The sequence below is a fragment of the Streptomyces sp. NPDC029216 genome (genome assembly GCF_040648015.1).
Taxonomy (GTDB): Bacteria; Actinomycetota; Actinomycetes; order Streptomycetales; family Streptomycetaceae; genus Streptomyces.
In genome coordinates this window covers 1-43,622 of the sequence record NZ_JBEZWL010000059.1, presented here as the reverse complement: position 1 = coordinate 43,622, position 43,622 = coordinate 1, and the positions used below count along the sequence as shown (strand labels likewise).

The 43,622-nt window shown below is 72.9% G+C and carries 33 protein-coding genes and 1 pseudogene; 8 read left to right on the top strand and 26 right to left on the bottom strand.

All coding sequences use genetic code 11. From position 1 onward, the window contains the following. The 8 genes and pseudogenes from AB0F18_RS21555 to rimP form a co-directional block, all read right to left on the bottom strand. Positions 1 to 3,427, bottom strand: a pseudogene (locus AB0F18_RS21555) (hypothetical protein); the annotation flags it as partial. A 324-nt stretch (positions 3,428 to 3,751) separates the two neighbouring features. Then, the gene (truB, locus tag AB0F18_RS21550; protein WP_362063026.1) at positions 3,752 to 4,660 is read right to left on the bottom strand and encodes a tRNA pseudouridine(55) synthase TruB; all 909 of its coding nucleotides are present in this window, start codon (positions 4,658 to 4,660) and stop codon (positions 3,752 to 3,754) included. Next, entirely contained in the window at positions 4,657 to 5,115 is a 459-nt protein-coding gene (gene rbfA, locus AB0F18_RS21545) for a 30S ribosome-binding factor RbfA (RefSeq protein WP_362063024.1), read from the bottom strand. Before rbfA ends, truB begins: the two co-directional genes overlap by 4 nt. A 33-nt stretch (positions 5,116 to 5,148) precedes the next feature. Next, positions 5,149 to 5,442, bottom strand: a complete 294-nt coding sequence (locus AB0F18_RS21540) for a DUF503 domain-containing protein (protein WP_079430054.1) — start codon at positions 5,440 to 5,442, stop codon at positions 5,149 to 5,151. 153 nt (positions 5,443 to 5,595) lie between these two features. Continuing rightward, the gene (gene infB / locus AB0F18_RS21535; RefSeq protein WP_362063022.1) at positions 5,596 to 8,679 is read right to left on the bottom strand and encodes a translation initiation factor IF-2; all 3,084 of its coding nucleotides are present in this window, start codon (positions 8,677 to 8,679) and stop codon (positions 5,596 to 5,598) included. 148 nt (positions 8,680 to 8,827) lie between these two features. Beyond that, positions 8,828 to 9,115, bottom strand: coding sequence for a YlxR family protein (locus AB0F18_RS21530; protein WP_362063020.1), 288 nt, complete (start codon positions 9,113 to 9,115; stop codon positions 8,828 to 8,830). 169 nt (positions 9,116 to 9,284) lie between these two features. Then, positions 9,285 to 10,289 (bottom strand): transcription termination factor NusA, encoded by a 1,005-nt coding sequence (nusA, locus tag AB0F18_RS21525; protein ID WP_362063018.1) that lies wholly within the window; start codon positions 10,287 to 10,289, stop codon positions 9,285 to 9,287. A 2-nt stretch (positions 10,290 to 10,291) separates the two neighbouring features. Continuing rightward, positions 10,292 to 10,789, bottom strand: coding sequence for a ribosome maturation factor RimP (gene rimP / locus AB0F18_RS21520; RefSeq protein ID WP_362063016.1), 498 nt, complete (start codon positions 10,787 to 10,789; stop codon positions 10,292 to 10,294). Positions 10,790 to 10,991: 202 nt separating this feature from the next. Here rimP and AB0F18_RS21515 point away from each other — a divergent pair, with 202 nt between their 5' ends. The 4 genes from AB0F18_RS21515 to AB0F18_RS21500 are packed head-to-tail and all read left to right on the top strand — an operon-like array spanning position 10,992 to position 13,800. Continuing rightward, entirely contained in the window at positions 10,992 to 11,510 is a 519-nt protein-coding gene (locus AB0F18_RS21515) for a hypothetical protein (protein WP_362063014.1), read from the top strand. After that, a complete protein-coding gene (locus AB0F18_RS21510; RefSeq protein WP_362063012.1) occupies positions 11,507 to 11,977 on the top strand; it encodes a ferritin-like domain-containing protein in 471 nt (156 codons plus the stop codon). Before AB0F18_RS21515 ends, AB0F18_RS21510 begins: the two co-directional genes overlap by 4 nt. Positions 11,978 to 11,993: 16 nt before the next feature. After that, positions 11,994 to 12,896 (top strand): aminoglycoside phosphotransferase family protein, encoded by a 903-nt coding sequence (locus AB0F18_RS21505; protein ID WP_362063010.1) that lies wholly within the window; start codon positions 11,994 to 11,996, stop codon positions 12,894 to 12,896. Between the two features lie 43 nt (positions 12,897 to 12,939). Further along, positions 12,940 to 13,800 carry a slipin family protein gene (locus AB0F18_RS21500; protein ID WP_362063008.1) on the top strand — a complete coding sequence of 287 codons (861 nt, stop codon included), beginning with the start codon at positions 12,940 to 12,942 and terminating at the stop codon, positions 13,798 to 13,800. A gap of 86 nt (positions 13,801 to 13,886) precedes the next feature. On the opposite strand, the gene AB0F18_RS21495 is transcribed toward AB0F18_RS21500, so the two are convergent. The 11 genes from AB0F18_RS21495 to AB0F18_RS21445 form a co-directional block, all read right to left on the bottom strand. Further along, complete coding sequence (locus AB0F18_RS21495; protein WP_362063006.1) at positions 13,887 to 15,590, bottom strand: proline--tRNA ligase; 1,704 nt, start codon at positions 15,588 to 15,590, stop codon at positions 13,887 to 13,889. Between the two features lie 63 nt (positions 15,591 to 15,653). After that, on the bottom strand, positions 15,654 to 16,226 hold the full coding sequence (locus AB0F18_RS21490; protein ID WP_362063004.1) for a GNAT family N-acetyltransferase: 573 nt from the start codon (positions 16,224 to 16,226) through the stop codon (positions 15,654 to 15,656). Positions 16,227 to 16,316: 90 nt separating this feature from the next. Next, positions 16,317 to 17,162, bottom strand: a complete 846-nt coding sequence (locus AB0F18_RS21485) for a GNAT family N-acetyltransferase (protein WP_362063002.1) — start codon at positions 17,160 to 17,162, stop codon at positions 16,317 to 16,319. Positions 17,163 to 17,317: 155 nt separating this feature from the next. Next, on the bottom strand, positions 17,318 to 18,475 hold the full coding sequence (gene ispG / locus AB0F18_RS21480) for a flavodoxin-dependent (E)-4-hydroxy-3-methylbut-2-enyl-diphosphate synthase (RefSeq protein WP_362063000.1): 1,158 nt from the start codon (positions 18,473 to 18,475) through the stop codon (positions 17,318 to 17,320). 152 nt (positions 18,476 to 18,627) lie between these two features. Continuing rightward, on the bottom strand, positions 18,628 to 19,929 hold the full coding sequence (locus AB0F18_RS21475; protein ID WP_362062998.1) for a site-2 protease family protein: 1,302 nt from the start codon (positions 19,927 to 19,929) through the stop codon (positions 18,628 to 18,630). Continuing rightward, on the bottom strand, positions 19,926 to 21,188 hold the full coding sequence (dxr, locus tag AB0F18_RS21470; protein WP_362062996.1) for a 1-deoxy-D-xylulose-5-phosphate reductoisomerase: 1,263 nt from the start codon (positions 21,186 to 21,188) through the stop codon (positions 19,926 to 19,928). Before dxr ends, AB0F18_RS21475 begins: the two co-directional genes overlap by 4 nt. A gap of 12 nt (positions 21,189 to 21,200) precedes the next feature. Then, positions 21,201 to 22,508 carry a hypothetical protein gene (locus AB0F18_RS21465; protein WP_362062994.1) on the bottom strand — a complete coding sequence of 436 codons (1,308 nt, stop codon included), beginning with the start codon at positions 22,506 to 22,508 and terminating at the stop codon, positions 21,201 to 21,203. Between the two features lie 68 nt (positions 22,509 to 22,576). Beyond that, complete coding sequence (locus AB0F18_RS21460; protein WP_362062992.1) at positions 22,577 to 24,526, bottom strand: acyl-CoA dehydrogenase family protein; 1,950 nt, start codon at positions 24,524 to 24,526, stop codon at positions 22,577 to 22,579. 157 nt (positions 24,527 to 24,683) lie between these two features. Further along, positions 24,684 to 26,129: an aldehyde dehydrogenase family protein gene (locus tag AB0F18_RS21455; RefSeq protein ID WP_362062990.1), complete on the bottom strand. Its 1,446-nt coding sequence runs from the start codon at positions 26,127 to 26,129 to the stop codon at positions 24,684 to 24,686. Positions 26,130 to 26,343: 214 nt separating this feature from the next. After that, positions 26,344 to 27,924: a PucR family transcriptional regulator ligand-binding domain-containing protein gene (locus AB0F18_RS21450; RefSeq protein WP_362062988.1), complete on the bottom strand. Its 1,581-nt coding sequence runs from the start codon at positions 27,922 to 27,924 to the stop codon at positions 26,344 to 26,346. Positions 27,925 to 28,059: 135 nt separating this feature from the next. Next, complete coding sequence (locus AB0F18_RS21445; RefSeq protein WP_362062986.1) at positions 28,060 to 30,384, bottom strand: ATP/GTP-binding protein; 2,325 nt, start codon at positions 30,382 to 30,384, stop codon at positions 28,060 to 28,062. A 240-nt stretch (positions 30,385 to 30,624) separates the two neighbouring features. On the opposite strand from AB0F18_RS21445, the gene gabT reads away from it, so the two are divergent. After that, positions 30,625 to 31,971: a 4-aminobutyrate--2-oxoglutarate transaminase gene (gene gabT, locus AB0F18_RS21440; protein ID WP_362062984.1), complete on the top strand. Its 1,347-nt coding sequence runs from the start codon at positions 30,625 to 30,627 to the stop codon at positions 31,969 to 31,971. A gap of 408 nt (positions 31,972 to 32,379) precedes the next feature. After that, positions 32,380 to 32,889, top strand: a complete 510-nt coding sequence (locus tag AB0F18_RS21435) for a phosphatase PAP2 family protein (RefSeq protein WP_362062982.1) — start codon at positions 32,380 to 32,382, stop codon at positions 32,887 to 32,889. An 18-nt stretch (positions 32,890 to 32,907) separates the two neighbouring features. On the opposite strand, the gene AB0F18_RS21430 is transcribed toward AB0F18_RS21435, so the two are convergent. The 7 genes from AB0F18_RS21430 to AB0F18_RS21400 form a co-directional block, all read right to left on the bottom strand. Then, entirely contained in the window at positions 32,908 to 33,363 is a 456-nt protein-coding gene (locus tag AB0F18_RS21430) for a hypothetical protein (protein WP_362062980.1), read from the bottom strand. A 152-nt stretch (positions 33,364 to 33,515) separates the two neighbouring features. Next, positions 33,516 to 34,934: an FAD-dependent oxidoreductase gene (locus AB0F18_RS21425; protein WP_362062978.1), complete on the bottom strand. Its 1,419-nt coding sequence runs from the start codon at positions 34,932 to 34,934 to the stop codon at positions 33,516 to 33,518. A 24-nt stretch (positions 34,935 to 34,958) separates the two neighbouring features. Then, positions 34,959 to 35,753, bottom strand: a complete 795-nt coding sequence (locus AB0F18_RS21420; RefSeq protein ID WP_362062976.1) for an ABC transporter permease — start codon at positions 35,751 to 35,753, stop codon at positions 34,959 to 34,961. Further along, positions 35,753 to 36,682 carry an ABC transporter permease gene (locus AB0F18_RS21415; RefSeq protein WP_362062974.1) on the bottom strand — a complete coding sequence of 310 codons (930 nt, stop codon included), beginning with the start codon at positions 36,680 to 36,682 and terminating at the stop codon, positions 35,753 to 35,755. Before AB0F18_RS21415 ends, AB0F18_RS21420 begins: the two co-directional genes overlap by 1 nt. Continuing rightward, a complete protein-coding gene (locus AB0F18_RS21410) occupies positions 36,679 to 37,827 on the bottom strand; it encodes an ABC transporter ATP-binding protein (protein WP_362062972.1) in 1,149 nt (382 codons plus the stop codon). Before AB0F18_RS21410 ends, AB0F18_RS21415 begins: the two co-directional genes overlap by 4 nt. A gap of 69 nt (positions 37,828 to 37,896) precedes the next feature. Then, positions 37,897 to 39,144 carry a spermidine/putrescine ABC transporter substrate-binding protein gene (locus AB0F18_RS21405; protein WP_362062970.1) on the bottom strand — a complete coding sequence of 416 codons (1,248 nt, stop codon included), beginning with the start codon at positions 39,142 to 39,144 and terminating at the stop codon, positions 37,897 to 37,899. 47 nt (positions 39,145 to 39,191) lie between these two features. Continuing rightward, the gene (locus AB0F18_RS21400; protein WP_362063028.1) at positions 39,192 to 40,706 is read right to left on the bottom strand and encodes a gamma-aminobutyraldehyde dehydrogenase; all 1,515 of its coding nucleotides are present in this window, start codon (positions 40,704 to 40,706) and stop codon (positions 39,192 to 39,194) included. Between the two features lie 182 nt (positions 40,707 to 40,888). On the opposite strand from AB0F18_RS21400, the gene AB0F18_RS21395 reads away from it, so the two are divergent. Continuing rightward, positions 40,889 to 41,443, top strand: coding sequence for an NADAR family protein (locus AB0F18_RS21395; protein ID WP_362062968.1), 555 nt, complete (start codon positions 40,889 to 40,891; stop codon positions 41,441 to 41,443). A 508-nt stretch (positions 41,444 to 41,951) separates the two neighbouring features. Beyond that, positions 41,952 to 43,538: a TROVE domain-containing protein gene (locus AB0F18_RS21390; RefSeq protein ID WP_362062967.1), complete on the top strand. Its 1,587-nt coding sequence runs from the start codon at positions 41,952 to 41,954 to the stop codon at positions 43,536 to 43,538. Positions 43,539 to 43,622 lie beyond the last annotated feature (84 nt).

Here is a 43,622-nt window from a genome sequence, read left to right as displayed (position 1 = left end):
CAGCAGGCGGCGGGCCACGTCGGCGTTGTACGAGGGGTCGCCGCCGCGCAGGGCGGAGATGTCGACGGTGGCGATGCCCACGTCCCGCGGGTCGATCGTACCTGCCCGTGCCGGTCCCGTCAGGCGGCACCTGCTCCCGGCGGGCACCCGGCACCCAACGCCCTTCCGCCCCCAGACCACCGGACTCGGCGCTCCCGCCCGCATCAGGCCCGCCGGAACACCCATCCCGCCGCGCCCCCGGCACCCAAGGCCCCTCCACCCACGGACCACCGGGCTCCGCCCGCCTGCCCGCACCGGAGGAACCCCCATCCCCCGGCACACCCGACACCCAACGCCCCTCCACCCACACACCACCGGACTCCGCACGCCCGCCCACACCGAGCCTCCCGGACAGCTCCTCATCCCCCGGCGCACCCGGCACCCACGGCCCCTCCACCCCCAGACGATCGGACTCCGCGCACCTGCCTGCGCCGGGCCCACCGGACGAACCCCCACCCGTCGGCGCCCCATACCCCTCCGCCCACGGACCACCGGGCTCCGCGCGCCCGCCCTCACCAGGCCCGCCGGACAGCCCCTCGCCCGTCCGTGCCCCCGGTACCCAAGGCCCCTGCGCCGACGGGCCACCGGGCTCCGCCCGCCTGCCCGCATCCGGCCCGCCGAGCGGACCCCCGTCCCTCCGTGTACCCGGCACCCGTCGGCCTTCCGCCGACCGGCCATCGGACTCCGGGCACCCGCCCATAACGGGCCCGCCGAACGGCCCTCCGTCCCTCCGCGCACCCGGCACCCAAGGCCCCTCCGCCCACGGACCGCCAGGCTCCGCCCGCCTGCCCGCACCGGGCCCGCCGGACGGACCCCCGTCCCTCCGCGTACCCGGCGTCCAACGGCCGTCCGCCGACCAGTCACCGGGCTCCGGGGCCCAGCCACGGCCGTTGCGGCCCGGGGCGGGGTCGGCAGGGCGACTCCCGGCCTGGGCGGCTGCGCCGGGCGGGCGACCGCCCACGCGGGTCTCCGCCTCCGGGCGCCCCTCGTACGGTGGGCCGCCGGCAGCCGGGACACGGTCCCGGGCGGATTCTCCCGTGGAGGGCTCCGGGGTCCAGGAGCCGCCCGCCCAGCCCTCGGCGGTCCAGGCCCCGCCGGGAGCACTCCCGGAAGCGGGAGTTCCCGTCCGGGGGCCCGCCGGGTCCCCCGTGGCCGAGGGCCCGGCGGTGGCGTCCGGCCGGCAGTCGGGGGCGGTGGAGTGGGGGGCGGTGGAGTGGGGGGCGGCTGCGATGCGGAGGGCCACGCGGAGGGCCAGCAGGTCCAGGTGGGCCGCGAAGACCTCGTCACGGTCCGGGCGGCCCTCCGTGACCCCGGCGGCGCGGATGCCCGCGAGCAGGCTCAGGGTGAGGGGGTGGCGCGCGTCGGCGTCCCGTACCGCGTCCGCCGGGATGCCCAGGCGGGCCCGGGCCGTCTGCGCCTCCGCCGGGGTCAGGTCCCCGACGGGCAGCGCGGGCGGCAGCCGCCGGGCGGGGCGGTCGGGGGTGTGCAGCAGCTCCGGCGGGTACAGGGCGCCGGCCCGCTCCCAGTACTCGGGCCGGGCGGCGACCACGAGCCGTGCCCCGGTACCGCACAGCCACGCGGCGGTGGCAACGGTCCACTGCGCGAGGCGGTGCGCCAGGGCGGGCGGCATCTCCTCGGGGGTGTCCAGCACCACCAGCAGGGCCCGCCCGGCGGCGCCCGCAATCCGGGCCACCCGCTCCGCCGGTCCCTCCCCCGCCCCTCCGGCGGCCGCCCCCGCCGTACCCCCTGTCGTGCCCCTGGCGGCGGCCCGGGTCCCCGGCGCGCCGCCCGCCGCCCCGTCGGCGACAGCGCCGGCCCACGCCGCGTCCCCGGGCACCCCGTCGACGGCCACCCCCGCCGTCTCCCCGGCAGCCCCTGCCTGCGCCACACTCCTTCCCACCCCGTCGGCGGCAGCCCGGGCCCCCGCCACACCCTCTGCCGCCCCGTCGGGGGCACCCCCAGCCCACACCGAGCCCTCTGCCACCCCGCGAACGGCCGGCTCCGCCCCAGCCGGACCCTCAGCCGTCCCCCCGGCAACGGCCCGGGCCCGCCCCATACCCGCTGCCCTCCCGTCAGCAGCGCCCACCGAACCCACGCCCCCGGCGTGCCCGTCAGCGCCCCCCGCCCGGCCTGCACCTTCCGCGTTCCCGCCGCCGACCGACCCCGCCCGGCCCACGCCCTCGGCGTCCCCGCTGGCAGACGGCCCCGACCACCTCATGCCCGCCGTGCTTCCGTCAGCGGCGCCCGCCCACCCCACGCGCCCCGAGTTCCCGCCGGCCGACCCCGACCACCTGATACCCGTCGCGCTCCCCTCAGCGGCGCCCGCCCATCCCACGCCCTCGGCGTCCCCAGCCGCCGCCCCGGCCCGCCCCGCACCCTCCACACCCCCGCCGGCAGACGCCCCCGCCCACCCCACACCCACCTCGCCGTAAACCCCCGTGGCGATGCGGCCCGCTTCCCTCAGTGACCGGGTCACCGCGTCGGCCAAGGACGTGTCGTCGGCCCGCAGGTCGGCGCCGCGGAGCCAGAGCGTGGGCGCCGGGCGGGGGCCGCGGGCGCGGGCGGCGGTCAGGGTGGCGAGGGCGGTGGTGCGGCCGGTGCCGGGGTCTCCGACGAGGCCGAGGACGAGGTCCTGCCCGGCGGTGAAGGCGGCCAGCCCGGCGGCGATCCGGGGGCGTTCCACGGGCTCCGGCCGGGGAGCGGCGCCGGCGGCCGGGGGGACGGGGACGGCGGAGCCGACGGTGGTGGCGGTGAGCTGCAGCACGCCCGCCAGGTTGAGTTCGGCGCCGTATCCCGGGACGGTGGCGGCGTTGCGTTCCAGCAGGGCGGCGAGGGGGCCGCCGGGTGCGGTGGCCGCGGCCGCGCGCAGCGGCACGGCGAAGCTGCCGGAGCGCCGCTCCGCAGCGAGAGCGGTGCCCACGACCGCGAGCACCGCTCCGGTCGCCGCGTCGAGGACCGGCCCGCCGCAGGCCTCGCCGCCGAGCCGGAGGGCGTCCCGGCCGTCCGTGCCGATCGCCAGCTCCACGGTGGCGGGCAGCACCCGCCGGCGGCCGGCCGCGGTGTAGGCGACCTCCGCCCCCGCCCCGAGCACCCGCGCCTGGCGCCAGCCCCGCGCGGGGATGCGCACGTACGTCCCCGCGGAAACGGTCGCGCGCACGGCCACCGGCAGCGGTCGCGTCCCCAGCCCGTCGCTGGGCACCAGGGCCAGTCCGAGTTCCGGCAGGGCGGTCACCTCGCAGGCCTCGGCCCGCCAGGTCCGCCCCCCGGGGGCGTGCAGGGTGATCCGTTCCAGACCGTCGACGGCCTCGTGGCTGGTCACCACCGTCCCCCGGTCGTCGGCCACGAAGCCGCTGCCGCGGGGCCGTCCGGCCGGATCGCGGATCGTCACGAGTTCCGCGGCTCCCCAGGGGTCCGCCGCCGCGCCCCTCGCACCATCTGTGACCTCGTCCGTCAACGCCGCACCACTCCCCCGCCACGGGACCCGTGGTCATGACGGTAGGCAAGTGAAGATCGGGACGAAAAGCGTGCGGCCGAAAGCGCCCCCTTACGCTCCCTCCATTCACTCCGAGCGCCTGCTCGGAAGGGTGAATCAGGGGCTCCGGGTGGATAGAGACCTACCCGAGGGGGGTCGTGGAGCGGTGAGCGGCAGTCCGTGTGCGCTCACCGCTCCACGTCAAAGGAGCGGACCGGGGGTCAGACGAGGACCCGGCGGTCAGACGAAGACCGCGAGGGACTTCGCCTTGCCGCCCTTGCTCTCGACGAGCCCGAGCAGCTGGCCCTGCGGGCCGTAGACGGCCACGGTCCGGCCGTCCTGGAACTCGTCCGGCATCTCGATCCGGACGCCGTTGGCGAGCAGCGAGGCCCGCCGCGCGTCCAGGTCCCAGCGCGCGAACGCGGCCGCGGCCGCCTCGCCGATGGGCATGACGGTCAGCTCCTCCTGGAGCTGGTCGAGGGTGCGCGCCTTGTCGAGCTTGTAGGGGCCCACCCGCGTGCGCCGCAGCGCCGTGAGGTGGCCGCCGACGCCCAGGTCGGCGCCCAGGTCACGGGCGAGGGCGCGGATGTAGGTACCGCTGGAGCAGACGACGGAGACGACCAGGTCGACGACCTTGGTGCCGTCCTCGGCCTCCGCCTCCCGCATGTCGTACACCTGGAACGACGAGACGGTCACCGGCCGGGCCGGGATCTCGAAGTCCTCGCCGTCGCGGGCACGCTTGTAGGAGCGCACGCCCTTGATCTTGATGGCGCTGACCTTGGACGGGACCTGCATGATGTCGCCGGTCAGCTTGGCGATCCCCGCGTCCACGGCTTCCCGGGTGACCCCGGAGGCGTCCGCGGACGCGGTGATCTCGCCCTCGGCGTCGTCCGTGAGGGTGTACTGCCCGAGGCGGATCGTCCCGAGGTACTCCTTCTCCGTCAGCGCGAGGTGGCCGAGGAGCTTGGTGGCCTTCTCGACGCCGAGGACGAGGACGCCCGTCGCCATGGGGTCGAGGGTGCCGGCGTGGCCGACGCGGCGGGTCTTGGCGATCCCGCGCATCTTGGCGACCACGTCGTGCGAAGTGAAGCCGGACGGCTTGTCGACGATGACAAGGCCGTCCGGAGTCTTCCCTGCGTTGGTGCTCATTCCGCGGCTGCGTCCTCGGCGTCGTCGGAGTCCTCATCGGGCTTCTTGTACGGGTCGGCGTCACCGGCGTACTGGGCGCCGGAGGAGACCTCGCGCACCTGGGCGTCGGAGGTCCGCGCCTTCTCGAGGAGGTCCTCGATGGTCTTGGCGTTCTCCGGGAGGGCGTCCGCGACGAAGGTCAGGGTGGGCGTGAACTTGGTTCCCGCCGCCCGGCCGACCGCGGAGCGCAGTACGCCCTTGGCGCTCTCCAGGCCCGCTGCCGCGCTGGCCCGGTCCTCGTCGTCGCCGTAGACCGTGTAGAAGACCGTGGCCTCCCGCAGGTCGCCGGTGACCCGGGTGTCCGTGATGGTCACGTGCGTACCGAGGCGGGGGTCCTTGACTCCACGCTGCAGCTTCTGCGCCACCACCTCCCGGATGAGGTCCGCCAGCTTCTTCGCCCGCGCATTGTCGGCCACTGGTCCGTCTCCTTCTTCCTTGCAGACAAGCAATCAGTCTTCATCACCGTGGAACCGCCGTCTCACGGACAGCAGCTCCACTTCCGGACGCGCCGCGACCAGCCGCTCGCAGCGGTCCAGTACGTCCGACACGAACCCCGCGTCACCGCTCACCAGGGCCACCCCTATACGGGCCCTGCGGTGCAGGTCCTGGTCTCCCACCTCGGCCGCGCTCACGGCGAACTTGCGCTGGAGCTCGGCGACGATGGGCCGGACGACGGAGCGTTTCTCCTTCAACGAATGAACGTCGCCGAGGAGCAGATCGAAGGACAGAGTCCCCACGTACATGCAGTTCCGGATATCCCGCCGGTGCGGGTTCGGTGGCCTGCCGGCCGTCGCTCGGCAGGGTCACCAGAACCGTACACGCAACGGCCGGGGCCGATCGACGGATATTCCGCCGACCGGCCCCGGTGTTACGACACGGTGCGAACCGCCTCGCGCTTACGCGCGGGGCTTCTCGCGCATCTCGTACGTCGCGATGACGTCGTCGATCTTGATGTCGTTGAAGGAGCCGAGGTTGATACCGCCCTCGAAGCCTTCGCGGATCTCGGTGACGTCGTCCTTGAAGCGGCGCAGACCAGAGATGGTGAGGTTCTCGGCGATGACCTTGCCATCGCGCAGGAGCCGCGCCTTGGTGTTGCGCTTGACCTCGCCCGAGCGGACCAGGACACCGGCGATGTTGCCCAGCTTGGACGAGCGGAAGATCTCGCGGATCTCCGCCGTACCGAGCTCGACCTCTTCGTACTCCGGCTTGAGGAGACCCTTGAGGGCCGCCTCGATCTCCTCGATGGCCTGGTAGATCACCGAGTAGTACCGGACGTCGACGCCCTCGCGGTCCGCCATCTGCGCGGCACGGCCGGCCGCACGGACGTTGTAACCGATGACGATGGCGTCGGAGCCCATCGCCAGCGAGATGTCGGACTCGGTGACCGCACCCACACCGCGGTGCAGGACGCGGATGTCGACCTCTTCACCGACGTCGAGCTGGAGCAGCGAGGACTCCAGGGCCTCGACCGCACCGGACGCGTCGCCCTTGATGATGAGGTTGAGTTCCTGGACCAGACCGGCCTTGAGCACGGAGTCGAGGTCCTCGAGGGACACGCGACGGACGCGCTTGGCGAAGTTGGCATTGCGCTCACGCGCAGCACGCTTCTCGGCGATCTGGCGGGCCGTGCGGTCCTCGTCGACGACGAGGAAGTTGTCGCCGGCGCCGGGGACGTTGGTGAGACCCAGGACCAGGACGGGGGTCGACGGACCCGCTTCCTCGACGTTGTTGCCCTTGTCGTCGAGCATGGCGCGCACGCGGCCGTAGGCGTCGCCCACGACCATCGTGTCGCCGACGCGGAGGGTACCGCGCTGGACGAGGACGGTGGCGACGGCACCGCGGCCACGGTCGAGGTGGGACTCGATCGCAATACCCTGAGCGTCCTGCTCCGGGTTGGCGCGCAGGTCGAGGGAGGCGTCGGCGGTGAGGACGACGGCCTCCAGCAGGGAGTCGATGTGCAGACCCTGCTTGGCGGAGATGTCGACGAACATCGTGTCGCCGCCGTACTCCTCGGCCACCAGACCGAACTCGGTCAGCTGACCGCGGACCTTGACCGGGTCGGCACCCTCGACGTCGATCTTGTTGACCGCGACGACGATCGGGACGCCGGCGGCCTTGGCGTGGTTGAGCGCCTCGATCGTCTGCGGCATGACGCCGTCGTTGGCCGCGACCACGAGGATCGCGATGTCGGTCGACTTCGCACCACGGGCACGCATGGCGGTGAACGCCTCGTGACCCGGGGTGTCGATGAAGGTGATGCGACGCTCTTCTTCGTTGACCTCGGTGGAGACCTGGTAGGCACCGATGTGCTGGGTGATGCCACCGGCCTCGCCCGCGACGACGTTCGTCTTGCGGATGGCGTCGAGCAGGCGGGTCTTACCGTGGTCGACGTGACCCATGACGGTCACGACCGGCGGACGCGGCAGCAGGAACTCCTCGCCGCCCTCGTCCTCGCCGAACTCGATGTCGAAGCCCTCGAGGAGCTCGCGGTCCTCCTCCTCCGGGCTGACGATCTGAACGGTGTAGTTCATCTCGCCCGCGAGGAGCTGGAGGGTCTCGTCGGAGACGGACTGCGTGGCAGTGACCATCTCGCCGAGGTTCATCATGACCGCGACCAGCGACGCCGGGTTGGCGTTGATCTTCTCCGCGAAGTCGGTGAGGGACGCACCGCGCGACAGGCGAACGGTCTCGCCGTTGCCGCGGGGCAGCATCACGCCGCCCACGGACGGGGCCTGCATGGCCTCGTACTCCTGGCGCCTCTGACGCTTCGACTTGCGACCACGACGGGCCGGACCGCCGGGACGGCCGAAGGCACCCTGCGTGCCACCACGGGCACCGGGACCACCGGGACGCCCGCCGAAGCCGGGACGACCGCCGCCACCGGCACCGGCCGGGCCGCCGCCGAAGCCGCCGCCACCCGGACGCGGGCCGCCGAAGCCGCCACCGGCCGGACGCGAGCCCGGACCGGCCGGACGGCCGGCGAAGCCGCCGCCGCCGGGACGACCGGGACCACCCGGACGGCCTGCGCCACCCGGACCGGGACGGGGGCCGCCGCCGGGACGGGGGCCGGGACCGCCGGCAGCGGGACGCTGCGGCATCATGCCGGGGTTCGGACGGTTACCACCGGGAGCACCACCCGGACGCGGAGCGCCGCCCTGCGGACGGGGCATGCCGCCCGGGGTGGGACGGGCGCCGCCGGGACCCTGCGGACGCGGGGCGCCGCCGGGGCCGCCCTGCGGACGCGGGGCACCCTGGCCGCCGGCGCCGGGGGCACCGGGACGCGGGGCGCCGGCCGGACGGGGCGCCTGCGGGCGCGCCATGCCGGTGGAGCCGCCGGACGTGAACGGGTTGTTGCCCGGACGGGGACCGGCCGGACGGGCGCCCTGGGGACGCGGAGCCGGAGCACCCGGGCGCGGGGCCTGGGCACCGGGGGCGGAGCCGGCCGGACGCGGGGCGCCGGGACGGGCACCGCCCTGACCCGGGCCGGCCGGACGCTGCTGCGCCGGACGGGGGCCGGGGGACGCGGCGGGACGCGCCGGAGCGGCGGGAGCCGCCGGGGGCGCGGAGAACTCGGTCGCCACGGGAGCCGCCGGAGCGGGCTTCGGGGCGGCCGGAGCCTTGGGACCGGGACGCGGGCCGGGAGCGGCCGGAGTCACCGGGGCGGGGGCCGCCGGGGCCTCGGCTGCGGCCGGCTTGGGGGCCGGTGCGCCGGGCTTCGGGGCAGGACGTGCCGCGGACGCCGGGGAGGGCGCCGCGGGCTTGGCGGGCGCGGCCTTGCGGGGCGCGCCGGGCTTTGCAGCGGACTTGCCGGCGTTGCCGCCGGGCCCCTGCAGTGCGTCAGTCAACTTGCGTACAACCGGCGCCTCGATCGTCGAGGACGCCGAACGGACGAATTCACCGAGTTCTTGGAGCTTGGCCATGACGACCTTGCTCTCAACCCCGAACTCCTTGGCGAGTTCGTATACCCGGACCTTAGCCACTTCGCTCCTTTTAGGTCCGGGTTACGCCGGACCGTCGCTACTTCATGGGCGTACTCATCGCGTACTCATCGAGTGCTCATCGCAATCTCGACCTACTTCCAACTCGCGAGGTACCTGACCGCACGGGGCATCCGTGCCGTGCTTCTTCTTACGGTGTCGCCACGGCCTGGACGGCCAGGGCATTGCGCAGTCCCTCCGTGTCGAGCGGTCCTGCGGACCGGAGGGCCCGGGGGAACGCCCGGCGGCGGACCGCCTGGTCGAGGCAGACCACGGCAGGGTGCACGTACGCACCCCGGCCGGGCAGCGTACCGCGAGGATCAGGGACACATTCGTCCCCGATCGCCACGATGCGCAGCAGATCGTTCTTGGCCGCTCGCTCCCGGCACCCCACACAGGTGCGTTCGGGGCATGCGCGGGCTTGCGTCCGGCCAGACACGCCTAAGTCTACCTCCCCGCACCGACCTCACCCCTTCAGGTGAAAAATCGAACGGATGTCGTTGTGATCCACGAGGGGTCCTCACGTACGAGGACCCCTGTCTACCGGCCGAAAACGGTCGTCCGGTAGTGATTTATTCCCGCCGGCCGCCGTTTCCGGTCAGTCCCGGTCAGTCCCGGTCGGCGTCCGCGTCGGGCGCCGGCTCGGTGTCGGGCCGGATGTCGATGCGCCAGCCGGTGAGCCGCGCGGCGAGGCGGGCGTTCTGGCCCTCCTTGCCGATGGCCAGCGACAGCTGGTAGTCGGGGACGGTCACCCGTGCGGAGCGGGAGTCCCAGTCGACGACCTCGACCTTGCTCACCCGGGCGGGTGACAGGGCGTTCGCGACCATCTCCGCCGGGTCGTCCGACCAGTCGACGATGTCGATCTTCTCGCCGTGCAGTTCGGCCATCACGTTGCGCACGCGGCTGCCCATCGGGCCGATGCAGGCGCCCTTCGGGTTCAGACCCGAACGGGTGGACCGGACGGCGATCTTGGTGCGGTGGCCGGCCTCGCGGGCGATCGCGGAGATCTCGACGCTGCCGTCGGCGATCTCCGGGACCTCCAGGGCGAAGAGCTTCTTCACCAGGTTCGGGTGGGTCCGCGACAGGGTCACGGACGGACCGCGGACACCCTTCGCGACGCGCACGACGTACGCCTTCAGGCGGAGCCCGTGCGGGTACTCCTCACCGGGGACCTGCTCCTGCACCGGCAGGATGGCCTCCAGCTTGCCGATGTCGACCAGGACGTTCTTGGGGTCCTTGCCCTGCTGGACGACGCCGGTGATGACGTCGCCCTCACGGCCGGCGAACTCGCCGAAGGTCAGGTCGTCCTCGGCGTCGCGCAGACGCTGGAGGATCACCTGCTTGGCGGTCGTCGCGGCGATCCGGCCGAAGTCCGACGGGGTGTCGTCGAACTCCTTGGGCTCCTGCCCCTCCTCAAGATCGCGCGGGTCCTCGGTCGCCCACACGACCACGTGGCCGTTGGTACGGTCCAGCACCACCCGGGCGCGGCGGAAGCTGCCCTCGGTGCGGTGGTACGCGATGAGGAGGGCCGACTCGATCGCCTCGACGAGCAGGTCGAAGGAGATCTCCTTCTCCCGGACCAGACCCCGCAGGGCACTCATGTCGATGTCCACGGCTACGCCTCCTCTTCCTTCTTGTCCTTGCGGTTGAACTCGATCTCGACACGCGCCTTGGCGATGTCGGTGAACGTGATGCGGCGGGCGGTCGCCTTGCGGCCCTTCACGCCCGGAACTTCGAGGTCCATGCCCTCGTCGTCGACGCCGAGGATGCGGGCGATCAGCTCCCCGCCCTCGACGAGCTGGAACTTCACGAGACGGCCGGTGGCCCGAACGTAGTGACGGCGCTCGCTGAGGGGGCGGTCCGCGCCCGGGGAGCTGACTTCGAGGACGTACTCGTCCTCGCCCATCACGTCGGACTCGTCGAGCTTGTCGGAGACCTCACGGCTCAGCTCGGCGCACGCGTCCAGCTCCACGCCCTCGTCGGAATCCACGACGATCCGCAGCATCCGGCGCCTGCCGGCCTTGGAAAGCTCGATCTCTTCGAGGTCCAGGCCCTTGGCGGCGACGAGCGGCTCCAGCAGTCCGCGCAGCCTGTCGCTCTGGGTGGTGCTCATCCGGGTGACTCCTCGGCCGCGTGTGCTGTTGTGGTTTTCCGTCGCGTGTCAGGTCAAAGGGTATCCGGTCGCGGAGGGTGTTGCCGTCCGCGCCGCCGGGCGGACCCCCGGGTACCGTGATCACACCTTGCCCCGCCATCACCCCGAGGACGTCATCGTGCCCTGGACCTTGCCTTCGAGGCCCTCGCCCTCACGCAGGAACGTGCTCGCCGGAGCCGCCGCCGCGGCGGCCGGGTCCGCGCTGGTCAGCGGGTGTTCCGGCGGGGGTGACCCGGCCGGCGCCGACAGCGGGATTCCACTCGAACGGCGGATGCGTGACGGCGCCGTCCGTGACAGCGAGCGGCTGCTGGAACGTTACGACGCCACCACCGCCGTCCACCCCGACCTGTCCGAGCGGCTCGCCCCGCTGCGGGAGGCCGTGGCGGCGCACGTCAAGGCCCTCGCCTTCACGGCCCCGAAGGCCGATCCGAAGCCCTCCCGGGCGGCCTCCCCGTCCGCCTCCCCCTCCCCCAGCGCGCCGGCGTCCGGGCGGGCGGAGGTCCCGGCGAAGCCCGCCGAGGCCCTGAGCGCCCTCGCGGACGCCGAGCGCAGCCTGTCGGAGGCCCGGACCATCGCCCTGGCCGGCGCCCCCGGGGAGCTGGCCCGGATGCTCGCCTCGGTGGCGGCCTGCGGGGCCGTCCACGCCTACCTGCTGACCTCGACCCCGGGAGCCGCCTCGTGAACCCCGCAGTGAAGCCCTCCCCCTCCCCCGGCGGGCGCGCCCTGGAGGCCGCCCAGGCGGCGCTGGCCGCCGAGCACGCGGCGGCGTACGGGTACGGGGTCGTCGGCGCCCGGATCGACCCGGCCCGGGCGACCGAGGCCCGGGAGGCGTACGGCCACCACCTCTCCCGCCGCGACCGGCTCACCCGGACCGTACGGGAGCTGGGCGGAGCGCCCCGGCCCTCCGAGGCGGCGTACAGCCTGCCGTTCGAGGTCCGCTCCCCGGACGACGCCGAGCGGCTGGCCGCCGACATCGAGGACCGGGTGGCGGGGGCGTACTCCGACCTCGTCCGGGCGGCTGACGGCCAGTTGCGCCGCGACGCGGCCGACGCGCTGAGCGCGGCGGCCGTGCGCGCGGCACGCTGGCGCGGTGTCGGCGTAGCCTTCCCTGGGCTCACCGAACGCTCGCAGGGGGCCCGCACCAGCTGAAAGGGACCACGCACGCATGGCTTTCGAACCGCCGCAGCGGCTCGTACGGGCGCTCGGCGAGCTGCCGCGGACAGCGCAGGACACGCAGTGGCTGGAGCGGCTGCCCGAGCTCGCCAAGGAGGCGCTGGAGCGGCGGGACGTAGTGGCCCAGCGGGTCCTGGCCCCGGGCGGCCGCAGCAGCCTGGTGATCCTGGTCCGCTACGCCGACGGCACCCCGGCCGCCCTGAAGCTGGCGCCCCCGGTGGCCCGGCCCGACCGGGAGCTGGCCGCACTCGCGCACTGGGGCGGTTTCGGGGCGGTCCGGGTCCTCGACTCGCGCCACCACGAGGACGACGGGGCACTGCTGCTGGAACGCCTGCACGCCGAGGTCTCGTTGCGCTCGCTCCCGGAGCCGAAGGCCCTCCTGGAGGCGTGCGGCACCCTGCGCCGCCTCTGGGTCCGCCCCCCGGCCGGCCACGACTTCGAGACGGTCACCGAGCGCACGACGGCGCAGGCGACCGCCCTCCGCGCGGCGCCGCCGGAGCTGCGCACCCTCGCGGACACGGCCCTCGCCCTCCACGCGGAACTGACGGCGGCGCCCACGGAAGACCTGCTCCTGCACGGGAACTTCCGGCAGGGCAAGGTCCTGGCGGCCGAACGCGCCCCGTGGCTGACGGTGGGCCCGGACCCGCTGGTCGGCGAGCGGGCGTACGACCTGGCCCGCCTGGTGCGGGACCGGCTGGAGGACCAGGTGGCCTCGTCGGCGGGGGCGTCCGGGGCGCGCCGGCGGGTGAACAAGCTCGCCGACTCCCTCGAAGTCGACCGGGACCGGCTGCGGGGCTGGACGGTGTTCCGTGCGGTGGAGTCCGGGGCCCGCGCGCTGGCCGCCGGGCGCCGCCAGGACGCGGAGCTGCTGCTGGAGTTCGCGGCCTGGTTGTAGGGCATACCCTGATAAAGGGCGTACATCCCCCCAGGGGGCCGTCATGGTCGAGGAAGTGCTGACAGCGGGAATCGCCGCGGCCGCGGGTATCGCGGTCTACCTGGGCGCCGCCGCGCGGGTGGTGAAGCAGTACGAGCGGGGCGTCGTCCTCCGCTTCGGCCGGCTGCGCGAAGGGATCCGCCCGCCCGGCTTCACGATGATCCTCCCGGTGGCCGACCGCCTCCACAAGGTGAACCTCCAGATCGTCACCCTCCCGATCCCGGCGCAGGAGGGCATCACCCGGGACAACGTCACGGTGCGGGTGGACGCGGTCGTCTACTTCAAGGTGGTCGACCCGGCGAGCGCGATCATCGCGGTGGAGGACTACCGCTTCGCGGTCTCCCAGATGGCGCAGACCTCCCTGCGGTCGATCATCGGCAAGAGCGACCTGGACGACCTCCTCTCGAACCGCGAGAAGCTGAACCAGGGCCTGGAGCTGATGATCGACAGCCCGGCGATGGGCTGGGGCGTCCAGATCGACCGGGTGGAGATCAAGGACGTCTCCCTCCCGGAGACCATGAAACGGTCGATGGCCCGCCAGGCGGAAGCGGACCGGGAGCGCCGCGCCCGCGTGATCAACGCCGACGCGGAACTCCAGGCTTCGCACAAACTGGCCGAGGCCGCCGCGGTCATGTCGGACCAGCCGGCGGCCCTCCAGCTCCGCCTGCTCCAAACGGTGATCGCCGTAGCGGCGGAGAAGAACTCCACCCTCGTCCTCCCCTTCCCGGTGGAGCTCCTCCGCTTCCTGGAACGAGCGGCCCCGACCCCTCCGTCCCCCCACCCGGAACCGGCGCCCCCGCAACCCCTCACGCCCCCGGAGGAGCCGGCGCTCCCCGGCCCACCCCCGGACCCCCCGACGCCGTAGCACCTCAAACGCCGACGAGGCTGAAAAAGGCCCCGGGGCCACCCGGGCCACTCACCCGCACCACAGGCCGACCGGCAGGGCAGCGGCTACCCCACCCGCCCCAACGCCTCCTCCAGCGAAAGCTCCTCCCGCGCCCCCGTGCGGCGGTCCTGGAGCTCGACCACCCCGTCTCCCGCCCGGCGCCCCGCCACCAGGATCCACGGCACGCCGATCAGCTCCGCGTCCGTGAGCTTGACCCCCGGCGACACCCCGGCGCGGTCGTCCAGCAGGACCCGCTTCCCCGCGGCCGCCAGGGCCTGCGCCGCCTGCTCGGCCAGCGCCAGCGGTACGGCCTTGCCCGCCGCCACGACGTGGACGTCCGCCGGGGCCACCTCCGCCGGCCAGCACAGCCCGCGCTCGTCGGCCGTCTGCTCGGCCAGCGCGGCCACCGCCCGGGAGACGCCGATGCCGTACGAGCCCATCGTGACCCGGACCGGCTTGCCCTGGGGCCCGAGCACGTCCAGCCCGAAGGCGTCGGCGTACTTCCGCCCCAGCTGGAAGATGTGTCCGATCTCGATCGCCCGGTCCAGCCGCAGCCCCGCCCCGCACTCGGGGCAGGGGTCGCCCGGCTCGACGACGACCACGTCCAGGTACCGGTCCACCTCGAAGTCGCGGCCGCAGACCACGTTCCGGGCGTGCGTATCGACCTTGTTGGCCCCCGTCACCCACGCGGTACCCGGCGCCACCCTCGGGTCCGCCAGATACGGAACCTTCTCCAGCCCCTGCGGGCCCACGTAGCCGCGTACCAGATCCGGGCGGTCCGCGAAGTCCTCCGCCGTCACGAGCTCCACCACCGCCGGGGCCAGGTGCTCCCCGAGCTTGCCCAGGTCCACCTCCCGGTCCCCGGGCACGCCGACGGCCGTGATCACGCCGTCGACCTTCACCAGCAGGTTCTTCAGGGTCGCCGAAGCAGGCACGCCCAGATGCGCCGCGAGGGTCTCGATCGTCGGCGTATCGGGGGTGGGGATCTCCTCCACCGGGCCGTGCTCACGCGCGGCGTCCGGTGCGGCCCCCACCCTGAACGTGACCGCTTCCGTGTTCGCCGCGTAGTCACAGGACGGGCAGTCCACGAACGTGTCCTCGCCCGCAGCGGCCGGCGCGAGGAACTCCTCCGACGCCGAACCCCCCATCGCGCCCGACACGGCCGACACGATCCGGTGGTCGAGGCCGAGCCGCTCGAAGATGCGCACGTACGCCTCGCGGTGGAGCCGGTAGGACTCCGCCAGCCCCTCCTCAGACACGTCGAAGGAGTACGAGTCCTTCATCTGGAACTCGCGCCCGCGCAGCACCCCGGACCGGGGCCGGGCCTCGTCGCGGTACTTGGTCTGGATCTGGTACAGCATCACGGGCAGGTCCTTGTAGGACGTGCACTGGTCCTTCACCACGAGGGTGAAGATCTCCTCGTGGGTGGGCCCGAGCAGGTAGTCCGCGCCCTTGCGGTCCTTGAGCCGGAACAGCAGGTCCCCGTACTCCGACCAGCGGCCGCTGACCTCGTACGGCTCCTTGGGCAGCAGCGCCGGCAGCAGCACCTCCTGGGCCCCGATGGCGTCCATCTCCTCGCGGACGATGCGCGAGACGGCGTCCAGGACCTTCTTGCCGAGCGGCAGCCAGATCCACACGCCGGCGGAGCTGCGGCGGACGTAGCCGGCGCGGACGAGGAGCTTGTGGCTGAGGGTCTCGGCGTCGGCCGGGTCCTCGCGGAGCGTCTTGGCCATGAGGCGGGACATGCGCTGCACGTGTTGCGTTGACATGCCGCGAGGCTATCGGGGCCCGCACGCCCACCGACAACGGTTTCAGGGCCGGCCGCGGGAGTGTCAGGCCCTCCGCAGCGGCAACGGCGCACCCATGACGGCGTACGGCAGGCTCGCGCTCGGGAAGTGGACCTTGCGGGCCAGGTCCCGGTAGCCGAGGGCGCCGTAGAGCCGGCGGGCCGGGCTGTCGGTGTCGATGGCGGAGAGGATCGAGCGGGGTTCGGCGGCGCTGTCGGTGATCCGGGTGATCAGGGCGCGGCCGACGCCCCGGCCCTGGAAACCGGGGTGGACGTGCAGCTCGGTGATGACGAAGGAGTCGTCCAGCCAGTGCGCGGTGCTGGTGGCCTTCAGGTACGGCTCGACGATCGTGGACCACCAGTGGCTGCGGTCGTTGGGCATCCCGTACACGAAGCCGGCGAGGGCGCCGTCGTCGGTGAACGCGCCGAGTGCGCGGGCGCCGCGGCAGGTCATGTGGCGCTGGACGATGTAGCGCCGGATGCCGACCTCCTCCTCGCTGAGCCCGAAGGCCACGGCCTGCACGCGCAGGGCTTCGTCCACGCGGCCGGCGAGGTCGAGGTGCCCGATGCTCAGTCCGGCGGGCCGTGCGGGGTCGTCGCTTCCGGGAGTAGGCAGCATGCGGCCGACCTTACTTCGGGGTAGGCACACTCCGGTACGGCTTCCCGGACGAAACCGGCCGCCGCCTCCCGTCGTTCAGGACAACGCCCGTCAGAACAGCACGCTCATGAACGCCCCGACCTCACGGAACCCGACCCGCCGGTAGGCCGCGCGCGCGGCGGTGTTGAAGTCGTTGACGTAGAGGCTGACCACGGGGGCCACGTCCCTCAGCGCGAACTCCACGACGGCCGCCATGCCGGTCTCGGAGTGCCCCTGGCCGCGGAACTCGGGGGCCACCCACACGCCCTGGATCTGGCAGGCGCGGGCGGTGGCGGCGCCGATCTCGGCCTTGAAGACGACCTTGCCGTTCTCCACCCGGGCGAAGGAGCGCCCGCTGCCGACCAGCTCCGCGACCCGGGCCTGGTAGAGCAGGCCGCCGTCCCCGGCCATCGGCGAGATGCCGACCTCCTCGGTGAACATGGCGACGCAGGCGGGCATGATCAGGTCCATCTCGTCCTTGCGGATCCGGCGGACGAGGGGGTCGGGCGCGATCTCGGAGGACGGCTGCTCGGTGACCATGAGCGGCTGGTGGGGCCGGACGTCACGGGCGGGGCCCCAGCTGGGCTCCAGGAGCTTCCACAGCAGCCGGGTGGCGTCGGCGGGGCCGACGATGGAGGAGCAGCGGCGGCCGGTGCGGCGGGCCCGGTCGGCGAAGGCGCGTACGGCGTCGGGGCCGGCGCAGACGGGGACCAGGTTGGCGCCGGCGTAGCACAGGGAGCGGAGTTCGCCGCCGGAGTACCAGCCCCACATCTCGCCGCCCAGGCGCCAGGGGTCGAGACCGGCGACCTGGACCCGGGAGGTGACGAAGGCGTTCTCGACCGGCTCGCGTCCGAGGATGGCGAGCGCGGCGTCCAGATCACTGGGCTCAAGGACCCGGGTGGTGGTCTGCGTCAACACTGGGGCCTCACCGTGCAAGTCTGCTGATCTCCGCACTGTACCCGCCGGGGCAAGGGGATGCCGCGTCCCGCAGGTCACGAAAAGGGCCCCGGCCCCGTTCCCCCGCTGAGGGGGTACGGGGCCGGGGCCGTGGGCGCTCGCGGTGCGCCGGAAGCTCAGACGCCGATGGCGACGCTCGGCTCGCCCGAGGCGACGCCGTCCTTCTCCATCTGCTCGGCGATCTTCAGCGCCTCCTCGATGAGGGTCTCCACGATCTTGGACTCGGGGACGGTCTTGATGACCTCGCCCTTGACGAAGATCTGGCCCTTGCCGTTGCCGGAGGCGACGCCGAGGTCGGCCTCGCGGGCCTCGCCGGGGCCGTTGACGACGCAGCCCATGACGGCGACGCGCAGCGGCACGGTCATGCCGTCCAGGCCGGCCGTGACCTCCTCGGCCAGCTTGTAGACGTCGACCTGGGCGCGGCCGCAGGACGGGCAGGAGACGATCTCCAGGCGGCGCTGGCGGAGGTTGAGGGACTCCAGGATCTGGATGCCGACCTTGATCTCCTCGGCCGGGGGCGCGGAGAGCGAGACGCGGATGGTGTCGCCGATGCCCTGGGAGAGCAGGGCGCCGAAGGCCACGGCGGACTTGATGGTGCCCTGGAAGGCGGGGCCGGCCTCGGTGACGCCGAGGTGCAGCGGGTAGTCACACTGGGCGGCGAGCTGGCGGTAGGCCTCGACCATGACGACCGGGTCGTTGTGCTTGACCGAGATCTTGATGTCGCGGAAGCCGTGCTCCTCGAAGAGGGAGGCCTCCCACAGCGCGGACTCGACCAGCGCCTCGGGGGTGGCCTTGCCGTACTTCGCCAGCAGGCGGGCGTCGAGGGAGCCGGCGTTGACGCCGATGCGGATCGGGGTGCCCGCGTCGCCGGCGGCCTTCGCGATCTCCTTGACCTTGTCGTCGAACTGCTTGATGTTGCCCGGGTTGACGCGGACGGCGGCGCAGCCGGCGTCGATCGCGGCGAACACGTACTTGGGCTGGAAGTGGATGTCGGCGATGACCGGGATCTGCGACTTCTTGGCGATCACGGCGAGCGCGTCGGCGTCGTCCTGCGTGGGGCAGGCGACGCGGACGATCTGGCAGCCGGAGGCGGTCAGCTCGGCGATCTGCTGGAGCGTGGCGCCGATGTCGGAGGTCCGGGTGGTGGTCATCGACTGCACCGAGACGGGTGCGTCGCCTCCGACGGCCACGGAACCGACCTGGATCTTGCGGCTGACCCGGCGGTCGGCAAGCTTCGTCGGCACGGACGGCATTCCGAGAGAGATGGCAGTCATCTGCTGTGCAACCCCAAGGTGTGGATCGAGGTCCCGAGATCGGCGGGCTCCGGCCTTTGAGGTTACGCCAATGCGCGCGTGCCCCACGCATCCGAGGGGTCGGCGCCACCCGAACGTAGGGAGCCGGGCACGGTGCGTGCCCGGCTCCGGCGCTAACTGATCTTGATCGGGTTGACCACGTCGGCGACGAGGACCAGCAGGGTGAAGCAGACGAAGACGCCGGCGACCACGTACGCGGCGGGCATCAGCTTCGCCACGTCGAAGGGGCCGGGGTCGGCGCGGCGGAAGACCTTCGCGACGGTGCGGCGGACGGACTCCCACAGGGCGCCGGCGATGTGGCCGCCGTCGAGCGGGAGCAGCGGGAGCATGTTGAACAGGAACAGCGAGAGGTTGAAGCCGGCCAGCAGGTTGAGGAAGAAGACCAGCTGGTACTGGGCGGGGATGTCGAGGTTGAAGATCTGGCTGCTCACGCGGGCCGCGCCGACGACGCCCATGGGGCTGTCCTGCTTGCGCTCGGCCCCGTTGAAGGCGGCGTTCCACAGGTCCGGGACCTTGCCGGGGAGGTCGACGAGGGACTGGACGCCGGCCTCCATCATCTCGCCCATGCGGTCGACGGACTGGCCGAAGGTCTGCGGGACGTAGCCGACGGCGGGGGCGAAGCCGAGGAATCCGGCGGTGACGTACTGGTCCTTGACGTACCGGCCGTCGGCGTCGGTCTTGGCGACCTTGTTCTCGATCAGGTTGGCGTGCAGGTCGAGGCGCTTGCCGGCCCGCTCGACGGTGATGGTCGCGGGGCCGACGGTGGCGCGGATGTCCTTCTGGAGGACGGACCAGTCGTTCACCGGGCGGCCGTTGAAGGCGATGATCTTGTCCTGTGCCTGCAGCCCGGCGGCCTTGGCCGGGGCGGCCGGGTCGCCGGCGGCGCACTTGTCGCGCTTCTCGCTCTGCTGGATGACGCAGTCGGAGACCGAGCTGACGACGGTGGTCTGGGTGTTCAGCCCGAAGGTCATCAGGGTGGTGAGGAAGATCGCCACGGCCAGGACCAGGTTCATGAACGGGCCGGCGAACATCACGATGACGCGCTTCCAGGGCCTGCGCGTGTAGAAGAGCCGGCTCTCGTCGCCGGGCTGGAGCTCCTCGTACGCGGCCGAGCGCGCGTCCTCGATCATCGACCGGAACGGCGAGGTCGAGCGGGCGGTGACCTTGCCGTCGTCGCCGGGCGGGAACATCCCGATCATGCGGATGTAGCCGCCCATCGGGATGGCCTTGATGCCGTACTCGGTCTCGCCCTTCGTCCTCGACCAGATGGTCGGCCCGAAGCCGACCATGTACTGCGGCACCCGGATGCCGAAGAGCTTGGCCGTGGAAAGGTGGCCGAGCTCGTGCCAGGCGATCGAGACCAGCAGGCCGAACGCGAAGAGCACGACCCCGAGCACCGTCATCAAAGCCGTCATGCGCCTGCCTCCACGGCGGCCGACGCCGCCATCTCCCGTGCCCGGGCCCTGGCCCAGGTCTCCGCTTCGAGGACGTCCTGGACGGTCAGGGAAGTTCCCGTCCGCGGCGTCCCGTGCTCATCGACCGCTGCGGAGACCGTATCCATGATTGCTGTGAATGGCAGCCGTCCGGCGAGGAAGGCCTCGACGCACTCCTCGTTCGCGGCGTTGAACACGGCGGGGGCGGTCCCGCCCAGGGTGCCGACGTGCCGGGCCAGGCCCACGGACGGGAAGGCCTCGGTGTCCAGCGGGAAGAACTCCCAGGTGGAGGCCTTGGTCCAGTCGAAGGCGGGGGCCGCGTCGGGGACCCGCTGCGGCCAGCCGAGGCCGATCGCGATGGGGCCGCGCATGTCCGGCGGGGTGGCCTGGGCGAGCGTTGAGCCGTCCGAGAACTCGACCATCGAGTGGACGTAGGACTGCGGGTGGACCACGACCTCGATGCGGTCGAAGGGGATGTCGTAGAGCAGGTGAGCCTCGATGACCTCCAGGCCCTTGTTGACCAGGGTCGCCGAGTTGACCGTGATGACCGGGCCCATGGCCCAGGTGGGGTGCGCGAGGGCGTCCTGGACGGTGACCGAGGCCAGCTCCGCACGGGTGCGGCCGCGGAAGGGGCCGCCGGAGGCGGTGACCACGAGCTTGCGGACGTCGGCGCGGGTGCCGGCGGCGAGGGCCTGGAAGAGCGCGGCGTGCTCGGAGTCCACCGGGATGATCTGGCCGGGCTGCGCGAGCTCCTTGACCAGCGGGCCGCCGACGATCAGCGACTCCTTGTTGGCGAGGGCGAGGGTGCGGCCGGCGCGGAGCGCGGCGAGGGTGGGCGCGAGACCGATGGAGCCGGTGATGCCGTTGAGGACGGTGTGGCAGGGCGAGGCGGCGAGTTCGGTGGCCGCGTCGGGGCCTGCGAGGATCTCGGGCAGCGGCTCGGAGGGCCCGTACGCGGCGCCCAGCGCCTCCTTCAGGGCCGGTACGGCGTCCTCGCGGGCGACGGCCACGGCCCGCACCCGCAGCTTGCGGGCCTGCTCGGCCAGCAGCTCCACGCGGCCGCCGGCGGCGGACAGGGCGGTGACCCGGAAGCGGTCCGGGTTGCGCAGGGCGAGGTCGATGGCCTGGGTGCCGATGGACCCGGTCGACCCGAGGATGACGATGTCCCGGCGGCCGGCCGCGGCGTCGAAGAGGAGGTGCGGGTCGGCGAGGGGGGCTGGACTGTCGCTCATGCCCCCCATTGTTGCCGCTCCTCAGGGGCGCTTGGACACGGAGTCCCCGTCCGTGACCCGGGCGAGGAGTTCGGGGAGGGTGCCGGCGAAGTCGGGCAGGGCCCGGGCGGCGCGCCACCAGGCCTCGACGTCGTCGCCGAGGGCCGCGTCGAAGAGCCGGTCGGCCTCGGCGCGGGCGGCGAGCACGGCGGCGGGCCGGTCGTGGCGGTCGGGGTGGCCGATCTCGCCGAGCCACTGGTCCTCGTCGAGCGCCCAGCAGGCGGGGACCTTGTGCCGGATGACGTCGGCGCCGGTGAGCAGGCCGCGGTCCAGGCAGTCGCGGACCCAGCGGATGTCCTCCGCGGCGGTGTCCATGGGCACGGCCAGGCTCACCAGGGCCAGCTCGCGCTCCCAGGCCCCGGCCGGCTCGGCGTGAGCCGTCTCGGGCGCGAGGTGGCGTACGGCGCGGGCCAGTGCCGGGTCGTGCCGTACGGCGCCGGGCACGGCCGGGGTGCCCGCGGCCAGCGCGGCCGCCAGCTCGGGCAGGGTGCCGGGGAAGCCGGCGGCCCGGCGGGGCAGCTCGGCCCACAGCCGGGGGTCCTCGCCGAGGCGGGGGCGCAGGGCGCGGTGCACGGCCGACTGCATCTCGGCCTGTTCGGGCAGGCTCCAGCGCAGGCCGCGGGTGACGGGGAGGTGGCCGAGGAGCAGGGTGCGGGCGGCGGGGGCGACGTGGGTGACGAGCTCGTCGCAGGTCAGCAGGCCCATGCGGACGGCGCGGACGGCGGGCCGGTACCAGTGGCGGCCGTACGTCCCCCCGGCGCGCGCGTCGAGCAGGGCGAGGCGCGCGCTGCGGGGCAGGCCGCCCGCCAGCAGCAGCGCCTCGACGGCGCCGGGCGGCAGCGGGGCGCGGGCGTGCTCGTGCAGCAGCCGCTCCGTGTCGAGGTCGTGCGGCATGCGCAGCAGGATCAGCGCGGTGCGGGGGCGGCGGCCGTGGCGGCGCAGCAGGGCGGTCAGCTCTTCGGTGGTGAAGGGGCCGGGGCCGACCTCGCGGAGCAGCTCGGGGGAGGGCTTGCGGGCGGCGTACAGCGCGGGGCCGGGCAGGCCGGGCAGCGGGCGGCCGACGACGTGCGGGTTGCGGGCGATGTAGTGCCGGTCGGCGTCGGTGCCGTGGCGCAGCAGCAGGGTGACGGCGGCGGCGGGCAGCCACTGGTCGCGGCAGAGGTACTTGCGGGTGGGCTCGTCGAGCCGGTCGAGGAGGGCGGCGACGACGTGGTGCGGTGCGTGGCGCAGCAGGTGCGCCACGCACCGGGCCAGCCTTCGGCTGGCCCGGTCCTCCTCGGCCGTCGGCATCGTCCTCGCCCGCCTCGCGCTCGTTCCCGTGCTCGTACATCCGTCCGAACACTGCCGATGATGGCAGGTCAGCGCAGGGGACGGTGAACGTTTTTCACGGTGGACGGGCCGGGGGCGGCGTCGGCGATCCAGGGGCCGTCGCCGGAGGGGTCGAGGACGCCCTCCTCCAGCCAGGTGTAGGTGCCGGAGAGGACGCCTTGGACGACCTTGCGGTCGAGGTCGTCGGTGTTGGCCCACAGGCGGCCGAAGAGCTCCTCGACGCGCAGCCGGGACTGCCGGCAGAAGGCGTCGGCCAGCTGGTAGGCCTCGCGGCCGTGGTCGCCGGTGGCGCGCAGGTGCTCGGCGCGCACGCAGGCCGCGCTCATCGCGAAGAGCTCGGCGCCGATGTCGACGATCCGCCCGAGGAAGCCCTGCTTGGTCTCCATGCGGCCCTGCCAGCGGGACATGGCGTAGAAGGTGGAGCGGGCGAGTTTGCGGGCGCCGCGCTCGACGTAGCGCAGGTGGGTGGCGAGGTCGGGGTGGCCGGCCGGGTGGAACTCGCGGTAGGTGCCGGGGACCTGGCCGGGGCCGGCGGCGAGTTTGGGCAGCCAGCGGGCGTAGAAGCCGGCCGCGCGGGCGCCCGCCTTCGCCTTGTCGCCGAGGGCCTTGTCGGGGTCGATGAGGTCGCCGGCGACGGAGAGGTGGGCGTCGACGGCCTCGCGGGCGATCAGCAGGTGCATGATCTCGGTGGAGCCCTCGAAGATCCGGTTGATGCGCAGGTCGCGCAGCAGCTGCTCGGCGGGCACGGCCCGCTCGCCGCGGGCGGCCAGCGACTCGGCGGTCTCGAAGCCGCGTCCGCCGCGGATCTGCACCAGCTCGTCGGCCATCAGGCAGGCCATCTCGGAGCCGTAGAGCTTGGCGAGGGCGGCCTCGATGCGGATGTCGTTGCGGTCCTCGTCGGCCATCTGGGAGGCGAGGTCCACGACCGCCTCCAGGGCGAAGGTGGTGGCCGCGATGAAGGAGATCTTGGCGCCGACGGCCTCGTGCCGGGCGACCGGGCGGCCCCACTGCTCGCGGACCCCGGACCATTCGCGGGCGATCTTCAGGCACCACTTGCCGGCGCCGACGCACATGGCGGGCAGCGACAGCCGTCCGGTGTTGAGGGTGGTGAGCGCGATCTTGAGCCCGGCGCCCTCGGGGCCGATGCGCTGGGAGGCGGGCACCCGGACGCGGTGGAAGCGGGTGACGCCGTTCTCCAGGCCGCGCAGCCCCATGAAGGCGTTGCGGTGCTCGACGGTGATCCCGGGCGAGTCGGCCTCGACGACGAAGGCGGTGATCCCGCCCCGGCGGCCCTCCGCCTTCGGGACCCGGGCCATCACCACGAGCAGGTCGGCGACCACCCCGTTGGTGGTCCACAGCTTCACCCCGTCGAGGACGTAGGTGTCCGGGTCCTCGGGGTCCGGGACGGCGGTGGTGGCCAGGCGGGCCGGGTCGGAGCCCACGTCGGGCTCGGTGAGCAGGAAGGCGCTGATCGCGGTGGTGGCGCAGCGGGGCAGGTAGGCGTCCTTCTGCTCCTTGGTGCCGAACATCTTCAGCGGCTGGGGCACGCCGATGGACTGGTGGGCGGAGAGCAGGGCGCCGATGGCCGGGCTGACGGAGCCGACGAGGGCGAGCGCCTTGTTGTAGTAGACCTGGGTGAGGCCCAGGCCCCCGTACTCGGGGCTGATCTTCATGCCGAGGGCGCCGAGCTCCTTGAGCCCGCGCACGGTCTCGTCGGGGATCCGCGCCTCGCGCTCGATGCGCTGCCCGTCGATCTCGTTCTCGCAGAACTCCCGCATCCGGGCCAGGAAGGCCTCGCCGCGCCGGACGTCCTCGTCGGCGGGGAGCGGGTGGGGGTGGATCAGGTCGAGCCGGAAGCGGCCGAGGAAGAGCTCCTTGGCGAAACTGGGTTTGCGCCAGTCCTGCTCCCGGGCCGCTTCCGCGACCTGCCGTGCCTCGCGCTCGGTCACCTTGGGCTGTACGGGCTGTGTTGCCGACATCCGGGTCCTCACCTCGCCGCATCGGGGGCTGCCGATCGGTTGCCTGTGAGTCGTACCCGTTTCGGGCGCCGGGGATTCGGGGGGCGCGGCAAAAGGGGGACGGCCGGAGCCCCCGCACAGTAGGCTCCGGCCGTCGGTCTGTGACCGTACGAGTCGGTCAGATGTCGAGGCCCGTGAGGACCAGGACGCGCTCGTACGTGTAGTCGTCCATCGCGTAGCGGACGCCCTCGCGGCCCACGCCGGACTGCTTGACGCCGCCGTACGGCATCTGGTCGGCCCGGTACGAGGGGGCGTCGCCGATGATCACGCCGCCGACCTCCAGCTCGCGGTGGGCGCGGAAGGCGACCTGGACGTCGCGGGTGAAGACGCCGGTCTGCAGGCCGAACTTCGAGTCGTTGACGGCGGCGAACGCCTCGTCGGTGTTCTCGACCCGGGTGATGGTCAGGACCGGGCCGAAGACCTCTTCGGTGGCGAGCTTGACGGCGGCCGGGACCTCGGCCAGGACGGTCGGCTCGACCGTGGCGCCGTCGCGCTTGCCGCCGGTGAGCAGCTTGGCGCCGGCGGAGACGGCCTCGTCCACCCAGGACTCGACGCGCTTGGCGGCGTCCTCGGAGACCAGCGGGCCGACGTCGGTGGCGTCGTCGGCGGGGTCGCCGGTGACCTGGGCCTGGACCTTCGCGACGACCTTCTCGACGAGGCGGTCGTAGACGGAGGCGTCGGCGATCACGCGCTGCACGGAGATGCAGGACTGGCCGGCCTGGTAGTTCGAGAAGGTCGCGATACGGGTCGCGGCCCAGTCGAGGTCGGCGTCGGAGGACCAGTCGGCGAGGACCACGGCCGCGGCGTTGCCGCCGAGCTCCAGGGTGCAGTGCTTGTGGGGCACCGACTGCTGGATGGCGTAGCCGACGGTGTCGGAGCCGGTGAAGGAGATGACCGGGAGGCGGTCGTCCTTGACCAGGGCCGGCATCTTGTCGTTGGCGACCGGCAGGACCGACCAGGAACCGGCCGGGAGGTCGGTCTCGGCGAGCAGCTCGCCGAGGATCAGACCGGAGAGCGGGGTGGCCGGGGCCGGCTTCAGGATGATCGGCGCGCCGACGGCGATGGCCGGGGCCACCTTGTGGGCGCACAGGTTCAGCGGGAAGTTGAACGGCGCGATGCCGAGGACGGGACCCTTGACGAAGCGGCGGGTCAGGGCCAGGCGGCCGACGCCGCCGGCGTCGGTGTCCAGGCGCTGGGCCTCTCCGCCGTTGAAGCGGCGGGCCTCTTCGGCGGCGAAGCGGAACACGGACACCGCACGGCCGACCTCACCGCGCGCCCACTTGATCGGCTTGCCGTTCTCGGCGGAGATCAGCTGGGCGATCTCCTCGGTGCGCTCGACGAGGCGCTTGGACACGTGGTCCAGGGCGGCGGCGCGTACGTGCGCGGGGGTCGCGGAGAACTCCGCCGTCACGGCGTACGCCGCGGCCACGGCCTCTTCCACCTGGGCGTCGGTGGGCACGCTGACGGTGCCGACGAGACGGCCGTCCCACGGGTTGTGGACGTCGAAGCTGTCCTCGCCGGTGGCCTGGCGGCCGGCCAGCCAGAAGGCGTGGGTGGAAGTCATGCGAATCCCGGCCCTTCGGTGTGTGCGGTGGTCCTTGTCCCCACCACGGTAGGACTCCGGCGGGCTTTCGGTGTTTAGCCGCGTTGGAGCACGGCCGTTGCCGCCTGCGCCGCTTTGTCACTGTCCCTTCTTGGACGCGCCGCTCGCGCGGCTGATTCAGCCCCGCCGGCGTTTGCGCGGCCCCGCGCAGCGGCACACCCGCCCCCCGGGAGGGTCAGCGCTGGGCCGGGGTGGCCTTCAGGGCGAGCCACAGCTCCATGCGGACGTCCGGGTCGTCCAGGGAGCGCCCGAGGATCTCCTCGACCCGCTTCATCCGGTAGCGGAGCGTATGCCGGTGCACCCCCAGGTCCGCCGCCGCCGCGTCCCACTGCCCGTGCCGCGCGAGCCACGCCTGCAGCGAGGCCACCAGATCCCCCCGCCCGGTCGCGTCGTGCTCCCGCAGGGCCCTCAGCGTGCCCTCCGCGAACGCCCGCACCGCGTCGTCCGCCAGCAGCGGCAGTACCGACCCCGCCGCCAGGTCCTCGTGCTCGACCAGCGGGCGCCCCCGCCGCCGGGCCACGGCCAGCGCCTGGTCGGCCTGTTTGAAGGCCGCGGCCACGCCCTCCGGCCCGGCGGGAGCCGAGAGCCCCACGACCAGTTCGTCCGGCTCCGGCCCCGACGCCTCGCGCCCGCGCCGGGACTCCAGCGCCTCCGCGTGGTCCGCGCACGCCTGCACCGCCGCTCCCCCGTCGGCGGCGAGCACCACCAGCCGTCCGGGCTCCGGCACCACCAGCAGCGCCTCCCCGGTCCGCGAGGCCGCCGACTCCACCGCGTCGGCCAGCAGCGCCAGCCCTTCCGGCTGGGCCGTCCCCGGCAGGGCCGGCTCCGCGACGACGATCCGGAACGGCGCCTCCAGCAGGGCCCCGTACAGGTCCCCGGCCACCGCCCGGGCATGGTCGGCCTCCCCCTCCAGCAGCATCCGCAGCACCGCCGCACCCAGCCGGGACTCGGCGTCGTGCAGGGACCGCGAACGTTCCGTGGTCAGGGTCAGCAGGGCGACGGCGGAGTGCACCGCGTACCGCTCGGCGGTGCCCAGCGGGGCCGCCGTCCCCACGGCGAGCGCGCCCCGGGCCCGCCGGCCGGTGCCCAGCGACTGGAGCTCGACCCGGTCCTCCGCGCCGCCCACCACCGCGCTCGCGGGCGCCGGCCGCTCGCGCAGCCGCTCCACGTCGGGGGTGAGCCGGGCGGCCCGCCGCGCGGCCCAGTCGGGCGCGGCGGCGACGACGGCGCCGGAGGTGTCGTACAGCGCGGCCCAGCCGTGCACGTGGGCCGCCAGCTTCGTCAGCAGGTCGGCCGGGCCGTCGGAGGACAGCGCGGCCCGGGTGAGCTCCCGCTGCGCCTCGAAGCCGGCGGTCACGGCCCGGTACTGGTCGGCCGCGAGGGCCGCCGACACGGCCTTGCTGATGGCGAGGAAGGGGGTGCGCCGGGGCACCTCCAGCAGCGGCAGGTCCTCCTCCCGGGCGGCCTGGACCAGCGCGTCGGGGACCGCCTCGTAGTTGACGCCGACGGCGAAGCCGATGCCGACGACCCCGGCGGCGGCGAGGCGCCGTACGTAGCGCCGCATCTCCTCGGGGTCCTCGGCGTCCAGCTTCATGGCGGTGATGAGCAGCAGCTCGCCGCCCTCCATATAGGGGACGGGGTCGGCGAGCTCGCTGACGTGGGCCCAGCGCACGGGGGTGTCGAGGCGGCTCTCCCCCGCCCGGACGCTGAGCTTGAGCGCCGAGTGCTGGACGAGCGAGGCGAGGGTGAGCGGCATCGGGTACCAGGGGCCTTCGGGGGACGGCAGGATTCAGCGGGCGGGGTGTTCTCGATCGTGGGCTCTCCCCCTCCGGGGACTTCTCCAAGTCGTATGAACGACCCCTCTCGATTCTGCCACCCCGTACGGGTCCCCTCAGCCCGTTCCGGCCAGCCGGAGCAAAAGCGGAGCCTCTCGTTCCCCCCGGACGGAGGTGAGCGAGAGCACCGCGCACCCGGGCGGTACGGCGTGCGCCAGCTCGGAGGCGGACCAGCGCTCGCGCTCCACCTGGCGCACGGTGACCGCGTCGGTGGTGACCGCCTTGCCGGTGACCATCTTGCGGAAGGCGTGGATGGCCCGGGTCAGCGGCTGGTCGGCGAAGACGGTCCGGTGGGTGACGTCGCGGGTCTCGACCCACTCGGTGCCCCAGGCCTCGGCGAAGCGCTGCCCGTCCCAGGTGGTCACCCCGGAGAAGGCCATCCGGCAGCCGACCGCCCCGAGCAGCGGGGTCCGCAGGGCCTCCGGTACGTCGTCCAGCGAGCGCAGCGCGAGCAGGACCCCGGCGTTCGCCGAGCGCAGCCGCTGGATGCCCCGGACGGTCTCCGGGGTCAGGGTGTGCGAGGCGTCGTCGAGGGCGAGGAAGGCGAACAGCGAGCGGTCGGCGCGGGCGGCGGCGGAGGCGTTGAACTGGGCGAGCAGCAGCCGGGCCAGCATCCGGGAGGCGTCGGCGTGCCCGCGCTCGGGCAGGTCCACGCGGACCCGGACGGGGTGTTCGAGGGCGCGCAGCGAGAAGGGGCGCCCCCGTCCGGTGGTGTCGAAGAAGCCGGCGAAGGCGGGCCGGTCGAGCAGGGCGATCCGGTCGGCGAGGGCCGGGCCGGGGTCGCCGTGGGCCCCGTACTGGCGCTCGCGCGCGTCGAGCTCGCGGAGCATCGCCTGGTTCCCGGCCCCTTCGAGGGCCTGGCGCAGGGAGGTCACGGCGGTGGGCACCCCGTCGAGCAGCTCGCGCAGCTCGGGCACCGAGGGGAAGCGGCCGTGCGCCGCCCGGAAGGGGCCCAGCAGCTGGGCGAGGGCGGTGGCGGCGCGGCGCACGTCGGCACCGGGGGCGTCGGCGACGAGGGCCTCGGCGAGGAGGGCGGCGGCTTCGTCGGCGTCGCCGGTGCCGCCGTAGAGGTCGAGGTCGTGGACGGAGTCGGGGTCGCCGACGCGGACCACGATGTCGTAGGACTCGTCGGGGCCGAGCCGGGACCCGGCCGCGCCGACGGCGATGACGGCGGCCTGCCCGGCCAGTGCCTGGAGCGCGAGCGACTCGACGACGGGCCGCACGAGGCGGGCGGTCTTGCCGCTGCCGGAGGGGCCGACGGCCAGCAGGGAGGTCCCGAGCACGTCGGGGCCGAGGGCGAGGCCGGTGCCGCGGCGGGCGTTGGGGTTGCGCTCCCCGTCCTCGACGGTGCCGAGCAGCACCTGGCGGGCGAGGAGGTCGTGCCGGGCGGCCCGTACCGGGAGGTCCCGGTCCCCGGAGGGGTGGACGCAGGCGGCGGCACCCTTGTCGCGGACGGCTTCGGCGAAGGCCGACAGCCGGGCGGGGTCGGCGCGCACGCCCTCCCAGGCCCGCCGGATCCGCGCGTAGTCCACATCGTTCATCCGCCCGCCCCGCACCTCCCCCCCAAGCCGCTCGGCCTCCCCCCCAAGCCCGGCATCCCGCAACTCGGGCCAGCCGACGGGGTCTGCCACGGGCTCCGCCACGGATACAGGGGCGGTCCTGGAGCGCTCGTCGGGGCCGGACCTGCGGGCCAGCCGGACGAAGAAGACGACGACCGGCGCGAAGACGACCGCGTACACGAGGAGGGTGACCAGGTTGACCGTGCCCGGGCTCATGTCCTCGTAGGGCAGGTGCCCGCCGACCAGCCCCAGCACGGTCAGTGTGTTCGTCCAGATCAGCAGCGCCACGAAGAGCGCCCCGGCCGTCGCACCGGCCACCCTGGCCCGCGGTCCGCGGGCCGCGACGAGCCGTTCGAAGGCCAGGCTCCAGGAGCCGAGACGGCTGAACCAGACCACCAGCACGGCCGTCACCAGGAGCACGTACGCCTGGAGGGCAGCGGTGCCGCGGCCGTCCACCGGACCGCCGTCCAGCGGCTTCCACCAGTCACGCGGGGTGAACAGCTTCACCGGAAGGTCGGTGTAGGGGATGTAGTTGTTGGTGATCAGGGACCAGACCAGCACGCACGCCAGGAACGAGATGACCGCCCCGCTGAGCAGCGACCGGTCGCCGACGGGGTCCGTCGCGCTGCCCTTGCGCGGTACGTACCCGAAGCGCCACACCCCCGGTTCGGCCTGCGGGCGCGGCGTGCGGAGCCACTCCTCCAGCGGGGCGCCGACGGCCGGCGCGTGCCGTGGTTTCGGCGGGGCCGTGGTGGGTGCGGACGGGTGGGGGACGTGTCCCGCCCGGGTCGCCCGTCCCTCGTTGGTGCCCTCGCTGTCCATGAACCCCTGCCCCCTGCCGTTCCCTGTAACACCGCGGCGCTCAATCTAGTGCCCGGCCCGCCACTTGGGCCCGTACCCCGGCCTGATCCACGGCCCCCGCGCCGTTTCGTTCCTATGGCCGTCACGGACAAGGACACGCGGTCACCACTCCCTAACGGAGCATGCCTTACCCCCTCCCCCGGGCCTAGCCTGCGGACAAAGACACAAGTGCGTCCGAAAACACCCCCCAGGGAGCCCTCTATGACCGCTGTCCCGCAGGAGCGCCGCATCGTCACCGCGATCCCCGGCCCCAAGTCGCAGGAGCTGCAGGCCCGCCGCCTTGAGACGGTGGCCGGCGGCGTGGGCTCCGTGCTCCCCGTCTTCACGGCCCGCGCGGGCGGCGGCATCATCGAGGACGTCGACGGCAACCGCCTGATCGACTTCGGCTCCGGCATCGCCGTGACCTCCGTCGGCGCCTCCGCCGAGGCCGTCGTGCGCCGCGCCTCCGCGCAGCTCGCCGACTTCACCCACACCTGCTTCATGGTCACCCCCTACGAGGGCTACGTCGAGGTCTGCGAGGCCCTCGCCGAGCTGACCCCGGGCACCCACGCGAAGAAGTCGGCCCTGTTCAACTCGGGCGCCGAGGCCGTCGAGAACGCCGTCAAGATCGCCCGTGCGTACACCAAGCGCCAGGCCGTCGTCGTCTTCGACCACGGCTACCACGGCCGTACGAACCTCACGATGGCGCTGACGGCGAAGAACATGCCGTACAAGCACGGCTTCGGTCCGTTCGCCCCCGAGGTCTACCGCGTCCCGGTCGCCTACGGCTACCGCTGGCCCACCGGCGCCGAGAACTGCGGCCCCGAGGCCGCCGCCCAGGCGATCGACAACATCACCAAGCAGATCGGCGCCGAGAACGTCGCCGCGATCATCATCGAGCCGGTCCTCGGCGAGGGCGGCTTCATCGAGCCGGCCAAGGGCTTCCTGCCGGCGATCGTGAAGTTCGCCAACGAGAACGGCATCGTCTTCGTCGCCGACGAGATCCAGTCCGGCTTCTGCCGCACCGGCCAGTGGTTCGCGTGCGAGGACGAGGGCATCGTCCCGGACCTGATCACCACCGCCAAGGGCATCGCGGGCGGTCTGCCGCTCGCCGCCGTGACGGGCCGCGCCGAGATCATGGACGCCGCGCACGCGGGCGGCCTGGGCGGCACCTACGGCGGCAACCCGGTGGCCTGCGCCGGTGCGCTCGGCTCCATCGAGACCATGAAGGAGCTCGACCTCAACGCCAAGGCGAAGAACATCGAGTCCCTCATGAAGTCGCGCCTGTCCGCGATGCAGGAGAAGTACGACATCATCGGCGACATCCGCGGCCGCGGCGCCATGATCGCGATCGAGCTCGTCAAGGACCCCGCGTCCAAGACCCCGTTCCCGGAGGCGGCCGGCGCGCTCGCCAAGGCCTGCCACGCCGAGGGCCTGCTCGTCCTCACCTGCGGCACCTACGGCAACGTGCTCCGCTTCCTGCCGCCGCTGGTCATCAGCGACGAGCTGCTGAACGAGGGCCTGGACCTCATCGAGGCGGCCTTCGCGGCCATCGGCACGGACGTCTGAGCGAGCCGCCGAACACAGAGCCCGCCGGTACCGCCGGTAACGGTCGGGCACTGTGAAGAAGCTGTGGGGGGCCGATGACAAGAGGCCGTTCCTGCTGTCGGTCCCCCCTCGGCTGCCGTACGGTTTCTGCAGATGAGTGAGACAGACCGCTCCCGGGCAACCGGGGGCGATACCGGTACCGGGCTTCCCCAGCGCCGTACTGGGCTTGCGTTCGCGCACACTCCTCTCCGATCGGACGGCCGTCCGCCCCAAACCCCCCGGGGCGTACGGCAACCCGATCCGGGCGGCCGTCCCGGAACCATCCCCCCTGTTCCGGGACGGCCGGCCTCTTTCCTCCCCCTCCTCCTGGCAGGACTGAGCGCCGCCCTCTTCGGCCTGATCACCTGGCAGGTCCTCGTCGGGGGCCCGTTGCTGTCCCCGGACCGGGCGCTGAGCCGCGCCCTGGTGCGCACCGTCCCCGACGCCGTCACCGAACGCCTCGCGGACCTCGGGAACGTCCCGGTCGCCCTCCCCGTCCTCGCCCTGGCCATGGCGTACGCCGTCCGGCGCGGCCACCGCTTCGCCGCGCTCGCGGCCGCTCTGGCGATGGCCCTGGTCCCGGCGCTGATCGTCCCCCTCAAGGAGTGGACCGCCCGCCCGGGCCCGCTGGAGCCCTGGGCCGCCGGCTACTACCCCTCGGGCCACACGGCGACGGCCCTGACGGCCTACACGGCCGCGGCCCTCCTCCTCACCCCGCACACCCGCCGCCCCTGGCCCCTCCCCGCCGCGGCCGCCCTGACGGCCCTGACCGCGACGGGGCTGGTCCTGCGCGGCTTCCACTGGCCTCTGGACGTGCTGGCCAGCCTCCTGATGTGCACCCCGCTGCTGCTGGGCGTGCGGTGGGCGGTCGGCCGGAGCAGGCGTCGCAGTTCCGGCTGAACCCCCGGCCGCCGAAGGTCACCGCTCCCCCGTCAGGGCCCTGGCCGCCGCCTCGTGCAGCGCGAGCTCCAGCAGCGCCGGGTCGGTGAGGGTGCCCCGGCCGTCCGGGAATTCCAGCCAGCGCGGGCCGGCCGTCGTCCGGCCGGGGTACGGGACCGCGATCCAGCTGCCGCGCCCCGCTCCCCGTACGCCCGTGCCGATCCAGCGGGAGGCGGTCCCGGGGGGTACGAAGAAGCCCAGGCGGGCGGTGCGGGGGGCGGCGAGGACGGGGCCGGGCGGGGCGGGCAGCATCCGCAGGACGCCGAGGGCGGCCGCGCCCAGCTCCCCCGGGACGATCAGCAGGTCCCACTGCCGGCCGGCGGGCAGCAGGGCCACCCCGAGGGGGCCGCGCTCCCACTCCCACCGGCAGGCCTCCGGATCCGGCGCCGCCGCCGCCAGCCACTCCACTGCCGTCCTGGTCCCCGGGAACGCCATCGCCCGGCCTCCGTTCGTCTCGCGAGGTGAGGGTTTCTCACCGGGAGAGAACGGGGCCGGGCGGATCTATGACGCGGGTTGCGTTACTCCGAGCAGGTGAAGCGGCTCACCACCCGGCGCGGGTGTGTGCCGGGGCGCGCCGGCCGGCGTCCTCAGCTGTCGAAGCCGAGGCCGAAGCGGTCCAGGGCCTTGAGCCACAGGTTGCGGTGGCCGCCCCGGGCGTCGGCGCGGGCCAGCGACCACTTGGTGAGGGCGATCCCGGTCCAGGCGAGCGGTTCGGGCGGGAACGGCATCGGCTTGGACCTGACCATCTCCAGCCGGGTGCGCTCGGTGGAGAGCCCGTCCAGCAGGTCCAGCATCACGTCCGCGCCGAAGCGGGTCGCGCCCACCCCGAGCCCGGTGTACCCGGCCGCGTAGGCGACCCGGCCGGAGTGGGCGGTGCCGAAGAACGCCGAGAAGCGGGAGCAGGTGTCGATGGCCCCGCCCCAGGCGTGGCTGAAGCGCAGGCCCTCCAGCTGCGGGAAGGCGGTGAAGAAGTGCTCCGCCAGCTTGAGGTAGGTCTCCGGGCGGTGGTCGTACTCCGAGTCGAGCTTGCCCCGGTAGGGGTAGATCGCGTCGTAGCCGCCCCACAGGATCCGGTTGTCCTTGGTGATGCGGAAGTAGTGGAACTGGTTGGCGCTGTCGCCCAGCCCCGGCCGGTTCTTCCAGCCGACGGAGGCCAGCTGCTCCTCGGTCAGCGGCTCGGTCATCAGCGCGTAGTCGTAGACCGGGACGGTGAACGGGCGCACGCGCTTGACCAGCGACGGGAAGATGTTGGTGCCCAGGGCGACCCGGCGGGCCAGGATCGTGCCGTACGGGGTCTCCACCGTCATCCCGCGTCCGGCCCGCGCCATCTTCAGGCCGCGGGTGTTCTCGTAGATCCGCACGCCCTGCTCCAGGCAGGCCCGCTTCAGACCCCAGGCCAGCTTGGCGGGGTTGAGCATGGCGACGCCGTCGCGGTCCCACAGGCCGGCGAGGAAGGTGGGCGAGTCGACCTCCGCGCGCAGGGCCTCGCCCTCCAGCCATTCGGAGCCGTCCGCGAGGCCGAGCCGCCGGGCCTCCTCGTACAGTTCGCGCAGCTCCTCGACCTGGTGCGGCTCGGTGGCCACGTCGATCTCGCCGGTGCGCTCGAAGTCGCAGTCGATGCCGTAGCGGGCGACCGCCTCCTCGATGGCGTCGAGGTTGCGGGCGCCGAGCTCCTCCAGCTTGGCCAGCTCGCCGGGCCAGCGGGCGAGGCCGTTGGCGAAGCCGTGGGTGAGGGAGGCCGCGCAGAAACCGCCGTTGCGGCCGGAGGCGGCCCAGCCCGCCTCCTTGCTCTCGATCAGTACGACGTCCCGGCCGGGGTCGCGCTCCTTGGCGAGGAGCGCGGTCCACAGCCCGCTGTATCCGCCTCCGACGACCAGCAGGTCGCAGCGCTCGTCGGAGGTGAGGGCCGGCTGCGGGTCGGGGCGGCCGGGGTCGTCCAGCCAGTACGAGACCGGCTTCGCTTCGGAAAGGGATTTCGCAACACTACGCATGGCGACTGGGGCCATGGCTTCCAACTCCCTACGGGGGATCTACTTCGGTTGTGCCTTCTTGCGGCGGTTGCCGGCCCACTGGCCGGCGAGGACCACCAGCACCGCGATGACGAACATCGCCGTGCCGATGACGTTGATCTGGACGGGCGTACCGCGCTGGGCCGAGCCCCACACGAACATGGGGAAGGTGACGGTGTTGCCCGAGTTGAAGTTGGTGATGATGAAGTCGTCGAACGAGAGCGCGAAGGACAGCAGCGCACCCGCCGCGATACCGGGGGCCGCGATCGGCAGGGTGACGCGCAGGAAGGTCTGCACCGGTCCGGCGTAGAGGTCGCGGGCGGCCTCCTCCAGCCTCGGGTCCATCGACAGGACGCGCGCCTTGACGGCGGCGACGACGAAGCTGAGGCAGAACATCACGTGCGCGATCAGGATGGTCCAGAAGCCCAGCTGGATGCCCATGTTGAGGAACAGGGCGAGCAGCGAGGCGGCCATCACGATCTCGGGCATGGCCATCGGCAGGAAGATCAGCGAGTTGACCGCCCCGCGCGCCCGGAAGCGGTAGCGCACCAGCGCGAAGGCTATGGCGGTGCCGAGGGCGGTGGCGCCGATGGTGGCCCACAGGGCGATCTGGAGGGAGAGCGCGAGGGAGCCGCACAGGTCGGCGACCCCGCAGGGGTCCTTCCAGGCGTCGAGGGAGAACTCCTGCCAGGCGTAGTTGAAGCGGCCGGTGGGGTTGTTGAAGGAGAACACCGTCACGACGACGTTCGGCAGGATCATGTAGGCGAGCGTGCCGAGGCCCGCGATGACGACGAGATTGCGGCGGAGCCAACGCATCAGACCAGGTCCTCCGTTCCCGCTCGGCGGATGTAGACGGTGACCATGATCAGCACGATGGCCATGAGGATGAAGGACAGCGCGGCCGCCGTCGGGTAATCGAGGATCCGCAGGTACTGCGACTGGATGACGTTGCCGATCATCCGGGTGTCCGTGGAGCCGAGCAGCTCCGCGTTGACGTAGTCGCCGCTCGCGGGGATGAAGGTCAGCAGGGTCCCGGAGACCACGCCCGGCATCGAGAGCGGGAAGGTCACCTTGCGGAACACCGTGGCCGGGGTGGCGTACAGGTCGCCGGCGGCCTCGTGGAGGCGGGCGTCGATGCGCTCCAGCGAGGTGTAGAGCGGCAGGATCATGAAGGGGAGGAAGTTGTACGTCAGGCCGCAGACGACGGCGAGCGGCGTGGCCAGCACCCGGTTCCCCTCGGTCATGCCGAGCCAGGTGGTGACGTCGAGGAAACCGACCGCGTTGAGGGCGCTGACCACCGGGCCGCCGTCGGCCAGGATCGTCTTCCAGGCCAGGGTGCGGATCAGGAAGCTGGTGAAGAACGGGGCGATGACGAGAACCAGCAGGAGGTTTCGCCAGCGGCCCGCCCGGAAGGCGATCAGGTAGGCCAGCGGGTAGCCCAGCAGCAGGCACAGGACCGTCGCGGTGCCGGCGTAGACCAGGGAGCGCAGGAACTGCGGGAGGTACTCGGTGAAGGCGTCCCAGTAGGTCTGGAAGTGCCAGGTGACCTTGAAGCCCTCTTCGAGGGAGCCGGTCTGCACCGAGGTGGAGGCCTGGTAGACCATCGGCAGCACGAAGAAGACGAGCAGCCAGAGGATGCCGGGCAGCAGCAGCCAGTACGGGATCAGGCGCTTGCGCAGCGAGGCCCGGTGGACCGGGGGCTCGGGCGGGGCGGCGGCCTGCGGGGGCGCGGCGGTGGCGGTCACGCGCTCTCCTCGACGGTCTCGATGCCCGCCTCGATGTCCATGTTGGCGTCGAGGCCGAAGGTGTGCTCGGGGTTCCAGTGCAGGACGACCTCGGCGCCGGGGACCAGGCGGGCGTCGCGCTCGATGTTCTGGACGTAGACCTCCAGCTCGGGGCAGACCCGGCTGTCGATCACGTACTGGGTGGAGACGCCGATGAAGGAGGAGTCGGCGATCTTCCCCGTGATCTTGTTGCGGCCGGCCGCGATGGTGTGCTCCTCCTCGGCCGGGACCAGTGAGATCTTCTCGGGGCGCACGCCGACCAGCAGCTTTCCGCCGGTGCGGGGCGTGGTCGAACACCGTGCGGCGGGCAGCCGGAGCGTGGCGCCCGAGGCCGAGACGGCGACGTCCGTACCGGTGGACTCCACCGAGGCCTCGATCAGGTTGGAGGTGCCGAGGAAGTTCGCGACGAAGGTGGTGCGCGGGTTCTCGTAGAGCTCGGCGGGGGCGCCCAGCTGCTCGACGCGGCCGCCGTTCATCACGGCGACCGTGTCGGCCATGGTCATGGCCTCCTCCTGGTCGTGCGTGACGTGCACGAAGGTGATGCCGACCTCGGTCTGGATCCGCTTGAGCTCCAGCTGCATCTGGCGGCGCAGCTTGAGGTCGAGGGCGCCGAGGGGCTCGTCGAGCAGGAGGACCTGGGGGTGGTTGATGAGGGCACGGGCGACGGCCACGCGCTGCTGCTGTCCGCCGGAGAGCTGGTGGGGCTTCTTGCGGGCGTGCTCGCCGAGCTGGACGAGGTCGATCATGTCGTCGACCTGCTTCTTGACCGACTTGATGCCGCGGCGGCGCAGGCCGAACGCGATGTTCTCGAAGATGTCCATGTGCGGGAAGAGCGCGTAGCTCTGGAACACGGTGTTCACCGGGCGCTTGTACGGCGGCAGGTGGGTGACCTCGCGGTCGCCCAGGCCGATGGTGCCGGTGGAGGGCTCCTCCAGGCCGGCGATCATGCGCAGGGTGGTGGTCTTCCCGCATCCCGAGGCGCCGAGCAGGGCGAAGAAGGAGCCCTGGGGGATGGTGAGGTCCAGCGGGTGCACGGCGGTGAAGGAGCCGTAGTGCTTGCTGATCCCGGCGAGGCGGACGTCGCCGCTCGCGGTGCTGTCGGTCATGGGCCTGGGCCTTCGGTGGTGTGTCGTGGGAGGGGGACGGGGCGCGGTCGGCGGCCGGTGGGGGGCCGGTCAGGCGCCGATGAGCTTGGCGAACTTCTCCTCGAACGCCGTCTCTTCCTCGCTGCTGAGGGAGCGGAAGGCGTGGGCCTTGGCGGCCATCTCCTTGTCCGGGACGATCAGCGGGTTGTCCGCGAGCTCCGGCTTGATCTTGGCGAGCTCGTCCTTGACCCCGTCGACCGGGCACACGTAGCTGATGAACGCGGCCAGCTGCGCTGCCACTTCGGGCTCGTAGTAGTAGTCGATGAGCTTTTCGGCGTTGGCCTTGTGGCGGGCCTTGGCGGGGACCAGCAGGTTGTCGCTGGAGGTGATGTAGCCGGCGGCCGGGATGGCGTATTGGATGTCGGGGTTGCCGGCCTGGAGCTGGATGACGTCGCCCGCCCAGGCGAGGCAGGCCGCCAGGTCGCCCTTGTCGAGGTCAGCGGTGTAGTCGTTGCCGGTGAAGCGGCGGATCTGCTTGGTGTCCACGCCCTTCTGGAGGCGGCCGATGGCGGCGTCGTAGTCCGCGGTGGTGAACTTCGCCGGGTCCTTGCCCTGGTCGAGGAGGGTCATGCCGACGGTGTCGCGCATCTCGGTGAGGAAGCCGACGCGGCCCTTGAGGGTGGGGTCGTCGAGCAGCTGGGTGACGGAGTCGACCTTCTTGCCGCCGGTGGCCTTGGCGTTGTAGGCGATGACGGTGTCGATGCCGGTCCAGGGGTAGCTGTGGGCGCGGCCCGGGTCCCAGTCGGGGTTGCGGAACTGGGGGATCAGGTTGGCGTAGGCGTGGGGGAGGTTCGACGGGTCCAGCTTCTGCGCCCAGCCGAGGCGGATGATGCGGGCGGCGAGCCAGTCGGTGACCACGATCAGGTCGCGGCCGGTGTCCTGGCCGGCCGCGAGCTGCGGGCGGATCTTGCCGAAGAACTCGACGTTGTCGTTGATGTCCTCGGTGTACTTGACCTCTATGCCGGTGCGCTTGGCGAACGCCTCCAGCGTCGGGCGGGACTTCTCGTCGTCGCTCGTGTCCATGTACTCGGTCCAGTTGGAGAAGTTGATCTCCTTCTCCTGGGCCGAGTGGTCGTCGGACGGTGCCGCCTGGCCCTCGCGCTTGGCGGGCGGGATTCCGCAGGCGGTGAGGGCGGCGAGGCCGCCCAGGGTGAGCGCCCCGGCTCCGGAGGCGCGCAGCAGCGAGCGGCGGGTGAGGGCGCCGCGGCCACTGGTGAGACTGCGCCGCATCGCGGCGAGTTGCGCCGCCGAGAGGCGGTCGGGCTCGAACTGCTCCATGCGCGTTGCCCTTTCGGGAGGGAGGGCCGCTGGTCGGGCGGCGGTTGCTATCGGTCCCCGAAGATCGTGCGGTGCCAGTCCTTGGCGGCTACCGCGGTGTTGTCGTACATCACGTGCTTGACCTGCGTGTATTCCTCGAAAGAGTACGAGCTCATGTCCTTTCCGAAGCCACTCGCCTTGTAGCCTCCGTGCGGCATCTCACTGATGATCGGGATGTGGTCGTTGACCCAGACGCAGCCGGCCTTGAGCTCGCGGGTGGCCCGGCCCGCCCGGTAGAGGTCCCGGGTCCAGGCGGAGGCGGCGAGGCCGTACGGGGTGTCGTTGGCCAGGGCGAGGCCCTCGTCGTCGGTGTCGAAGGGCAGGGCGACGAGGACCGGGCCGAAGATCTCGGACTGGACGGCCTCGCTGTCCTGGGCGGCGCCGGTGATCAGGGTGGGCCGGTAGTAGGCGCCCTCGGCCAGCTCCCCCCGGGGGATCTCGCCGCCGGTGACGACGGTGGCGTACGCGCGGGCGCGCTCGACGAAGGCGGCGACGCGGTCGCGCTGGGCGTGGGAGACCAGCGGGCCGAGGTCGGTGGAGGCGGCGAAGGGGTCGCCCAGGCGGACGGTCTCCATCAGCTCGGCGACGCGGGCGGTGAAGGCGTCGAACAGGGGGCGCTGGACGTAGGCGCGGGTGGCGGCGGTGCAGTCCTGGCCGGTGTTGATGAGGGAGGCGGCGACGGCGCCGTGGGCGGCGGCCTCCACGTCGGCGTCGTCGAACACCACGAAGGGGGCCTTGCCGCCGAGCTCCAGGTGGAGCCGCTTGACGGTGGCGGTGGCGATCTCGGCGACCCGCTTGCCGACGGCGGTGGAGCCGGTGAAGGAGGTCATGACCACGTCGGGGTGGCCGACCAGGTGCTCGCCCGCGTCGCGGCCGGCGCCGGTGACGATGTTGATCACCCCGTCGGGGATGCCGGCCTCCCGGGCCGCCTGGGCGAACATCAGGGAGGTTAGGGGGGTGAGCTCGGCGGGCTTGAGGACGATGGTGTTGCCCGCGGCGACGGCCGGGAGGATCTTCCAGGCGGCCATCTGGAGGGGGTAGTTCCAGGGGGCGATGGAGCCGACCACGCCGATGGCCTCGCGGCGTACGTAGGAGGTGTGGTCGCCGGAGTACTCGCCGGCCGCCTGGCCCTGGAGGTGGCGGGCCGCGCCGGCGAAGAAGGCGGTGTTGTCGATGGTCCCGGGGACGTCGAACTCGGTGGACAGCTTGAGCGGCTTGCCGCACTGCAGGGACTCGGCGTACGCGAAGTCCTCCGCCTGCTGGGTGAGTACGGCGGCCAGCCGGTGCAGGGCGTCCGAGCGCTCGCCGGGGGTGGCGGCCGACCAGGCCGGGAAGGCCCGCTTGGCGGCGGCGACGGCCTCGTCCACGTCGGCCGGACCGGCCAGCTCATAGGTGAGCACCTCCTGGCCGGTGGCGGGGTCGACCACGGTGTGCGACCGCCCCGAGGTGCCGGCCCGGAGCCGGCCGTCGATGTACTGCGCGCCGTCTGCGAAGCGGTCCTTGACCTGGAAGCGGTTACCCATCACGCTCTCACGCTCTCCGTAGGTACAGCTCGAATTGAGTGCCGATCCTGACAGAGGGCTTCCCCTCCGCCAAGGGATTCCGTTGTTGCCTTTTGATTACGCGACGGAATCGGTCGACCATGTGTCGAGGCGCGCCGCAAATCCCGTACGAAGTGTCAGTGGTGGCTGACAGACTCGCGTGCATGGAGAAGATCGACGCCTTGATCCGGCAGGTCAGCCGTGGTGAGCGGGTGAAGTTCCTGCCCTTCTGGGGGCACCGGCCGCGGCCCGACGGGAGCCTGGGGCCGAGCTGTCTGAGCCAGTGGTGGCCGTCGCCCTTCACTGTGGGTGACGTCCGCTACGCGACGGCCGAGCACTGGATGATGGCCGGAAAGGCCCGTCTGTTCGAGGACCCGGAGGCGGAGCGGGCGGCGCTGGAGGCGAGGACTCCGGCCCAGGCCAAGAACGCCGGGCGGCTGGTGCGCGGCTTCGACGAGGCGATATGGGAGCGGGAGCGGTTCGCGCTGGTCGTGGCGGGCAGCGTGCACAAGTTCGGCTCCGACCCGGCGCTGCGCGCGTACCTGCTGGGTACGGGGTCGCGGGTGCTGGTGGAGGCGAGCCCGGTGGACCGCATCTGGGGCATCGGGCTGCCCCCGGACGACGACCGCGTCCTGGACCCGGCGAGCTGGCGGGGCCTGAACCTGCTGGGCTTCGCGCTGATGGAGGCGCGGACCCGGCTGCGTGAAGGGGCCTCCTGAGGGACCGGGGGCCTCGTAAATACGTGGCGGGGTCCCCGGGGCGGGACCTAACGTCGTGGGTGTCCAGGTGCGAAGGCGAGACCTACTTCGACTACTCATCGGGTGGTCGCGGGTTCGAGTCCCGCCACCGGTACTCGTGCCGGTGTAGCTCAGTTGGCAGAGCACCTTGTGGTTTCGCCGGCCTTGTTCTCTGGACACTTTTCGTCACGCACCTCCCGGTGCGCCCGGCAGCGGCTACTTCTTGCAGAAATCACGCCGCAGCCACTTCTGATCTCGGGAGGCCCGCGTGGGGGATGCCCGGTGCGCAGGCGACGGTTACTTCGGGGACCCGGAGGTCGTGGGTTCGAATCCCACCCGGCCCGACACCCGCGAGGGCGAGGGCCGGTGGAGCAGCTTGGAAGCTCGCCGGGCATATATGTACCGCCGCCGACCCTGACCTCGGGCATCCCCCACACGGCACGCCTCCCCCCTCTTCTGCCTCTGCGCCCATGAATTCGGGGGGATTCACATGGCTCGTTTCAACCAGCGCGCGTCCAAGACCGCGCCCGCCTCGCCCGTGCGCTCCACGGGCCGGCGCGCCGCCAACCACCACGGCAGCCCCGGCTTCCTCCGCGACGCCCGCTCCGAGCTGTTCCTGCTGGCCGTCGCCAACTTCGTCACGCAGGACACCGCCTACGAAGCCGGCGGGGAGCGCGACGACCGCTACACCGCGCTGGTGCGCAGGCTCGCCGTCGAGGATCCGGAGTGGACCGCCGGCCTGCTGCGCTGGCTGCGCCGCGACGGCAGCATGCGTACGGCCTCCCTCGTCGGCGCCGCCGAGTACGTCAAGGCGCGCCTCGACGCCGGTGCGACGGAGGGCCCCTCGAACCGGCAGGTCGTGGACTCGGTGCTGCTGCGCGCCGACGAGCCGGGAGAGCTGCTGGCCTACTGGACGGCCGCGTACGGCCGGAACGTGCCCAAGCCCGTGAAGCGCGGCATCGCCGACGCCGTGCGCCGGCTCTACTCCGGTGCCTCGCTGCTGAAGTACGACACGGCCTCCAAGGGCTACCGCTTCGGTGACGTGCTGAACCTGGTGCACGCCTCGCCCGACCCGGCCAAGCCCTGGCAGGGCGAGCTGTTCCGGTACGCCCTCGACCGGCGCCACCACCCCGAGACCGCCGAGGTGCCGGCCGGCAACCGCACCCTGACCGCCCACCGGGAGCTCATGGAGCTGCCGGTGGAGCGGCGCAGGGCCGTGGTCACCGCCGGGGACGGCGCCGAGCGGCTCGCGGAGGCGGGCATGACGTGGGAGGCGCTGGCCGGCTGGCTCCAGGGGCCCATGGACGCGGCCGCGTGGGAGGCGGTCATCCCGTCGATGGGCGCGATGGCCCTGCTGCGGAACCTGCGCAACTTCGACCAGGCCGGGGTCTCGGACGCGGTGGCGGAGCGGGTCGCGGCGAAGGTGAGCGATCCGGAGTCGGTCGCCCGGTCGCGGCAGTTCCCCTTCCGCTACCTGGCCGCGTACCAGCACGCGCCCTCGCTGCGCTGGTCGTACCCGCTGGAGAAGGCGCTCGGGCATTCGCTGGCCAACGTGCCGGAGCTGCCCGGGCGGACGCTGGTCCTGGTCGACCGCTCCGGGTCGATGTGGTCGCCGCTGTCGGCGCGCTCGCAGCTCAACCGGGCCGACGCGGCCGCCGTCTTCGGCGCGGCGCTGGCCCTGCGGGCCGAGCGGGCGGACCTGGTGCAGTTCGGGACCGGGAGCAAGGAGGTCGCGTACCGGCGGGGCGAGTCGGTGCTCAAGGTGCTGGAGCGGTTCGGGAGCCTCGGCGGTACGAACACCGCGGAGGCCGTGCGCCGGCACTACAAGGGCCACGACCGGGTCCTGATCGTCACCGACGAGCAGGCCACGTACCACTACGGCGGCGACCCGACGGCCGTGGTGCCTGAGAAGGTCCCCGTCTACACGTGGAACCTCGCCGGGTACCGGGTGGGCCACGCCCCCTCCGGGGCGGCGAACCGGCACACCTTCGGCGGGCTCACGGACGCGGCGTTCCGCATGGTCTCCCTGATCGAGGGCGGCCGGAACGCCGACTGGCCGTGGGAGGAGGCCGCTTAGGGGATGCGGATCAGGGCCGGGCGCGGGGCGGTGGGGGCCCGGGCCCGCCCGCCGGGGGGGGGGGGGGGCGGGGACCCCGTGGCG

Excerpts from the sequence above, each read along its gene's own strand:
- truB (WP_362063026.1), bottom strand. The coding sequence starts at position 4,660 with ATGAGCACCAACGCAGGGAAGACTCCGGACGGCCTTGTCATCGTCGAC.
- AB0F18_RS21540 (WP_079430054.1), bottom strand. The coding sequence starts at position 5,442 with ATGTACGTGGGGACTCTGTCCTTCGATCTGCTCCTCGGCGACGTTCAT.
- rimP (WP_362063016.1), bottom strand. The coding sequence starts at position 10,789 with ATGAGCACCACCCAGAGCGACAGGCTGCGCGGACTGCTGGAGCCGCTC.
- AB0F18_RS21505 (WP_362063010.1), top strand. The coding sequence starts at position 11,994 with ATGGCTTTCGAACCGCCGCAGCGGCTCGTACGGGCGCTCGGCGAGCTG.
- AB0F18_RS21500 (WP_362063008.1), top strand. The coding sequence starts at position 12,940 with ATGGTCGAGGAAGTGCTGACAGCGGGAATCGCCGCGGCCGCGGGTATC.
- AB0F18_RS21495 (WP_362063006.1), bottom strand. The coding sequence starts at position 15,590 with ATGTCAACGCAACACGTGCAGCGCATGTCCCGCCTCATGGCCAAGACG.
- AB0F18_RS21490 (WP_362063004.1), bottom strand. The coding sequence starts at position 16,226 with ATGCTGCCTACTCCCGGAAGCGACGACCCCGCACGGCCCGCCGGACTG.
- ispG (WP_362063000.1), bottom strand. The coding sequence starts at position 18,475 with ATGACTGCCATCTCTCTCGGAATGCCGTCCGTGCCGACGAAGCTTGCC.
- AB0F18_RS21475 (WP_362062998.1), bottom strand. The coding sequence starts at position 19,929 with ATGACGGCTTTGATGACGGTGCTCGGGGTCGTGCTCTTCGCGTTCGGC.
- dxr (WP_362062996.1), bottom strand. The coding sequence starts at position 21,188 with ATGGGGGGCATGAGCGACAGTCCAGCCCCCCTCGCCGACCCGCACCTC.
- AB0F18_RS21465 (WP_362062994.1), bottom strand. The coding sequence starts at position 22,508 with ATGCCGACGGCCGAGGAGGACCGGGCCAGCCGAAGGCTGGCCCGGTGC.
- AB0F18_RS21460 (WP_362062992.1), bottom strand. The coding sequence starts at position 24,526 with ATGTCGGCAACACAGCCCGTACAGCCCAAGGTGACCGAGCGCGAGGCA.
- AB0F18_RS21455 (WP_362062990.1), bottom strand. The coding sequence starts at position 26,129 with ATGACTTCCACCCACGCCTTCTGGCTGGCCGGCCGCCAGGCCACCGGC.
- AB0F18_RS21450 (WP_362062988.1), bottom strand. The coding sequence starts at position 27,924 with ATGCCGCTCACCCTCGCCTCGCTCGTCCAGCACTCGGCGCTCAAGCTC.
- AB0F18_RS21445 (WP_362062986.1), bottom strand. The coding sequence starts at position 30,384 with ATGGACAGCGAGGGCACCAACGAGGGACGGGCGACCCGGGCGGGACAC.
- gabT (WP_362062984.1), top strand. The coding sequence starts at position 30,625 with ATGACCGCTGTCCCGCAGGAGCGCCGCATCGTCACCGCGATCCCCGGC.
- AB0F18_RS21430 (WP_362062980.1), bottom strand. The coding sequence starts at position 33,363 with ATGGCGTTCCCGGGGACCAGGACGGCAGTGGAGTGGCTGGCGGCGGCG.
- AB0F18_RS21425 (WP_362062978.1), bottom strand. The coding sequence starts at position 34,934 with ATGGCCCCAGTCGCCATGCGTAGTGTTGCGAAATCCCTTTCCGAAGCG.
- AB0F18_RS21420 (WP_362062976.1), bottom strand. The coding sequence starts at position 35,753 with ATGCGTTGGCTCCGCCGCAATCTCGTCGTCATCGCGGGCCTCGGCACG.
- AB0F18_RS21410 (WP_362062972.1), bottom strand. The coding sequence starts at position 37,827 with ATGACCGACAGCACCGCGAGCGGCGACGTCCGCCTCGCCGGGATCAGC.
- AB0F18_RS21405 (WP_362062970.1), bottom strand. The coding sequence starts at position 39,144 with ATGGAGCAGTTCGAGCCCGACCGCCTCTCGGCGGCGCAACTCGCCGCG.
- AB0F18_RS21400 (WP_362063028.1), bottom strand. The coding sequence starts at position 40,706 with ATGGGTAACCGCTTCCAGGTCAAGGACCGCTTCGCAGACGGCGCGCAG.
- AB0F18_RS21395 (WP_362062968.1), top strand. The coding sequence starts at position 40,889 with ATGGAGAAGATCGACGCCTTGATCCGGCAGGTCAGCCGTGGTGAGCGG.
- AB0F18_RS21390 (WP_362062967.1), top strand. The coding sequence starts at position 41,952 with ATGGCTCGTTTCAACCAGCGCGCGTCCAAGACCGCGCCCGCCTCGCCC.